Annotated in this window: 37 protein-coding genes, 1 tRNA gene, 2 rRNA genes and 2 pseudogenes (1 of these 42 running past the window's edge); 24 read left to right on the top strand and 18 right to left on the bottom strand. The window is 72.0% G+C overall.

Annotated elements, in window-relative coordinates; genetic code table 11:
* The 4 genes from AB0947_RS02515 to AB0947_RS02500 all read left to right on the top strand — a co-directional run.
* Positions 1 to 97, top strand: a 23S ribosomal RNA gene (locus tag AB0947_RS02515); the annotation flags it as partial.
* An 86-nt stretch (positions 98 to 183) separates the two neighbouring features.
* Positions 184 to 300 (top strand): 5S ribosomal RNA (gene rrf, locus AB0947_RS02510).
* A gap of 114 nt (positions 301 to 414) precedes the next feature.
* Entirely contained in the window at positions 415 to 1,077 is a 663-nt protein-coding gene (locus AB0947_RS02505) for a DegT/DnrJ/EryC1/StrS family aminotransferase (RefSeq protein ID WP_366748440.1), read from the top strand.
* Positions 1,078 to 1,161: 84 nt separating this feature from the next.
* Positions 1,162 to 1,234 (top strand) — tRNA-Thr (locus AB0947_RS02500).
* A gap of 47 nt (positions 1,235 to 1,281) precedes the next feature.
* On the opposite strand, the gene AB0947_RS02495 is transcribed toward AB0947_RS02500, so the two are convergent.
* Positions 1,282 to 4,041 (bottom strand): SpoIIE family protein phosphatase, encoded by a 2,760-nt coding sequence (locus AB0947_RS02495; RefSeq protein WP_366748422.1) that lies wholly within the window; start codon positions 4,039 to 4,041, stop codon positions 1,282 to 1,284.
* A 410-nt stretch (positions 4,042 to 4,451) separates the two neighbouring features.
* Here AB0947_RS02495 and AB0947_RS02490 point away from each other — a divergent pair, with 410 nt between their 5' ends.
* The 10 genes from AB0947_RS02490 (at position 4,452) to AB0947_RS02445 (ending at position 19,400) form a co-directional block, all read left to right on the top strand.
* Entirely contained in the window at positions 4,452 to 9,911 is a 5,460-nt protein-coding gene (locus AB0947_RS02490) for a HAMP domain-containing protein (protein ID WP_366748421.1), read from the top strand.
* Between the two features lie 294 nt (positions 9,912 to 10,205).
* A complete protein-coding gene (locus AB0947_RS02485; protein ID WP_366748420.1) occupies positions 10,206 to 10,886 on the top strand; it encodes a response regulator in 681 nt (226 codons plus the stop codon).
* A gap of 156 nt (positions 10,887 to 11,042) precedes the next feature.
* Positions 11,043 to 13,793, top strand: a complete 2,751-nt coding sequence (locus AB0947_RS02480) for a DNA translocase FtsK (RefSeq protein WP_366748419.1) — start codon at positions 11,043 to 11,045, stop codon at positions 13,791 to 13,793.
* Between the two features lie 280 nt (positions 13,794 to 14,073).
* Positions 14,074 to 14,916: a RodZ domain-containing protein gene (locus tag AB0947_RS02475; protein WP_366748418.1), complete on the top strand. Its 843-nt coding sequence runs from the start codon at positions 14,074 to 14,076 to the stop codon at positions 14,914 to 14,916.
* Positions 14,917 to 15,010: 94 nt separating this feature from the next.
* Positions 15,011 to 16,483 (top strand): 30S ribosomal protein S12 methylthiotransferase RimO, encoded by a 1,473-nt coding sequence (gene rimO, locus AB0947_RS02470; RefSeq protein WP_366748417.1) that lies wholly within the window; start codon positions 15,011 to 15,013, stop codon positions 16,481 to 16,483.
* Entirely contained in the window at positions 16,480 to 17,250 is a 771-nt protein-coding gene (pgsA, locus tag AB0947_RS02465; protein WP_366748416.1) for a CDP-diacylglycerol--glycerol-3-phosphate 3-phosphatidyltransferase, read from the top strand. Before rimO ends, pgsA begins: the two co-directional genes overlap by 4 nt.
* Positions 17,247 to 17,792: a CinA family protein gene (locus AB0947_RS02460; RefSeq protein ID WP_366748415.1), complete on the top strand. Its 546-nt coding sequence runs from the start codon at positions 17,247 to 17,249 to the stop codon at positions 17,790 to 17,792. The genes pgsA and AB0947_RS02460 overlap by 4 nt, the downstream gene beginning before the upstream one ends.
* A 109-nt stretch (positions 17,793 to 17,901) precedes the next feature.
* The gene (locus AB0947_RS02455) at positions 17,902 to 18,276 is read left to right on the top strand and encodes a helix-turn-helix transcriptional regulator (RefSeq protein WP_014675397.1); all 375 of its coding nucleotides are present in this window, start codon (positions 17,902 to 17,904) and stop codon (positions 18,274 to 18,276) included.
* Between the two features lie 211 nt (positions 18,277 to 18,487).
* Positions 18,488 to 18,958, top strand: coding sequence for a DNA starvation/stationary phase protection protein (locus AB0947_RS02450; RefSeq protein ID WP_366748414.1), 471 nt, complete (start codon positions 18,488 to 18,490; stop codon positions 18,956 to 18,958).
* A gap of 163 nt (positions 18,959 to 19,121) precedes the next feature.
* Positions 19,122 to 19,400 (top strand): hypothetical protein, encoded by a 279-nt coding sequence (locus tag AB0947_RS02445; RefSeq protein WP_366748413.1) that lies wholly within the window; start codon positions 19,122 to 19,124, stop codon positions 19,398 to 19,400.
* On the opposite strand, the pseudogene AB0947_RS02440 reads toward AB0947_RS02445, so the two are convergent.
* The 3 genes and pseudogenes from AB0947_RS02440 to AB0947_RS02430 all read right to left on the bottom strand — a co-directional run.
* Positions 19,348 to 19,688: pseudogene (locus tag AB0947_RS02440) on the bottom strand (SDR family oxidoreductase); the annotation flags it as partial. The gene AB0947_RS02445 and the pseudogene AB0947_RS02440 overlap by 53 nt on opposite strands.
* A gap of 30 nt (positions 19,689 to 19,718) precedes the next feature.
* Positions 19,719 to 20,564, bottom strand: coding sequence for a DNA-formamidopyrimidine glycosylase family protein (locus tag AB0947_RS02435; RefSeq protein WP_366748412.1), 846 nt, complete (start codon positions 20,562 to 20,564; stop codon positions 19,719 to 19,721).
* A gap of 114 nt (positions 20,565 to 20,678) precedes the next feature.
* Positions 20,679 to 25,745: an ATP-dependent helicase gene (locus tag AB0947_RS02430; protein WP_366748411.1), complete on the bottom strand. Its 5,067-nt coding sequence runs from the start codon at positions 25,743 to 25,745 to the stop codon at positions 20,679 to 20,681.
* 185 nt (positions 25,746 to 25,930) lie between these two features.
* Here AB0947_RS02430 and AB0947_RS02425 point away from each other — a divergent pair.
* A pseudogene (locus AB0947_RS02425) lies at positions 25,931 to 26,110 on the top strand (AzlD domain-containing protein); the annotation flags it as partial.
* A 108-nt stretch (positions 26,111 to 26,218) separates the two neighbouring features.
* On the opposite strand, the gene AB0947_RS02420 reads toward AB0947_RS02425, so the two are convergent.
* Entirely contained in the window at positions 26,219 to 27,163 is a 945-nt protein-coding gene (locus tag AB0947_RS02420; RefSeq protein ID WP_366748410.1) for a hypothetical protein, read from the bottom strand.
* Positions 27,164 to 27,243: 80 nt separating this feature from the next.
* Between AB0947_RS02420 and AB0947_RS02415 the strand changes: the two genes are divergently transcribed.
* The gene (locus AB0947_RS02415; RefSeq protein ID WP_366748409.1) at positions 27,244 to 27,438 is read left to right on the top strand and encodes a DUF3046 domain-containing protein; all 195 of its coding nucleotides are present in this window, start codon (positions 27,244 to 27,246) and stop codon (positions 27,436 to 27,438) included.
* A gap of 291 nt (positions 27,439 to 27,729) precedes the next feature.
* A complete protein-coding gene (locus AB0947_RS02410) occupies positions 27,730 to 28,869 on the top strand; it encodes an AI-2E family transporter (protein ID WP_366748439.1) in 1,140 nt (379 codons plus the stop codon).
* A 73-nt stretch (positions 28,870 to 28,942) separates the two neighbouring features.
* Here AB0947_RS02410 and AB0947_RS02405 read toward each other — a convergent pair whose 3' ends face one another.
* The gene (locus AB0947_RS02405) at positions 28,943 to 29,689 is read right to left on the bottom strand and encodes a hypothetical protein (protein ID WP_366748408.1); all 747 of its coding nucleotides are present in this window, start codon (positions 29,687 to 29,689) and stop codon (positions 28,943 to 28,945) included.
* Positions 29,690 to 30,185: 496 nt separating this feature from the next.
* Between AB0947_RS02405 and recA the strand changes: the two genes are divergently transcribed.
* From recA to AB0947_RS02390, 3 genes are all read left to right on the top strand, one after another.
* Positions 30,186 to 31,313 (top strand): recombinase RecA, encoded by a 1,128-nt coding sequence (recA, locus tag AB0947_RS02400; RefSeq protein WP_366748407.1) that lies wholly within the window; start codon positions 30,186 to 30,188, stop codon positions 31,311 to 31,313.
* A gap of 3 nt (positions 31,314 to 31,316) precedes the next feature.
* On the top strand, positions 31,317 to 32,189 hold the full coding sequence (gene recX, locus AB0947_RS02395) for a recombination regulator RecX (RefSeq protein WP_366748406.1): 873 nt from the start codon (positions 31,317 to 31,319) through the stop codon (positions 32,187 to 32,189).
* Between the two features lie 304 nt (positions 32,190 to 32,493).
* Positions 32,494 to 35,022: an ABC transporter permease gene (locus tag AB0947_RS02390; protein ID WP_366748405.1), complete on the top strand. Its 2,529-nt coding sequence runs from the start codon at positions 32,494 to 32,496 to the stop codon at positions 35,020 to 35,022.
* 244 nt (positions 35,023 to 35,266) lie between these two features.
* Here AB0947_RS02390 and AB0947_RS02385 read toward each other — a convergent pair whose 3' ends face one another.
* The 8 genes from AB0947_RS02385 to AB0947_RS02350 form a co-directional block, all read right to left on the bottom strand.
* On the bottom strand, positions 35,267 to 35,707 hold the full coding sequence (locus tag AB0947_RS02385) for a rhodanese-like domain-containing protein (RefSeq protein ID WP_366748404.1): 441 nt from the start codon (positions 35,705 to 35,707) through the stop codon (positions 35,267 to 35,269).
* The gene (locus AB0947_RS02380) at positions 35,704 to 36,255 is read right to left on the bottom strand and encodes a cysteine dioxygenase (RefSeq protein WP_366748403.1); all 552 of its coding nucleotides are present in this window, start codon (positions 36,253 to 36,255) and stop codon (positions 35,704 to 35,706) included. Before AB0947_RS02380 ends, AB0947_RS02385 begins: the two co-directional genes overlap by 4 nt.
* Before the next feature lie 73 nt (positions 36,256 to 36,328).
* Positions 36,329 to 36,376 carry a hypothetical protein gene (locus tag AB0947_RS02375; RefSeq protein WP_342781581.1) on the bottom strand — a complete coding sequence of 16 codons (48 nt, stop codon included), beginning with the start codon at positions 36,374 to 36,376 and terminating at the stop codon, positions 36,329 to 36,331.
* Positions 36,377 to 36,582: 206 nt separating this feature from the next.
* On the bottom strand, positions 36,583 to 38,250 hold the full coding sequence (locus AB0947_RS02370) for an FAD-dependent monooxygenase (RefSeq protein WP_366748402.1): 1,668 nt from the start codon (positions 38,248 to 38,250) through the stop codon (positions 36,583 to 36,585).
* Between the two features lie 177 nt (positions 38,251 to 38,427).
* Entirely contained in the window at positions 38,428 to 39,360 is a 933-nt protein-coding gene (locus AB0947_RS02365; RefSeq protein WP_366748401.1) for an amino acid ABC transporter permease, read from the bottom strand.
* Positions 39,357 to 40,022: an amino acid ABC transporter permease gene (locus tag AB0947_RS02360; protein ID WP_366748400.1), complete on the bottom strand. Its 666-nt coding sequence runs from the start codon at positions 40,020 to 40,022 to the stop codon at positions 39,357 to 39,359. Before AB0947_RS02360 ends, AB0947_RS02365 begins: the two co-directional genes overlap by 4 nt.
* Before the next feature lie 74 nt (positions 40,023 to 40,096).
* Positions 40,097 to 40,936, bottom strand: a complete 840-nt coding sequence (locus tag AB0947_RS02355) for a glutamate ABC transporter substrate-binding protein (RefSeq protein WP_366748399.1) — start codon at positions 40,934 to 40,936, stop codon at positions 40,097 to 40,099.
* A gap of 128 nt (positions 40,937 to 41,064) precedes the next feature.
* Positions 41,065 to 41,841: an amino acid ABC transporter ATP-binding protein gene (locus tag AB0947_RS02350; protein ID WP_366748398.1), complete on the bottom strand. Its 777-nt coding sequence runs from the start codon at positions 41,839 to 41,841 to the stop codon at positions 41,065 to 41,067.
* A 296-nt stretch (positions 41,842 to 42,137) separates the two neighbouring features.
* Here AB0947_RS02350 and AB0947_RS02345 point away from each other — a divergent pair, with 296 nt between their 5' ends.
* Positions 42,138 to 42,824 carry a response regulator transcription factor gene (locus AB0947_RS02345; RefSeq protein ID WP_366748438.1) on the top strand — a complete coding sequence of 229 codons (687 nt, stop codon included), beginning with the start codon at positions 42,138 to 42,140 and terminating at the stop codon, positions 42,822 to 42,824.
* A gap of 9 nt (positions 42,825 to 42,833) precedes the next feature.
* On the top strand, positions 42,834 to 44,264 hold the full coding sequence (locus AB0947_RS02340; RefSeq protein ID WP_366748397.1) for a HAMP domain-containing sensor histidine kinase: 1,431 nt from the start codon (positions 42,834 to 42,836) through the stop codon (positions 44,262 to 44,264).
* 74 nt (positions 44,265 to 44,338) lie between these two features.
* Here AB0947_RS02340 and AB0947_RS02335 read toward each other — a convergent pair whose 3' ends face one another.
* Entirely contained in the window at positions 44,339 to 45,337 is a 999-nt protein-coding gene (locus AB0947_RS02335; RefSeq protein WP_366748396.1) for a TAXI family TRAP transporter solute-binding subunit, read from the bottom strand.
* A gap of 128 nt (positions 45,338 to 45,465) precedes the next feature.
* Between AB0947_RS02335 and AB0947_RS02330 the strand changes: the two genes are divergently transcribed.
* The gene (locus AB0947_RS02330; protein WP_366748395.1) at positions 45,466 to 45,897 is read left to right on the top strand and encodes a MazG nucleotide pyrophosphohydrolase domain-containing protein; all 432 of its coding nucleotides are present in this window, start codon (positions 45,466 to 45,468) and stop codon (positions 45,895 to 45,897) included.
* Between the two features lie 13 nt (positions 45,898 to 45,910).
* Here the strand turns inward: AB0947_RS02330 and AB0947_RS02325 are convergent, their stop codons facing one another.
* The 3 genes from AB0947_RS02325 to AB0947_RS02315 form a co-directional block, all read right to left on the bottom strand.
* Positions 45,911 to 46,354 (bottom strand): MarR family transcriptional regulator, encoded by a 444-nt coding sequence (locus AB0947_RS02325; RefSeq protein ID WP_366748394.1) that lies wholly within the window; start codon positions 46,352 to 46,354, stop codon positions 45,911 to 45,913.
* 59 nt (positions 46,355 to 46,413) lie between these two features.
* Positions 46,414 to 46,773 carry a DUF6204 family protein gene (locus AB0947_RS02320; protein ID WP_366748393.1) on the bottom strand — a complete coding sequence of 120 codons (360 nt, stop codon included), beginning with the start codon at positions 46,771 to 46,773 and terminating at the stop codon, positions 46,414 to 46,416.
* Positions 46,774 to 47,028: 255 nt separating this feature from the next.
* A complete protein-coding gene (locus AB0947_RS02315; RefSeq protein WP_366748392.1) occupies positions 47,029 to 48,405 on the bottom strand; it encodes a lectin in 1,377 nt (458 codons plus the stop codon).
* Positions 48,406 to 48,648: 243 nt separating this feature from the next.
* Here AB0947_RS02315 and AB0947_RS02310 point away from each other — a divergent pair, with 243 nt between their 5' ends.
* Positions 48,649 to 49,296: the 5' portion of an SDR family oxidoreductase gene (locus AB0947_RS02310; RefSeq protein WP_366748391.1), read on the top strand. 189 nt of this gene lie beyond the right edge of the window; 648 of the gene's 837 nt are visible here — the first part of the coding sequence; the start codon lies at positions 48,649 to 48,651; the stop codon falls past the right edge of the window.

Genomic DNA, 49,296 nt, shown 5'->3' with positions numbered 1-49,296 from the left:
GTAAGGCTCCCAGTAGACGACTGGGTTGATAGGCCAGATATGGAAGCCTGGTAACAGGTGGAGTTGACTGGTACTAATAGGCCGAGGGCTTGTCCTCAGACGCTCGCGTTCACTGTGTTGGTTCTGAAACCACGACCATGTCGCCCCTCTTCGGGGGCGTTCCGGTTGTTTGTTTCATAGTGTTTCGGTGGTCATAGCGTGAGGGAAACGCCCGGTTACATTCCGAACCCGGAAGCTAAGCCTCACAGCGCCGATGGTACTGCAGGGGGGACCCTGTGGGAGAGTAGGACGCCGCCGAACAATTTTTGAAAAGGTCGGATCCTGAACTTCGGTTCGGGGTCCGGCCTTTTTTTGTTGTGCTTAACGTGTCGTTCACGTTGCGAGCCCAGCATCCCAGGCATGGGAACTGCAGCAATGCTCAGGGCCGCCGGCGTAGGAGTCGGTGACGAGGTCGTCGTACCGGCCTTCGGGAACGTCGAGGTCGCCGAGGCCGTGACCCTGGCGGGCGCGCTCCCGGTGTTCGCCGACATAGATCCCGTGACCTACTGCCTCGACCCGGACGCGGTCGAAGCGGCCGTAACCGCCCGTACGGTCGCGGTGGTTGTCGTGCACCGCTTCGGGCGCCGGGCCGACATCGGCCGGTTGCACGCGCTCGGGCAGCGGCACGGGCTGCTGGTGCTGGAGCAGGGCGAGTCCGAGGCGCCGTACGACGAGATAGCGCAGCGCAGGGAGCGGGCGGCCTACCTCGACGCCAAGTTGAAGGGCGTACGGACGCCGGACGGTGGGGACGGGCACACCTATCAGCAGTACGTCGTGCGGGTGCCGGGGAACGGCCGGCCTGACCGGGACGCTTTCGCACGGGCCGTGCGGGCCAAGGGAGTCGAGTGCCGGGTGCCGGTGAAGACACCCGTGCACCGGCTGCCGGAGTTCCGCCGGTGCGTGTCGTTGCCGCAGACCGAGCTGGCCGCCGACGTGACGCTCGCGCTGCCCGTGGACGCCGCGCTCACCAAGCGGGAGATGCACCGCGTGGTGTCCGCCTGCAACGCCCTGGGCGGTCTGCTTCAGCCCGCCTTCTGACCGGGCAGCGTACGAATTTGGGAACTCGGGCCTGCTCGGGGTACAGTTTCTTCGTCGCCGCGAGGGAAACCTCGAAAACGACAGGCCCCTATAGCTCAGTCGGCAGAGCGTCTCCATGGTAAGGAGAAGGTCAACGGTTCGATTCCGTTTGGGGGCTCCGAGAAAAAGGCCCCACCCTTCCGGGTGGGGCCTTTTCGTGTTTCCTCAAGCCTCCTTGTGGATTCCCGGGACCCGCATCGCCAGAATCGCCATGTCGTCGGACGGGGCGTCGGAGGCGAAACGCTCGACCGCGCGCATGATGCGTGCCGCGACCGCGCCCGCCGTCAGACCTGTGCAGGCGGTGAGGACGTCGGCGAGGCCGTCGTCACCCAGCATGCGCGTGCCCTCCCGGCGCTCGGTGACGCCGTCCGTGACGCAGAGCAGCACGTCGCCCGGGTCGAGGGTGACCGTCTCCTCGTACAGCTCCAGGTCCTCGATGACGCCCAGCAGCGGCTGGGGTTCGGCCGCGGCCGTCACCGTGCCGTCCTGGCGCAGGCGCAGCGGGAGCGGGTGACCGGCGCAGACCACCTTCAGCTCCGCGCTGCCGTCCTCCTGCGGGCGCAGCTCGCCGTAGAGGAGGGTAAGGAAGCGGCTGCGGTCGCCCTCGTCGAGGATCGCGGAGTTCAGGCGCTCCAGCACGGCCGGGCCGGACAGGCCCTCGCGGGCCAGCAGGCGCAGGGCGTGCCGGGCCAGTCCGGTGACCGCCGCCGCGTTGGGGCCCGTACCGCAGACGTCGCCGATGGCGAAGCCGTACGCGCCGTCGCCGATGGGGAAGAGGTCGTAGAAGTCACCGCCGACCTCGTTGCCCTCGCCGGCCGCGCGGTAGATGACCTCGACCTCGACGCCGTCGATGTGCGGCAGGCCCGGCGGGAGCAGGCTGCGCTGGAGGGACTGGCTGATGGCCGTGCGCTCGGAGTACAGGCGGGCGTTGTCCAGGGCGAGGGCGGCCCGTCGGCTCAAGTCCTCGGCGAGTTCCAGGATCTCCTGGCGGAAGTGCTCGTCGGTGGGCTTGCCGAGGGTCAGCATGCCGATGACGCGGTTGCGGGCGACGAGCGGCAGGACGACCGTCTCGCCGCCGACCGCGGAGGCCGTCGCCAGCGTCGGGCCGATGCCGGAGGCGAACTGGTGCGTGCGGCCGCCGGCCAGGCCCAGGCTGCGCATGGAGGTGCGCAGGGCGGCCCGGTGGGCGATCTCGGCGGGTGTCGTCCACACGCGGGCGCCGGGGGTCGGCACCGGATCCGGCGCGGGGACCTTCGACAGCAGTGACTTGATGCCGTCGATGAGTTCCTCGTCCTCGTGCAGGACGTACGACAGGTACGGCTCGGATGCCTGGTCGGCGATCGTGTAGACCGCGCACCAGGTGGCCAGCGTCGGGACCGTCATCTGGGCCATCAGGGCGAGGGTCTGGTCCCGGTCCAGGGTGCCGGCCAGCAGGTCGGAGGCCTCGACGAGGAAGCTCAGGGAGCCGCGGCGCAGCCGTTCCAGTTCGCCGAGGCGGGCCGACTCCACGGCCAGGGCGATGCGGTCGGCGGCGAACTGGAGGCGCAGTGCCTCCTCGTTGGTGTACCGGCCGGGTGCCTCCGCCGCGACGCCGAGGGAGCCGGTGAGGCGGCCCTCCACCTTGAGCGGGACGGTGACGACGGAGCGCATGCCGGTTCCGGCGAGCAGGGGTACGGCCCCGGGGACGGCGACGAGGTCGTCGTGGACGGCGGGCATGCGGGCGGAGCCGTAGCGTCCGGGGCCCGCCTCGACGGGCACGCGCGCGAAGCGCTGGCGGGCGGAGGGCAGGCCGGTGGAGGCGCGGACCTCCAGTTCCGTCTCGTCGTCGGTGGCGAGCAGGAGGAACGCGGAGTCGCCGTCGAGCATGTCGCGGGCGCGTTCCACCGTGCGCTGGAGGAGGCCGTCGAGGTCGTCCGGGGCGGGGGAGCCGATGAACACCTCGAAGGGGTCGGTGCTCTGCCCGTCGGCGGACGGGGCGGGGTCGGCGGCCGGGACGCGGGAGGGGGTCTGCAGGACGGCGCGCTCGTGGTCGCGGACGAGGAGACAGACGGTGGAGGGTTCGCCTCCGGTGTCGCGGACCCGGAGGTGGGAGGCGTAGACCTGGGCCACGCGGCCGTCGGCGCCGCGGATGCCGTAGGTGCCCTCCCAGCGGGAGAGCTGGAGAGCCTCGGCGATGCCGGTGCCGGTGCCGGGGGTGTGCGGCCAGGCGGCCAGCTCGGTGAGGGGTTTGCCGATGACGTCGGACGCCGGGTAGCCGAACAGTTCCTCGGCGTCCTCGTTCCAGGCGCTGATGCCGCCCTTGCGGTCGACCTGGAGGACGGCGACGCGGACGCGGCCGTCGGCCAGCGGCAGGAGGTCGGCGGGCAGGGCAGGGCCGGCGGTGCGGGTGCCGACGGGGCGTTCGGGCAGGTCGAGCTGGAACCAGACGTTCTTGCGGGTGGGGGTGTAGTCCACGCCCCAGCGGGTGGCCAGGGCCGCGCAGAGCTGGAGGCCGCGGCCGCCCTCGCGGTCGGGGCTGCTCATGGCCACGGCGGAGCTCTGGAGGGGCACCTCGCGCTCCGGGTAGCGGTCGGAGACCTCGATGCGCACGCCGTCCTCGGCGCGCAGGCACAGCACCTCCGCGTGGGTGCCCGCGTGGACGACGGCGTTGGTCACCAGTTCGCTGGTGAGGACGACCGCGTCGTCGACGACGTCGGCGAACCCCCAGCCCTGGAGGGTGTCGCGGACGAAGGACCGGGCGGTCGCTACCGATCGTCCGACGGGCTCGAAACTGGCAGCCGCGCGCGCGGTGATCACAGAACTCCTCGGCCGGTTGTCGACATGCAGGGCTGCGTGGCCGGCCGGCTCGCTCCGCTGCTGCGGCATCAGCTCGCCCGTCGGCTGTGGCTCCGGGGGCTGTGCCCCGGGGATCAGTCCGGTGGTCATGGTGTCCGGCCGCCCCTCCGATGCCCGCTCGTACTCGTGCCACCGCCCAGACCGGTCGGACCGGTGCGGCTGGACAGCCGCATGCAAGGTTACTTACCTTCGCGGTCCGCGCGGATGCCGGTCGCCGGTGTTTACGCCCCCAGGGTGTGCGGACGATGTGCGAAGCTGCCGAACTGTTATGGCCTGGTTGGGCCGGGGTGAAACACTGGGCAGGCTTCTGACGGAGGTCGGGTCGCGCTGCGTGTGTTCGGTGTACGGCGGGCAGCAGCCCTAGGTGAGGCCGGATCTCGTCTGGCAGGAGAACGCAGCAGTGATCGGTACGCGTGAGTGACCGGCAGGCCGATGACCGGCAGGCGGGGCCGAAGCGGCCGAGTACAGCAGGAACGGTCTACCCCTCCGGGAGGGACACAGTGGAGTCTGGCGCGGCGACGCGAGGCACGAGGACGCGCGCGAAAGGCGAATCGTCCCTGGGCAGGAGCGGCGGCACCACCACGGTGGACACCGCTGCCCTGAACCGGCTGCTGGCGGCTCTCGTGTCGATGCGCGACGGGAACTTCCGCAAGCGGCTCACGGTCTCCGGGGACGGCGTGATGTCGGAGATCGCGGCCGTCTTCAACGAGGTGGCCGACCGGAACCTGCATCTGACCGGTGAGCTGTCGCGGGTGCGGCGCATGGTGGGGCGTGAGGGAAAACTCACGGAGCGGCTGGAGACGGGGGCCTGCGAGGGCTCCTGGGCGACGGCCATCGACAACTCCAACGCGCTGGTGGACGACCTCGTGCGGCCGGTCTCGGAGGTCGGCCGGGTGCTCACGGCGGTCGCCGAGGGCGATCTGTCGCCGCGGATGGAGCTGCGGACGCAGGCGCCGGACGGCGGTACGGGGCATCCGCTGCGGGGTGAGTTCCTGAAGGTCGGCCGTACCGTCAACAACCTGGTCGACCAGTTGTCGACGTTCACGGACGAGGTCACGCGCGTGGCCAGCGAGGTCGGCACCGAGGGCAAGCTCGGCGGCCAGGCCCGGGTGCGCGGTATGTCGGGTTCGTGGAAGGACCTGACCGAGTCCGTCAACACCATGGCGGACCGGCTGACCGCCCAGGTGCGGGACATCGCCCTGGTGACCACGGCGGTGGCCAAGGGCGACCTGTCCCGGAAGGTCACCGTCCATGTCGCCGGCGAGATGCTGGAGCTGAAGAACACCGTCAACACGATGGTGGACCAGCTCTCGGCGTTCTCCTCCGAGGTGACGCGGGTGGCCCGGGAAGTGGGCACGGAGGGCATCCTGGGCGGCCGGGCGCAGGTGCCCGAAGTGGCGGGGGTGTGGAAGGAGCTGACGGACTCCGTCAACACCATGGCGGGCAACCTGACCGCGCAGGTGCGCGGGATCTCCCAGGTGACCACCGCGGTGGCCAACGGCGATCTGTCGCAGAAGGTGACGGTTCCGGCGCGCGGCGAGGTGGCGCAGCTCGCCGAGACGATCAACCAGATGACCGAGACGCTGCGGATCTTCGCGGACGAGGTCACACGGGTGGCGAACGAGGTCGGCGCGGAGGGGCGGCTCGGCGGGCAGGCGAACGTGCCGGGCGCGGCGGGTACGTGGAAGGACCTGACGGACTCCGTCAACACGGTGTTCAGGAACCTGACCACCCAGGTGCGGGACATCGCGGCGGTGACGACCGCGGTGGCCAGCGGTGACCTGTCGCAGAAGGTCACCGTCGACGTGGCCGGCGAGATGCTGGAGCTGAAGAACACCGTCAACGGCATGGTGGACCAGCTGTCGGCGTTCGGTGCCGAGGTGACGCGGGTCGCGCGGGAGATCGGTGTCGAGGGCGAGCTGGGCGGCCAGGCGCAGGTGCCGGGGGCGGCGGGTACGTGGAAGGACCTGACGGACTCCGTCAACACCGCGTTCCGCAACCTCACCGGGCAGGTGCGCAACATCGCCCAGGTGACCACGGCGGTGGCCAACGGCGACCTGTCGCAGAAGGTCACCGTGGACGTCTCCGGTGAGATGCTCCAGCTGAAGAACACCGTGAACACGATGGTGGACCAGCTGTCGAGCTTCGCCGACCAGGTCACGCGGATGGCCCGGGACGTGGGTACGGAGGGCCGGCTGGGCGGTCAGGCCCGGGTGGACGGCGTCTCCGGCACCTGGAAGGAGCTGACGGACTCCGTCAACTTCATGGCCGGGAACCTGACGTCCCAGGTGCGGCAGATCGCCCAGGTGACGACGGCCGTGGCGCGCGGTGACCTGTCGCAGAAGATCGACGTCGACGCGCGCGGCGAGATCCTCGAGCTGAAGAACACGATCAACACGATGGTCGACCAGCTGTCCGCCTTCGCCGACCAGGTGACCCGCGTGGCGCGGGACGTGGGTACGGAGGGCCGCCTGGGCGGGCAGGCGCAGGTGCCCGGTGTGGCCGGTGTGTGGCGGGACCTGACCGACTCCGTGAACGGCATGGCCGGCAACCTTACGGCCCAGGTGCGCAACATCGCGCAGGTCGCCACCGCCGTGGCGCGCGGTGACCTGTCCCAGAAGATCACCGTGGACGCGCGCGGGGAGATCCTGGAGCTGAAGAACACCCTGAACACGATGGTCGACCAGCTGTCGTCGTTCGCCCAGGAGGTCACGCGCGTGGCCCGTGAGGTGGGTACGGAGGGCATGCTCGGCGGTCAGGCCGAGGTGCAGGGGGTCTCCGGCACCTGGAAGGACCTCACGCAGTCCGTGAACTTCATGGCGAACAACCTGACGATCCAGGTGCGCAACATCGCCGAGGTGACGACGGCGGTCGCGAAGGGCGACCTGTCGAAGAAGATCACGGTGGACGCGAAGGGCGAGATCCTCGAGCTCGTCACGACGGTCAACACGATGGTCGACCAGCTGTCCAGCTTCGCCGAGCAGGTGACCCGGGTGGCCCGCGAGGTGGGCACCGAGGGCATCCTGGGCGGCCAGGCGCACGTACCGGGCGTCACGGGCATCTGGAAGGACCTGAGCAACAACGTCAACCTGATGGCCAACAACCTGACCATGCAGGTGCGCAACATCTCCCAGGTCGCCGCGGCCGTCGCCAACGGTGACCTGACGCGGCAGGTGACGATCGAGGCGCGCGGCGAGGTCGCGCAGCTCGCCGACACCATCAACACCATGGTGAAGACGCTGAGTTCGTTCGCCGACCAGGTCACCAAGGTGGCCCGTGAGGTGGGCACGGACGGCATCCTGGGCGGCCAGGCGCACGTGCCGGGCGTGGCGGGCACCTGGAAGGACCTCACCGAGTCGGTGAACCAGATGGCGTCCAACCTGACCGGTCAGGTGCGCAACATCGCCATGGTCACCACGGCCATCGCCAAGGGTGACCTGACGAAGAAGATCGACATCGACGCCCGCGGTGAGATCCTCGAGCTGAAGACGACGATCAACACGATGGTCGACCAGCTGTCCAGCTTCGCCGAAGAGGTCACGCGTGTGGCCCGCGAGGTGGGCACGGAGGGCCAGCTCGGCGGTCAGGCGCGCGTGCGGGACGTCGACGGCACGTGGCGGGACCTCACCGAGTCGGTGAACGAGATGGCCGGCAACCTGACCCGGCAGGTGCGGGCCATCGCGCGCGTGGCGACCGCGGTGACCCGGGGCGACCTGAACCTGAAGATCGACGTGGACGCGTCCGGCGAGATCCAGGAGCTCCAGGACTACATCAACAAGATGATCGCCAACCTGCGCGACACCACGATCGCCAACAAGGAGCAGGACTGGCTCAAGGGCAACCTGGCCCGGATCTCGGCCCTCATGCAGGGCCGCCGGGACCTGGAGGACGTGGCCTCGCTGATCATGAGCGAGCTGACGCCGGTGGTGTCCGCCCAGCACGGCGCGTTCTTCGTGGCGATGCCGCTCATGGAGGGCAAGGGCGTCGGCAACGGCGAGGACGACTACGAGCTGCGGATGCTCGGTTCGTACGGCTACTCGATGGGCTCCATGCCGACGTCGTTCCGGCCCGGTGAGGCGCTGGTCGGCACGGCCGCGCAGGAGAAGCGCACGATCCTGGTGTCGGACGCGCCGAGCGGCTACCTGAAGATCTCCTCGGGGCTCGGCGAGGCGCCGCCCGCGCAGGTCATCGTGTTGCCGGTGCTGTTCGAGGGCAAGGTGCTCGGTGTGATCGAGCTGGCGTCCTTCACCCCGTTCACGCAGATCCAGAAGGACTTCCTCAACCAGATCGCCGAGATGATCGCGACCAGCGTCAACACCATCTCGGTCAACACCAAGACCGAACAGCTGCTCAAGCAGTCGCAGGAGCTGACCGAGCAGCTGCGGGAGCGGTCGGCCGAGCTGGAGAACCGGCAGAAGGCGCTCCAGGCGTCCAACGCCGAGCTGGAGGAGAAGGCCGAGCTGCTGGCCCGGCAGAACCGGGACATCGAGGTGAAGAACACCGAGATCGAGGAGGCCCGGCAGGTCCTGGAGGAGCGTGCCGAGCAGCTCGCGGTGTCGATGCGCTACAAGAGCGAGTTCCTCGCCAACATGTCCCACGAGCTGCGCACCCCGCTCAACTCGCTGCTGATCCTGGCGAAGCTGCTCGCCGACAACGCCGAGGGCAACCTCTCGCCCAAGCAGGTGGAGTTCGCCGAGACGATCCACGGCGCCGGCTCCGATCTGCTCCAGCTGATCAACGACATCCTCGACCTGTCGAAGGTCGAGGCGGGCAAGATGGACGTCTCGCCGACGCGGATCGCGCTCGTCCAGCTGGTGGACTACGTGGAGGCCACCTTCCGGCCGCTGACGGCGGAGAAGGGCCTGGACCTGTCCGTGCGGGTCTCCCCGGAGCTTCCGGCCACCCTGCACACCGACGAGCAGCGGTTGCTGCAGGTGCTGCGCAACCTGCTGTCCAACGCGGTGAAGTTCACCGACTCCGGGTCGGTGGAGCTGGTGATCCGGCCCGCCGGCGCGAGCGTGCCGCAGTCCATCCGGGAGCAGCTGCTGGAGGCCGGTTCGCTGCGCGATCCGGGCGGTGAGCTGATCGCGTTCTCGGTGACCGACACCGGTATCGGCATCGCGGCCAGCAAGATGCGGGTGATCTTCGAGGCGTTCAAGCAGGCGGACGGCACCACCAGCCGTAAGTACGGCGGCACCGGTCTCGGCCTGTCGATCTCGCGGGAGATCGCGCAGCTGCTCGGCGGTGAGATCCACGCGCAGAGCGAACCGGGCCGTGGCTCGACGTTCACGCTCTACCTGCCGCTGCACCCGAGCGAGCTGCCGCCGCAGGGCTACCAGCAGTCCGTGCCCGCGCTGGAGGCCGGCGACCTGGTGGCCTCCGAGGCGCATCTGTCCTCGGAGCTGTCCGCGGTGGAGATCGAGACGCCGGCCGAGGTGAAGTCGTACCAGGAGACGCAGAACGGCGCCGCCGCGCTCTTCAGGCGCCGGCGGCGGAGCCTGCCGGAGGGCGGGCAGCGCCCCGAGCAGTGGACGCCGGTGCCGGAGCAGGAGCGCGCGCCGCAGCAGGGCCGCGCGGTGCGGTTCGGCGGCGAGAAGGTGCTGATCGTCGACGACGACATCCGCAACGTGTTCGCGCTGACCAGCGTCCTGGAGCAGCACGGCCTGTCGGTGCTGTACGCGGAGAACGGCCGCGAGGGCATCGAGGTGCTGGAGCAGCACGACGACGTGGCGGTCGTCCTGATGGACATCATGATGCCGGAGATGGACGGGTACGCGACGACCACGGCGATCCGCAGGATGCCGCAGTTCGCGGGGCTGCCGATCATCGCGCTGACCGCGAAGGCGATGAAGGGCGACCGGGAGAAGGCGATCGAGTCGGGAGCCTCCGACTATGTCACCAAGCCGGTCGATCCCGATCACCTGCTGACGGTGATGCGTCAGTGGATGACCGCGGAGTGACCGCGGGGTGACCATGGTGAACGGATCGGACGGGTGTGCGGTGAACGTCGGGGGAATCTCCGGCGGGCGCGGGGAGTTGCTGCATGATGAAGAGCGGAAACGCGGCGGAATCCAGGATTCCGGGAACCATCCGGGGCCTCGCCGCGTTTCCGCTGTGTGCACAGTGACATCGCGGTGACAGGGTGTGTCGACAGGCGGGGTGCGGCTACGATGACCGGCACAAGGACGGGCGGCGAAAGGGAGTCGTCCCCTGGGGCGGCGCCCGGTGTACCGCCGGGGCGAGGAGGGCGGGCCATGGTGCAGAAGGCCAAGATCCTCCTGGTCGATGACCGGCCGGAGAATCTGCTGGCGCTGGAGGCCATCCTCTCTGCGCTCGATCAGACGCTGGTGCGGGCATCGAGCGGGGAGGAAGCGCTCAAAGCACTGCTCACGGACGACTTCGCGGTCATTCTGCTGGACGTCCAGATGCCGGGCATGGACGGGTTCGAGACCGCCGCGCACATCAAGCGGCGCGAGCGCACCCGGGACATCCCGATCATCTTCCTCACGGCGATCAACCACGGCCCGCACCACACCTTCCGGGGCTACGCGGCGGGCGCGGTGGACTACATCAGCAAGCCGTTCGATCCGTGGGTGCTGCGTGCGAAGGTCTCGGTCTTCGTCGAGCTGTACATGAAGAACTGCCAGCTCCGGGAGCAGGCGGCGCTGCTGCGGCTCCAGTTGGAGGGCGGCGGCAAGGGCGGAGCCGCCGGCAAGGAGCCGGCCGGGCTCCTCGCCGAGCTGTCCGCGCGGCTCGCGGCCGTCGAGGAGCAGGCGGAGGCGCTGTCCAAGCAGCTGGACGACGACTCCGCGGACGCCGCCGCGGTGGCCACGGCGGCCCATCTGGAGCGCAAACTCACCGGGTTGCGCCGTGCGCTCGACGCCCTGGAGCCGGGCGCGGGCGGCGCCGGTACCTCGGTGCCCTCGCAGAACTGACGGCCAGGCGGAACTGACGCACGGGCGGAACTGACGTACACCGGGCCCGGGTCCCGGATGAGTGTGCGTCAGTTCCGAGCCCCGGCAGGCACGACACGAACGGGTGAAGCTGTGGGCACACGTGTCCGCTGCCGTCTCCCCCGGTAACCTCACAGCATGGCCTCACGTCCCTCCGCAGCCAAGAAGCAGCCCGCCAAGAAGGCGGCGGCTCCCGTGAAGGCTCCGGCGAGGAAGGCCGCCCCGAGGAAACCCCCGGCCAAGAGGGCCCCCGCCAAGAAGGTCCCGGCGAGGAAGGCCGCGCCCACGCGGCCGGCACCCGGCCCGACCGGGGGCCTGTACCGGATCGTGCGCGCCCTCTGGCTCGGCCTGGCGCACGCCGTCGGCGCCGTCTTCCGCGGCATAGGGCAGGGCGCGAAGAACCTCGACCCGGCCCACCGCAAGGACGGCATCGCGCTGCTGCTGCTCGGCATCGCCCTGATCGTCGCCGCCGGCACCTGGGCGGACCTGCGCGGGCCCGTCGGCGACCTGGTCGAGATCCTGGTCACCGGTGCCTTCGGCCGGCTCGACCTGCTGGTGCCGATACTGCTCGCGGTGATCGCCGTACGGTTCATCCGGCACCCGGAACAGCCGGAGGCCAACGGGCGGATCGTGATCGGCCTGTCCGCCCTCGTCGTCGGCGTGCTCGGCCAGGTCCACATCGCCTGCGGCTCGCCCGCGCGCAGCGACGGCATGCAGGGCATAAGGGATGCCGGCGGCCTCATCGGCTGGGCGGCGGCCACCCCGCTGACGTACACCATGACCGAGGTGCTCGCCGTACCGCTGCTGGTGCTGCTGACCGTCTTCGGGCTGCTCGTGGTGACCGCCACCCCGGTCAACGCGATCCCGCAGCGGCTGCGGACGCTCGGCGTGCACCTGGGCGTGCTGCGCGACCCGGAGGAGGACCGGTACGGGGAGGAGTACTACGACGACGAGTGGCGCGAGGCGACGCCCGCGCGCCTCCGCCGGCGTTCCGCCGCCCCGCACGCGTACGACCCCGACAGCGCCGAGGAAGAGGCCCTCACGCAGCGCCGCGGGCGCCCCAGGCGTTCCGCGGTGCCACAGCCGGACCCGCAGCGCCAGCTGGACGCCGTGGACGTCGCGGCGGCGGCCGCCGCCGCGCTCGACGGCGCCGTCCAGCACGGCATGCCGCCGTCCCCGCTCGTCGCGGACCTCACCCAGGGAGTGAGCGCGGGCGAGCGCGAGGACACCACCCCGGTGCCCGCGCCGGCCCCTGCCGCCGAGCCGGCTCCCGCTCCCGCACCCAGGCCGGTCCCGGCGGCCCGCCCCGAGCAGCAGAAGCCGGCGACCGGCTCCGTCCCGGACCTCACCAAGAAGGCCCCCGAGGAACCCCGCGAGCTGCCCGCGCGCGCGGAACAGCTCCAGTTGTCCGGCGACATCACCTACGCGCTGCCCTCCCTGGACCTGCTCCAGCGCGGCGGCCCCGGCAAGGCCCGCAGCGCGGCCAACGACGCCGTCGTCGCCTCGCTCACCCAGGTCTTCACCGAGTTCAAGGTCGACGCGCGCGTCACCGGCTTCACCCGCGGCCCGACGGTCACCCGCTACGAGGTCGAACTCGGCCCCGCCGTGAAGGTGGAGCGGATCACCGCGCTGACCAAGAACATCGCGTACGCGGTGGCCAGCCCGGACGTGCGGATCATCAGCCCGATCCCCGGCAAGTCCGCGGTCGGCATCGAGATCCCGAACACCGACCGGGAGATGGTCAACCTCGGTGACGTGCTGCGCCTCGCGGAGTCGGCGGAGGACGACGACCCGATGCTGGTCGCCTTCGGCAAGGACGTCGAGGGCGGGTACGTGATGCACTCGCTGGCGAAGATGCCGCACATGCTGGTCGCCGGAGCCACCGGCTCCGGCAAGTCGTCCTGCATCAACTGCCTGATCACCTCGGTCATGATGCGGGCGACGCCCGAGGACGTCCGGATGATCCTGGTCGACCCCAAGCGCGTGGAGCTGACCGCCTACGAGGGCATCCCGCACCTGATCACGCCGATCATCACCAACCCCAAGCGGGCCGCCGAGGCGCTGCAGTGGGTCGTCCGAGAGATGGACCTCAGGTACGACGACCTGGCCGCCTACGGATACCGGCACATCGACGACTTCAACCGCGCGGTGCGCGAGGGCAAGGCCAAGCCGCCCGAGGGCAGCGAGCGCGAGCTTCAGCCGTACCCGTACCTGCTGGTGATCGTGGACGAGCTGGCCGACCTCATGATGGTCGCGCCGCGGGACGTGGAGGACGCGATCGTGCGCATCACGCAGCTCGCGCGCGCGGCCGGCATCCACCTGGTGCTCGCCACCCAGCGCCCCTCGGTCGACGTGGTCACCGGTCTGATCAAGGCCAACGTGCCCTCCCGGCTCGCCTTCGCCACCTCCTCGCTGGCCGACTCCCGGGTCATCCTCGACCAGCCCGGCGCCGAGAAGCTGATCGGCAAGGGCGACGGCCTGTTCCTGCCGATGGGCGCGAACAAGCCCACGCGCATGCAGGGCGCCTTCGTGACCGAGGAGGAGGTCGCGGCCGTCGTCCGGCACTGCAAGGAGCAGATGACGCCGGTCTTCCGGGACGACGTCACCGTGGGCAGCAAGCAGAAGAAGGAGATCGACGAGGACATCGGCGACGACCTCGACCTGCTGTGCCAGGCGGCCGAGCTGGTCGTCTCCACCCAGTTCGGCTCGACGTCCATGCTCCAGCGCAAGCTGCGCGTCGGCTTCGCCAAGGCCGGACGGCTCATGGACCTGATGGAGTCCCGCAACATCGTGGGACCGAGCGAGGGCTCCAAGGCACGTGACGTCCTGGTCAAACCCGACGAGCTGGACGGCGTGCTCGCCGTGCTCCGCGGGGAGTCGGAGGGGTGAGTCGAAGGGCCGTTCGGCGGACGCGGCTTACGCCGGGTGGCGGGATCGCCGTGACCCACCCGTTAGCGACCGGCGGGCAACCGTTTCCCTTTGTCGTACGTCCAGTTGAGCGAAAGGACAGGTAGCCGCCCCATCATGGGGTACCAGCCTGTCAAACCATCGGATTGTCCGGCCATCCCGATGGCGCACGAATGTCCTACCGTCCGGTTGTCCCACCCTTTCGTACCCCCCCTAGACTGAGCTTCCAGCACAGGTGGCTACACGCTCGAAAGGCGCCCCCGTGTCCATCGGCAACTCCCCTGAAGACGAGCGTCCGTTCCGAGACGAGTCCCAGGAAGCCCGGCCTTCCGTGGGCCGCGCGCTTCAGCAGGCGCGGATCGCGGCCGGGCTCACCGTGGACTACGTCAGCAGTGCCACTCGTGTCCGTATCGCCATCGTGCGCGCCATCGAGGCCGACGACTTCGCCCCCTGTGGCGGCGATGTGTACGCCCGTGGCCACATCCGCACGCTGGCCAAGGCCGTCCACCTCGACCCCGAGCCGCTGATCGCCCAGTACGACGCCGAGCACGGCGGCCGGCCCGCGCCCACCCCCGCCGCACCCCTGTTCGAGGCGGAGCGGATCCGGCCCGAGCGGCGCGGCCCGAACTGGACCGCCGCGATGGTCGCCGCGATCGTCGTCGTGATCGGATTCGTCGGGTTCACCGCGTTCAAGGGCGGCGGAGCCTCCAGTGACGCGAAGTCGCAGGTCGCCGAGGGCGGGACGCCCGCGCCCGGCAAGTCCGCCGCGCCGACGCCGCAGAAGACGACGCCGGCCGCACCGACCGGCGAGCCCTCCGACAGCGCCATCGCCGCCGCCCCGCAGGACAAGGTCACCGTCCAGGTCAGCGCGCCCAACGGACGCAGCTGGATCTCGGCCAAGGACCACAACGGCCGGATGCTCTACGACGGGCTGCTGAAGAAGGGCGAGTCCAAGACGTTCCAGGACAGCTCCAAGATCAACCTGATCCTCGGCGACGCCGGTGCGATCGAGCTGTACGTCAACGGCAAGAAGATCGAGGACACTTTCCGGCCGGGCGCGGTGGAGCGCCTCACCTACACGAAGGGCGACCCGGTCGCGGGCTGACGGGGGCCCGCGGGACGGACGTGTGACGGAGTCGGCCGCAATCGGCCAACCCCGTCGACGTGGGCCGTCAGTGAGACAAAGTAGTCTTGAGCCCATGCCTGAACGCCGTACCGTCGCACTCGTCACTCTCGGCTGCGCTCGTAACGAGGTGGATTCCGAGGAGCTCGCAGGCCGTTTGGAGGCGGACGGCTGGCAGCTCGTCGAGGACGCCGCGGACGCCGACGTCGCCGTGGTCAACACCTGTGGCTTCGTGGAGGCCGCCAAGAAGGACTCCGTCGACGCGCTGCTGGAGGCCAATGACCTCAAGGGCCAGGGCAGAACCCAGGCCGTCGTGGCGGTGGGCTGCATGGCCGAGCGGTACGGCAAGGAACTGGCCGAGGCGCTGCCCGAGGCCGACGGCGTCCTCGGCTTCGACGACTACACGGACATCTCGGACCGCCTCCAGACCATCCTCTCCGGCGGCATCCACGCCGCCCACACCCCCCGCGACCGGCGCAAGCTGCTGCCGATCAGCCCCGCCGAGCGCCAGGAGTCGGCAGCGTCCGTCGCGCTGCCCGGACACGGCCCGGCCGACCTCCCGGAGGGCGTCGCGCCCGCCTCGGGCCCCCGTGCGCCGCTGCGCCGCCGTCTCGACGGCTCCCCGGTCGCCTCGGTCAAGCTCGCCTCGGGCTGCGACCGGCGCTGCTCGTTCTGCGCCATCCCCTCCTTCCGCGGCTCCTTCATCTCCCGCCGCCCCAGCGACGTCCTGAACGAGACCCGCTGGCTGGCCGAGCAGGGCGTGAAGGAGATCATGCTGGTCTCCGAGAACAACACCTCCTACGGCAAGGACCTCGGCGACATCCGCCTGCTGGAGTCCCTGCTGCCGGAGCTGGCCGAGGTCGACGGCATCGAGCGGGTGCGGGTGAGCTACCTCCAGCCGGCCGAGATGCGCCCGGGACTCGTCGACGTCCTGACCTCCACCCCCAAGGTCGCCCCGTACTTCGACCTGTCCTTCCAGCACTCCGCGCCCGGCGTGCTGCGCGCCATGCGCCGCTTCGGCGACACCGACCGCTTCCTCGAACTGCTCGACACCATCCGGAGCAAGGCGCCCCAGGCCGGCGTGCGCTCCAACTTCATCGTCGGCTTCCCCGGCGAGTCCGAGTCCGACCTCGCCGAACTGGAGCGCTTCCTGAACGGCGCCCGGCTGGACGCCATCGGTGTCTTCGGCTACTCGGACGAGGAGGGCACGGAAGCGGCGACGTACGAGAACAAGCTGGACGAGGACGTCGTCGCTGAGCGCCTGGCCCACATCTCCCGCCTCGCCGAGGAACTCGTCTCGCAGCGCGCCGAGGAACGCGTCGGCGAGACCGTCCAGGTCCTGGTGGAGTCCGTGGACGAGAAGGAGGGCGTCCACGGCCGCGGCGCGCACCAGGCGCCGGAGACCGACGGCCAGGTGCTCCTCACGAGCGGCGCGGGCCTGAGCGTCGGACGTATGGTCGAGGCGAAGGTGGTGGGCACCGAAGGTGTCGACCTGGTGGCCGAGCCGCTGACCGGCTCGCTCGCGTGTAGTGAGGAGGCGGGCAGATGACCGGAGTCCCGGCATCCGCCGCGGGCGGCTCCTCCGGCGCGCAGGGCGCCCGGGGCTCCGCAGCCGCTGCCGACGGCGGAACCCCGGCCGAGGTCTCCGGTTCTGCTTCGGGTCCGGCCACGGCTCCCGAGGGCGGCAAGTCCCCGCGTGGCGGGAAGATCGCGGCCGCGGCCGTCAACCAGGCGAGCGTCTGGAACGTCGCCAATCTGCTGACGATGCTCCGCCTGGTCCTGGTGCCGGGCTTCGTGGCACTGATGCTGGCCGACGGCGGTTACGACCCGGCCTGGCGCTCGCTGGCCTGGGCGGCCTTCGCCATCGCCATGATCACCGACCTGTTCGACGGGCACCTGGCGCGCACCTACAACCTCGTCACCGACTTCGGGAAGATCGCCGACCCCATCGCCGACAAGGCGATCATGGGTGCGGCGCTCGTCTGTCTGTCCGCCCTCGGCGATCTGCCATGGTGGGTGACGGCCGTGATCCTCGGCCGGGAACTCGGCATCACCCTGCTGCGTTTCCTGGTCATTCGCTACGGTGTGATCCCCGCCAGCAGGGGCGGCAAGCTGAAGACGCTCACCCAGGGCGTGGCCGTCGGGATGTACGTCCTGGCCCTCACCGGGTGGCTCGCCAGCCTGCGCTTCTGGGTGATGGCCGCGGCGGTCGTCCTCACCGTCGTCACGGGCCTCGACTACGTAAGACAAGCCATTGTGCTGCGCCGGCGGGGAATCGCCGAGCGCGCGGCAGCGTTGGAGGAGAAGGAAGCGTGAGTTCCACGGCCACCGAACTGGTGCGACTACTGACCGTGAGGGGCGAGACCCTCGCCGTCGCGGAGTCGCTGACCGGTGGCCTGGTAGCGGCGGAGATCACCGGAGTACCCGGCGCGTCCCGGGTGTTCCGGGGCTCGATCACCGCATACGCCACCGAACTGAAGCATGAGCTGCTGGGTGTCGACGCCACCCTGCTGGCCCAGTGCGGAGCGGTGGATCCGCAGGTCGCGGGCCAGATGGCGGCCGGAGTCCGCAAGGCACTGGGCGCGGACTGGGGCATCGCGACCACCGGAGTCGCCGGCCCCGATCCGCAGGACGGCAAGCCCGTCGGGACGGTCTTCGTGGCCGTCGACGGCCCCCTCGGCGTCCGGTCCGGTTCTGCCGGTGGCGGAAAAGTCGAGGGCCTGAGGTTGAACGGCAGCCGTGCGGAAATTCGTATGGAGAGTGTACGGAGCGTACTCGCAGTGCTCCTGGAGCAGCTGGCGGGCGAACAGACTGGGAATGAGCGGGCACAGGATACGGAACGGAACGGGGGGTTTTGATGTTTGCAGCCCTGAGTGAACACGACATCGCTCCCCGCACGGCCGCGGCGCAAGGCGGTACGGTGGGGCGAGAAGGATGCGGCTACGCGGTCCGAGGAGGGAGCCACCGATGATTCTGCTCCGTCGCCTGCTGGGTGACGTGCTGCGTCGGCAGCGCCAACGCCAGGGCCGTACTCTGCGCGAAGTCTCCTCGTCCGCCCGAGTCTCACTCGGCTATCTCTCCGAGGTGGAGCGGGGGCAGAAGGAGGCTTCCTCCGAGCTGCTCGCCGCCATCTGCGACGCGCTGGACGTACGGATGTCGGAACTGATGCGAGAGGTGAGCGACGAACTGGCGCTCGCCGAACTGGCCCAGTCCGCCCGGGCCACCGAGCCCGTGCCCACACCGGTCCGGCCGATGCTGGGTTCCGTCTCGGTGACCGGCGTGCCACCGGAACGGGTGACCATCAAGGCGCCCGCGGAAGCGGTGGACGTCGTCGCCGCGTGAGGTTCGTGCGCGCGGTCTGACGATCCGGGACGAGTGACGATCCGCCACCGTCCGATACGGCTTGAGCCCCGGCCGGGCTTCTCCAGGGAGACCTGGGAGGCCGGCCGGGGCTTTTCGCGTTCTTTGCCGGAGATGCGCCCGTTTGCCGGTGTTGTGGGGTGCGGTCATCGTGGGAGGGACGTGATGGCAGCCTGAACACCGGAGGAAGCGGATGTACGTCGTGAAGAGCCCGTTGGCCGAAGGGGACCTGAAGACCGTGTCCGGGGCGCTCCAGGGCGCCCTCGTCGATCTGGTGGACCTCTCGCTGGTCGCCAAGCAGATCCACTGGAACATCGTCGGTCCCCGCTTCCGCTCCGTCCACCTTCAGCTGGACGAGGTGGTCGACTCCGCCCGCACGCATATGGACTCGGTGGCCGAGCGGGCCTCGGCGCTGGGCGTGCCGCCCGACGGACGCGCCGGCACGGTGGCCTCCGGCAGCGGCATAAAGACCACCCCGGCCGGATGGATCAAGGACACGGACGCGGTCGGGGCGATGGTGGACGCCCTGGGCTCGGTGATCACCCGGATGCGTGAGCGGGTGGAGGCGACCGGGGAGCCCGACCCGGTCTCCCAGGACATGTTCATCGGGATCACCGCGGACCTGGAGAAGCATCACTGGATGTTCCAGGCGGAGAACGCGTAAGCGGTGTGGCCGGGGCCGGATCCCCGCGCGGGAGAGCCGGCGGGAACGCCGGGCGGGCCGGATGCCTCCCGGCGCTGCACCGGTGAGCCCTCGGTGCGCCCTCGGTGCGCCTCCCGCGCGGTCGCGGCGGCGGTCTAGCGTCCGGCTGGAGGTGATGGCGGGCATGGCGGGACGGACAGTGCGCCGCGGACTGGCGCTCGCCCTGGCAGCGATGTGGTGGTGGGCCGTGCTGCGGCTCGCCCTGGGAGAGGGCTCGGGCGTGCTGGAAGGGGCCGTCGCCGCCGGCGGCTGGGGACTGAGCCTGCTGCCCGTGCACTGTGTGCCCAAGGGGCGCGCGAACGGCGCCGTGCACCCGGGGCGCTGGGTGGCCGCCTGGCGGGCGGGAGACGTCACCAAGGCATCACGACGCCCCCGTTCTGGCGAAGTGTCCGGGCCGTCATGAACACCGGCGCGTCCGACGCCGGGAACAGCACCGCGCGCGCCACGTCGTCCGGTTCGCCGACCCGCCCCGGCGGGGTCATCCGGGTCATCGCGGCCTCCGTGTGCGCCTGGGCCTCGGGGCCGTGCCGGTCGGTCATGGGGTGCGGATTTACTCCGGTGCGACCGCGCTGACCCGGAGCGTGGGTGGGGCCGGTCGGCGGGGCGGGCCGGCCTCGGTGGTCAGCGTCTTGGCCGACTGCACCACGGCCGCCTTCGCCGCGCCGTAGCAGAGCAGCCCGGCGCCACCGGTGCCGGCGTCGCGGTCGGCGGGGCGGGTCGGTCAGCCGGTGCGGCGCGGGTACTTGTCGCGCCAGCGCTGGGGGGCGCCGGGTGCGGGGGCGGGGCCCGTCTGGCAGGTGGGGCACCAGTAGGTGGGGCGCTCCTGGGAACCGTCGCCCTGGTCGGCCACCCGCACGGGGGTGTGGCAGCGCAGGCAGGGGCGGGGTGCGCGGCCGTAGACGAACAGGTCGTACCGGTGCAGGCCGGTGGTCTGCCGGACCGGGCGGTCGCGGTTGGCCTCCAGCAGCCGCTTGGCCAGTCCGGGCAGCCGCCGGGCGAGGTCCGCGGGGAGCGCCCCGGCCGGCAGCCAGGGGGTGACGCCGAGGAGGAAGCACAGCTCGCTCTTGTAGACGTTGCCGATCCCGGCCAGATTGCGCTGGTCCAGCAGGGCCTCGCCGAGCTCGCGGGCCGGGTCCGACAGGACGTTGGCCAGGGCGCGCTCGGGGTCCCAGTCCGAGCCGAGCAGGTCCGGGCCGAGATGGCCGACGATCCGCTCCTCCTCGGTCGTGCGCAGCAGCTCCAGGACCGGGAGCCGGTAGCCGACGGCCGTGCGGTCCGCGGTGCCGAGTACCGCCCGGATCTGGTACGCCGGTCCGCCCCGCCAGCGTTCGCCCGTGCCGAACACCTTCCACGACCCCTCCATGCGCAGGTGGGTGTGCAAGGTGAGGCCGCCCTCGAACCGGGTGAGGATGTGCTTGCCGCGCGGAACGGTGTTCAGCACCCTGCGGCCGGACAGGTCGACCGTCGCGTACTTCGGCACCCGGAAGTCGCTGCGGGTCAGCGCCTTGCCCGCGAGGGCCTCGTGCAGCCGCCGCGCGGCCTGCCAGACCGTGTCACCTTCGGGCATGGGTCAAGGGTGCCACGGTGGGGTGAGAGGGGGCCGGGGGCAGCGGGCGCGGGTCGACGGGACCGGGGCCGGCGCCGTGTCGGCGTCGGCCGCCGCTGCCTGGCGTACCGGGCCTCACGCTCTCAGGCGCAGACCGCGCGGTGTCGCCACGAATCCCGCCCCCTCCAGGAGAGTGCCCAGGGGCGAGGTCAGGGCCTGGGTGCCGTTGATCCGCTCGACCGTGACCGTACCCAGCGAGCCCGCGCGGGCTGCCGCGGCCAGCGCCTCGGCGGCCGTGCGCAGGCGGGGATCGTCCGTCGCGGCCGTGTCCGGGGCGGTCGGCCAGGCCAGCAGCGTCTTGCCACCGCGTTCCATGTACAGCGTCAGCTCGCCCTCCACCAGGACGACGAGCGAGCCCGCCTTGCGGCCCGGCTTGTGCCCGGCTCCGGCCGGCGGTTCCGGCCAGGGCAGCGCGGAGCCGTAGGCGTTCGCGGGATCGGCCGCGGCGAGGACCACGGCGCGGGGGTCGGTCGTGGCGCTGCCCGGCCGGCCGTTGCCCTGGCCGCGGTACGGGGCCGCGCCGTACGCGGTCGAGCCGGAGGCGGGGCCGTACGAGGTGGGGCCGCCGCCGCGGGGGCCGCCGTAGCCGGGGGAGGCGAACGGGTCGGCGAGGTCGCGGGCCGCCGGGGTGCCGTCGCCTCCGGAGGGGCCCTCCGGAGGCCAGGTGAAGTCGCCGTCCAGGCCGGGGTGGCCGAAGCCGCCCTCGGCTCCGTCGAAGGCACCGGGGGGCGTGTGGCCGTGCGGGGTGCCGGTGGCGCCGCCGGGACCGCCGGGACCGTCGAACGGGTTCGGGAAGTCCGGCCCTGCGAAGCCGTTCACGGCATCCGGGGCGCCGAAGCCGTTCGCCGTACCGGGGGCACCGAAGCCCTGCGGCCGAGCAGGGGCCGGCAGGCCCTCCGTCCGCTCGCGGGCGTTCGCCACCGCGCGGAGGCGGTCCACCGCGCCGTCCATGGCGAACTGGGCCGCGCCCAGCCCCTCGACCACGTAGCCGCGCCGGGCCTGACCGCTGTCCTCGAACGCCGACAGCACCCGGTACACCGCTGAGAAGCCGCCCTCGACGCCCTCCGCGGCGACCGCGCCACGGGTGACCACACCGTGCCGGTCCAGGAGCGTGCGGGCCAGCGCGTGCGCGCGCACGGTGGCGTCCGGCTCGGCCGCGGGCAGCAGTGACCAGCGGCCCGCGACGGTCGGCGGCCCGGTGCGGGAGGCGGTGCGCGCGGCGGCCGTCAGCGAGCCGTAGCGCCCGCGCGGGACGGCACGCTTGGCACGGTGGGCGGTCGAGCCGGCCGTACGGCCCGAACCCAGCAGGGAGCGCATCGGCGCCAGGGTGTCGTTGGTGAGCCGGCCCGACCAGGCCAGGTCCCAGAGGGCGTCGGCCAGGTGCGGGTCGGTGACGTCGGGGTGCGTGGTGGCGCGGACCTGGTCGGCGATCTGCCGGAAGAACAGGCCGTAACCACCGGAGAGGGCGTCGAGGACCGACTGGTGCAGCGCGGTCAGCTCCAGCGGGTGCGGTGCCGGGAGCAGCACCGGGGCCGCGTCCGCCAGATAGAGGGAGACCCAGCCGTCCTTGCCGGGCAGGGCACCCGCTCCGGCCCACACCACCTCGCCCGCGGCGGTCAGCTCGTCCAGCATCGAGGGCGTGTAGTTCGCCACACGGGAGGGCAGCACCAGCTTCTCCAGCGCGGAGGCCGGCACGGAGGCGCCCTGCAACTGCTCGACGGCCCGCACCAGCCCGTCGATGCCCCGCAGACCATGACCCCTGCCGATGTGCTGCCACTGCGGCAGGAACTGGGCGAGCGCGGCGGGCGGCACGGGCTCCAGCTCGTGCCGCAGGGCCGCCAGGGACCGGCGGCGCAACCGGCGCAGCACGGCCGCGTCACACCACTCCTGGCCGATGCCCGCCGGATGGAACTCGCCCTGCACGATCCGGCCGGCCGCGGCCAGCCGCTGCAGCGCCCCCTCGGTGACCGCCACACCCAGGCCGAACCGGGCCGCCACGGTGGCCGAGGTGAACGGGCCGTGGGTACGGGCGTACCGCGCGAGGAGGTCACCCAGCGGGTCCTTGACCGGCTCGGTGAACGCTTCGGGGACACCGACCGGCAGCGCCGTGCCGAGCGCGTCGCGCAGCCGGCCCGCGTCCTCCACGGCCGCCCAGTGCTCGGCGCCCGCGATCCGCACCCTGATCGCCCGGCGGGCACCGGCCAGCTCCCGCGCCCATTGCGGGTCCGCACCGCGCGCGACCAGTTCCGCGTCGGTCAGCGGGCCGAGCAGCCGGAGCACGTCGGCGACGCCCTCGACGTCCTTGACCCGGCGGTCCTCGGTGAGCCACTGCAGCTCGCGCTCCAGCTCGGTCAGCACCTCGGCGTCGAGCAGCTCGCGCAGCTCCGCCTGGCCCAGCAGCTCGGCCAGCAGCCGCGAGTCCAGGGACAGCGCGGCGGCGCGGCGCTCGGCCAGCGGGGAGTCGCCCTCGTACAGGAACTGGGCGACGTACCCGAAGAGCAGGGAGCGGGCGAACGGGGACGGCTCCGGGGTGGTCACCTCGACCAGGCGCACCTTGCGGGACTCGATGTCGCCCATCAGCTCGACCAGCCCGGGCACGTCGAAGACGTCCTGGAGGCATTCGCGGATCGCCTCCAGGACGATCGGGAACGAGCCGAACTCGCTCGCCACCTGGAGCAGCTGCGCCGCCCGCTGGCGCTGCTGCCACAGCGGGGTGCGCTTGCCGGGATTGCGGCGCGGCAGCAGCAGCGCGCGGGCGGCGCACTCCCGGAACCGGGAGGCGAACAGGGCCGAGCCGCCGACCTGGTCGGTGACGACCTGGTCGACCTCGCCCTTGTCGAAGGCGACGTCGGCCGCGCCGACCGGGGCCTGGTCGCCGCCGTACTCGGTGCCGGCCTTCACGGGCTCCCGGTCGAGCAGGTCCAGGCCCATCAGGTCGGCGTCGGGCAGGCGCAGCACGATGCCGTCGTCGGCGTGCATGACCTGGGCGTCCATGCCGTACCGCTCGGACAGGCGGGCGCCGAGGGCGAGGGCCCAGGGCGCGTGGACCTGGGCGCCGAACGGGGAGTGGACGACGACCCGCCAGTCGCCCAGCTCGTCGCGGAACCGCTCCACGACGATCGTGCGGTCGTCCGGGACGTGTCCGCAGGCCTCGCGCTGCTCGTCCAGGTACGACAGCACGTTGTCCGCCGCCCACGCGTCCAGGCCCGCCGTCAGCAGCCGCAGCCGGGCGTCGTCCTTGGGCAGCGAGCCGACCTCGCGCAGGAACGCGCCCACCGCGCGGCCCAGCTCCAGCGGCCGGCCCAGTTGGTCGCCCTTCCAGAAGGGCAGCCGGCCCGGCACGCCCGGCGCCGGCGAGACGAGGACGCGATCGCGCGTGATGTCCTCGATCCGCCAGGAACTCGTGCCCAGTGTGAAGACGTCCCCCACCCGGGACTCGTAGACCATCTCCTCGTCCAGCTCGCCGACCCGGCCGCCGCCCTTCTTGGGGTCGGAACCGGCGAGGAAGACGCCGAACAGGCCGCGGTCCGGGATCGTGCCGCCGGAGGTGACGGCGAGGCGCTGGGCGCCCGGACGGCCGGTGATGTCGCCCGTGACGCGGTCCCACACCACGCGCGGGCGCAGTTCCGCGAACGCGTCCGACGGATAGCGGCCCGCCAGCATGTCCAGCGTCGCCGTGAACGCCGACTCGGGCAGCGAGGCGAACGGGGCCGCCCGGCGGACCACGGTGAGCAGGTCGTCGAACTGCCAGGTGTCCAGCGCCGTCATGGCGACCAGCTGCTGCGCGAGCACGTCCAGCGGGTTCGCGGGCACCTTCAGCGACTCGATCGCGCCCGTGCGCATCCGCTCGGTGACCACGGCGGCCTGGACCAGGTCGCCCCGGTACTTCGGGAAGACCACGCCCGTGGAGACGGCACCGACCTGGTGTCCCGCGCGGCCCACCCGCTGGAGCCCGGAGGCGACCGACGGCGGGGACTCGACCTGCACCACCAGGTCCACGGCGCCCATGTCGATGCCGAGTTCCAGGCTGGAGGTGGCCACCACCGCGGGCAGCCGCCCGGCCTTGAGGTCCTCCTCGACGAGGGCACGCTGCTCCTTGGAGACCGAACCGTGGTGCGCGCGGGCGATCACCGGCGGCGCGCCCTGGGCCGCGCCGGAACCGCCCATCAGCTGGGCGGGGGAGTGGTGCTCGTCCAGGGTCTCGCCGGTGGCGCGCTCGTACGCGATCTCGTTGAGCCGGTTGCACAGCCGCTCCGCCAGGCGGCGCGAGTTGGCGAAGACGATCGTGGACCGGTGGGCCTGCACCAGGTCGGCGATCCGCTCCTCCACGTGCGGCCAGATCGACGGCCGCTCCCCGCCCTCGGAGGCGTCGGCGGCCGGGGCGCCCGACAGCTCGCCCATGTCCTCGACGGGGACGACCACGGAGAGGTCGAACTCCTTGCCGGACTCGGGCTGGACGATCTCCACCTTGCGGCGGGGGGACAGATACCGGGCCACCTCGTCCACCGGGCGCACGGTCGCCGACAGGCCGATCCGGCGGGCGGGCCGGGGCAGCAGCTCGTCCAGCCGCTCCAGGGAGAGCGCGAGGTGCGCGCCGCGCTTGGTGCCCGCGACCGCGTGCACCTCGTCCAGGATCACCGTCTCCACGCCTGTGAGCGCGTCGCGCGCGGCCGACGTCAGCATGAGGAACAGCGACTCGGGGGTCGTGATCAGGATGTCCGGCGGGCGCGTGGACAGGGCGCGGCGCTCGGCGGCCGGGGTGTCGCCGGAGCGGATGCCGACCCTGACCTCCGGCTCGGGCAGGCCCAGCCGCACCGATTCCTGCCGGATACCGGTCAGCGGACTGCGCAGGTTGCGTTCGACGTCGACCGCGAGGGCCTTCAGGGGGGACACGTACAGCACCCGGCAGCGCTTCTTCGGATCGGCCGGGGGCGGGGTGGAGGCGAGTTGGTCTAGGGCGGCGAGGAATGCGGCGAGTGTCTTGCCGGAGCCGGTCGGGGCGACCACCAGCACGTCCGAGCCCTCCCGGATGGCCTGCCACGCGCCCGCCTGGGCCGCGGTGGGCGCGGAGAAGGCCCCCGTGAACCAGCCGCGGGTCGCGGGGGAGAAGCCGTCGAGGGCTCGGTGTGCGGAGCTGACCATGCGTCCATCCTGCACCCACCCACTGACAAACGCCCTGACCTGGGCAAACGGGGCGAGTAGGGGGGCGTGTGACGTCGAGCGCGGGAGGTGCGGGCCGGGTGCCAGGGCCGCGCAGGGGGCTGCGGGCGCCCAGGGGGACGCCACGGCTCCGACACCACGTGGGTCCTGGGCGGCGGCGGCTCGCCGCCCTGCTCGCCGCGCTCATGGCCCGGCAGGCATCGGCCGACGGGTACGCGCCGGTGCCGGACGCCCTGCCCGCCGGGCTCGGCGCGGCGGACCGGGCACCCGTGGTGCGGGCGCCGTTCCGACTGGTCGTGACGGCGGCCGGGGCGGTGACGGCGGGCGGACGGGCCGTCGGCGGGTGAGACGGTCCGCGGGCAGAGCAGCGGAGGCGGCCGGCGGGTGGTCAGCCGCTGGTGGCCGAGCGGGCCGCCCGCCGTGTGACGGAAGGCCCCGACCGTCGGCAGGGCCGGTCAGCCCACGAAGCGGCCGTAGGCCCGCAGGGTGCGCAGGGCTTCGATCGTCACCAGGGAGCGCGCCTCCAGGGCGGGCGCGGGGGCCCACCGGCGCCACCGTACCGGCCAGCCGCCGTCCTCCTCCTGCCCGGCGGCCAGGTGGTCCAGCGAGCGCGTCATCTCCGCGTCCGTGAACCAGGCGCGCGCGAGCGAGTCCGGGCGCGGGGCGAAGTCGTGCGGGAAGTGGTGCTCACCCGGGGCGTAGCCGGACGCGACCGGGAACGCGTCGAGCCGGTCCGGGTCCAGGGCCGCGAGCCGCTGCTCCCGCACCAGGCGGCCCAGCCGGCCGGCGGCGGCCTCCGCGCGCGTGCGGTCGGGCGCGGAGTCCAGGAAGGTCACGGCGGCCTGTACCTCGTAGGGGTGGGTCTTCTCCAGGGACTCCACCGCCTGCCAGCAGTAGTCGGTGGCCCGGAACAGCCAGGCGTGCCACACCTCGTTGCGGTGCAGGAGCCCGACCACCGGCCCGGTCGCGAGCAGGTCGCTGGGCGGATCGTCGACGACCGGGACGAACGGCGCCGTCGGGTACCCGCGCTGGCTGGGGTGGATCGCCGGCAGGGCGCCGTCCGCGGTGGACACGGAGGTCAGGTAGCGGCACACGCGCTCCACCCGCTGGCCGCCGCACCGCCCGATGGCGTCCAGCACGCGCAGGGCGTGCGCCGTGTGCAGGGGCTGGCTGACCGGTCCGCGCAGATCGGGCTCCAGCGCGTGCCCGTAGCCCCCGTCCTCGTTCCGGTAGGCCTCCAGTGCCGCTTCCACCGCCTCCGGGCTGCCGCGCAGGAAGTGGTACGCGAAGAGGTGCTGCTCCAGCACGCGCGCGGTGAGCCACACGAACTGTTCGGCGCGGAAGAGCGGGGAGCGCGCCGGGGGCGTGGAGGGGGGTGGGGAAGCTCCTGTATCGGCCATGCGTCAGACCGTAGGACGGAAAGCGGTCTCGGCAGGCGGTCCCCGGCAGGGCCCACCCCCAGGGGCGGGATACTGGAGTCATGCGGTTGACGGTCTTCTGGCAGCGGATGGCGGAACACTTCGGTCCGGGGTACGCCGACACCTTCGCGCGCGATCACGTGATGACGGAACTGGGCGGACGCACCGTGAACCAGGCGCTGGACGCCGGCTGGGATGCCAAGGACGTGTGGCGCGTGGTCTGCGCGGTGATGGACGTGCCGGGCGAGAAGCACTGAGGCACCGGGTCGGGCGCGCCGGCCGGGCCCGGCGGGAAGCGCTGACGCGTCGGCCGAAATGCCGGGTTCGCCGCTGAAGAAGTCGACAGTACGGCACTGATCTGTCACGAAGATCGCTGCGGGGCGCCGGTTGTCGGTGGCGTGGGCGAGACTGGGCGCGTGGCACCCAACGAGGATCCCCTGGCACCCACTCCCGAGGACGGCGAGCAGTCGCGCGGGCAGGTGGCGACGGCCGATACGCTCCCGCCCGGCCGGACCCCCGCCTCCGGCACCCCCGCTCCGGGCGGCCGGATGCCGCGCTGGCTGCCGCGCGCCATGGTGCTCGCGCTCGCGCTGGTCGCCGCGTTCCAGCTGGGCAGCTGGGCCTTCCACCAGCTGACCGGGCTCCTGATCAACATATTGATCGCGTTCTTCCTGGCCCTCGCGATAGAGCCCGCGGTGAGCCGGATGGCGGCCCGTGGCATGCGCAGGGGGCTCGCGACCTTCCTGGTCTTCCTCGGCCTGACCGTCTTCACCGCCGGGTTCGTCACCCTGCTCGGGTCCATGCTGGCCGGCCAGATCATCAAGATGATCGAGGGCTTCCCCGGCTACCTCGACTCGCTCATCCACTGGACCAACCAGACCTTCCGCACCGACCTCAGACGGGTGGACATCCAGGAGGGCCTCCTGCACTCCGACTGGCTGCGCAAGTACGTGCAGAACAGCGCGGCCGGAGTCCTGGACGTCTCCGCCCAGGTGCTCGGCGGGCTCTTCCAGCTGCTGACGATCGCGCTGTTCTCCTTCTACTTCGCCGCCGACGGCCCCCGGCTGCGCCGCGCCCTGTGCTCCGTCCTGCCGCCCGCGCGCCAGGCCGAGGTGCTGCGCGCCTGGGAGATCGCCGTCGACAAGACGGGCGGCTATCTGTACTCGCGCGGCCTCATGGCGCTCGTCTCCGGCATCGCCCACTACGTCCTGCTGGAGGCCCTCGGCGTGCCGTACGCGCCCGTGCTCGGCGTCTGGGTGGGCCTGGTCTCGCAGTTCATCCCCACCATCGGAACGTACCTCGCGGGCGCGCTGCCGATGCTGATCGCGTTCACCGTCGACCCCTGGTACGCGCTCTGGGTGCTGATCTTCGTCGTGATCTACCAGCAGTTCGAGAACTACATGCTCCAGCCGAAACTGACCGCCAAGACGGTCGACATCCACCCGGCCGTCGCCTTCGGCTCGGTCGTCGCGGGCACCGCGCTGCTGGGCGCGGTCGGCGCGCTGATCGCCATCCCGGCGGTGGCCACGCTCCAGGCGTTCCTGGGGGCGTACGTGAAGCGGTACGCCGTCACGGACGACCCCCGGGTGCACGGCCGCCGCGGCAGCGGCCCGGGCGGCCCCGGGATGCTCACGCGCGCGCGCCGGCTCTGGGCCGGCCGCCGCCCCGACGGGGCACAGCAGCCGTAGCCCGCCGGGCCGACCGCCGCCCGGGCAGGGCGCAGCAGCCGTGGTCCGCTCGCGCACGACGGCGCCGCCCGCCTCAGTACGTCAGGACCGCCCACACGGCGGCCACGGCGACGGCCGCCGTGTAGCTGCCCACCGCCACGGCCACGATCCGCCGGCGCGTCCGCTCGTCCCAGGGCGTGCGGGTCAGCAGCCGGGCGAGCAGGGGCAGGACGAGGACCGCGTGCAGGCTCACGCCGTGCAGCGGCTTGAGCGGGGCCGTCGAGCGATAGGCCGCCTCCTGGTGGCCGGTCCGGGTCAGGACGACCCCGCGCGCGATCATCGCCGCGCCGGAGGCCAGCGCGACCAGCAGGAGCGCGAAACCGGAACGCACGGCTAGGGACATGCCGGCGGGGCCCGTCGGCCGGCGCCGGAAGGACGCGACGGCGAAGACGGTGAGCAGGGCCACCAGGACACCGCCGCCCACCGCGAGCGTCATGGACACCGCCGTGTCGAAGGGGGTCTCCCTGTTCAGGTGCGAGGGCACCCGGCGCCACGCCTGGAGGGTGATTCCGCCCACCTCCACCACGCAGTCGGCGGCGAAGACCAGCAGCAGGACAGAACGCAGCCGGTCACCGGTCCGCAGGTACGACGTGACCCACGTGACCGCGATCAGCGTCACCCCGAACGAGAGCCCGAACGTGACGGGCTTGCGCCAGGAGACGGGACCGTCCCAGGGGCCGCCGTCGACCGCGAACACCACCAGGTGGGCGAGGCCGGACAGGACGAGGAGCAGCCCCGTCGCGTGGCAGAGGCGGTCGACGGCGGCGCGCGGGTTCTTCATGGGCCCAAGGCTTCCGGGCACGGCCCGCGCGATCGTCGTCCTGCCGGAGACACCCGTGGTACGCCGCCGGGAGCAGGCCCGCGCGTGTCGCGGTGGTCGAAGAATCGGCCCACCAGGTCGCGTGGCCCCCGTGGGCGAGCCAGGTCACACCGTCGTACGCGGCCGGCGGGGCAGCCGAGGGGCGACCAGCCGGTGGCCCAGGTCGGCCACGGTGGCCGCGATCCGGTGCGGTCCGTCTCCGAGAGCGCGCCGTCGCGCACGGCGTCGTCCAGGCCGTCGTGGCCGCCGGGTGCCGGGTGGCACGCTTGACACGAAAATCGAACATCCATTCTTATGGAGGCTCAGGCGAGGCTCTCGGGTGGGGATTTCACCCCGATTCGCGGGTAGATGTCCCTCGGTTATCCACAGGCTGGGCCTGCGTCGGGGCGCATTGTCAGTGGCAGGCGTTAGCGTCTTTGACGTGAAGCGATCGACTCAAGCAAACCGGGTGGAACCCATGGCAGGAACCGACCGCGAGAAGGCGCTCGACGCCGCGCTCGCGCAGATTGAACGGCAATTCGGCAAGGGCGCGGTCATGCGCATGGGCGAGCGGTCGAGGGAGCCCATCGAGGTCATCCCGACCGGGTCGACCGCCCTCGACGTCGCCCTCGGCGTCGGCGGCCTGCCGCGCGGCCGTGTCGTGGAGATCTACGGACCGGAGTCCTCCGGTAAGACGACCCTGACCCTGCACGCCGTGGCGAACGCACAGAAGGCCGGCGGCCAGGTCGCCTTCGTGGACGCCGAGCACGCCCTGGACCCCGAGTACGCGCGCAAGCTCGGCGTCGACATCGACAACCTCATCCTGTCCCAGCCGGACAACGGCGAGCAGGCCCTGGAGATCGTGGACATGCTGGTCCGCTCCGGTGCCCTGGACCTCATCGTCATCGACTCCGTCGCCGCGCTCGTCCCGCGTGCGGAGATCGAGGGCGAGATGGGCGACAGCCACGTGGGTCTGCAGGCCCGCCTGATGAGCCAGGCCCTGCGGAAGATCACCAGCGCGCTCAACCAGTCCAAGACCACCGCGATCTTCATCAACCAGCTCCGCGAGAAGATCGGCGTGATGTTCGGCTCGCCGGAGACCACGACCGGTGGCCGGGCGCTGAAGTTCTACGCCTCGGTGCGTATCGACATCCGCCGCATCGAGACCCTGAAGGACGGCACGGAGGCGGTCGGCAACCGCACGCGCTGCAAGGTCGTCAAGAACAAGGTGGCGCCGCCCTTCAAGCAGGCCGAGTTCGACATCCTCTACGGCCAGGGCATCAGCCGCGAGGGCGGTCTGATCGACATGGGCGTGGAGCACGGCTTCGTGCGCAAGGCCGGTGCCTGGTACACGTACGAGGGCGACCAGCTCGGCCAGGGCAAGGAGAACGCGCGCAACTTCCTCAAGGACAACCCCGACCTGGCCAACGAGATCGAGAAGAAGATCAAGGAGAAGCTGGGCGTGGGAGTCCGGCCGGAGGAGCCCGTCGCCGAGCCGGGCGCCGACGCCGCGGTCACCGCGGCGGCCGACGACCCCGCCAAGTCGGTCCCCGCCCCGGCAGCCGCCAAGGCCACCAAGCCCAAGGCCGCCGCAGCCAAGAGCTGACCCGTGACACGACGAACCGACTGGGCCGAGTACGAGTACGCCACCGGCGCCCCACGGGGGAGGGGCACCGGTGGCCACCCGGATTCCACCCCGGAGGGGGACGCCGGGCATCGGGACGACGGGTTCGGTGGCGCGTACGGCGGACCTGACGCGTACCACGGGGCCGGCGGTGACGGGGGTGCCGCGGGCCTGGGGGACGAGGGCGGCGAGCCGTACGGGGGCGGTTCGCCCGGCGGTCGTGGGTCCGGGCGGTCCGGGGGAGCGCGCAGCGGCCGTCGGGGGCGTGGCCGGCGGCGCGGGTTCGGCGACGCGTCCGGGCCCGGTGAGGACGAAGGCGCCCCTTCCTCGGCGAGGGACGAGCAGGGGGAGTCTTCAGGGGACCCGGTGGAGCGGGCCCGGGCGATCTGCCTGCGCCTGCTCACCGGGACCCCGCGCACCCGCAAGCAGCTCGCGGACGCCCTGCGCAAGCGGGAGATCCCCGAGGACGCGGCCGAGGAGGTGCTGTCGCGGTTCGAGGAGGTCGGGCTCATCGACGACGGCGCCTTCGCGGACGCCTGGGTGGAGTCCCGGCACCATGGCCGGGGGCTCGCGCGCCGGGCACTCGCCCGGGAACTGCGCACCAAGGGGGTCGACTCGGCAGTGATCGAGGACGCCGTCGCCCAGCTCGACTCCGAGCAGGAGGAGGAGACCGCGCGCGAACTCGTCGCCCGCAAACTGCGGGCCACCCGTGGCCTCGAACGGGACAAGCGGATCCGCCGGCTCGCGGGCATGCTGGCCCGCAAGGGCTACCCGGAGGGCATGGCCCTCAGGGTCGTCCGCCAGGCACTGGAGGAAGAGGGCGAGGACACGGAGTTCCTCGGGGACGGGGACTTCTGACGGGGACGAGGGCTCCGGCCGCTCGTCGGCGGCTTCCGGCTGCTTCGCCGAGACGGGGCGGCGCGAGGGCTCCCTCGGGGCGAGGGGTGCGACGGCTGCCCGGGACACAGGCGGCCGACGGTCCAGTCGGAGGCGGGTGACGGGCGCCCGGGGTGGGGTCAACCCCCGCAGCGGGCGGTAGGGATGGCCCCCGTCCCGAGACGCCGGGCCACCGCAGTGCTCTCCCACCCCCGCACCGGCGAGTCTGTACGCACGCCCAGCGCACGACACAACCGGATGCGTACAACAGAAGAGAGCCCGTCCCATGATGCTGCGTTACGCCCTGCAGTCGGTCCGCGCCCGCAAGGCGGGCTTCCTCGGCGCCTTCCTGGCCCTGCTGTGCGCGGCCGCTCTGATCACCGCGTGCGGCACCCTCCTGGACACCGGCCTGCGCGGCACCATCCGGACCGAGCGCTACGCCGCCCTTCCCGTCGTGGTCTCCGCCGACCAGTACGTGCACCGGACCACCGTCAAGCACAAGAAGGGCAAGACCAAGGTCAAGCACAAGGCGAAGCCCCTCGCCGAGCGTGCCTGGCTGCCCGAACGCCTGCGCGGCACCCTCGCCCACACCCCAGGGGTGGCCCGGGTCGTCCCCGAACTCACCTTCCCCGCCCAGCCGTCGACCCCGGCCGGCACCGGTGGCCGTACCGCCTACGGCCATGCCTGGGACTCCGCCGCGCTGACCCCGTACCGGCTGACAGCGGGCGGCGCCCCGCAGGCCGCCGGCGACGTCGTCATCGACGGCGACCTCGCCGCGCGGAACCGGCTGCGGCCCGGCGACCGGCTCACCGTGCAGTCCACCCAGGCCCCGCGCACCTACCGGATCACGGGTATCGCCACCCCGGCCACCGCCGTACGCCACCAGACGTCCCTGTTCTTCACCGCCGGTGAGGCCCGCAGGCTGGCCGCGCACCCCGGAAAGGTCACCGCGTTCGGTGTGCTGCCGGCCAAGGGGGCGGACCCCGAGTGGGTGCGCCGGAGCGTGGCGCGGGCGCTGCACGGCACCACGGCACAGGTCAGCACCGGGGACGCCCGCGGGCCCGTGGAGTTCCTCGACGCGGCCGCGGCCCGTACCCGGCTGGTCAGCATGGGCGGGGCCATGGGCGGCACCTCGCTGCTGGTGGCGGTGCTCGTGGTCGTCGGCACCTTCGCGCTCACCGTCCAGCAGCGCCACCGCGAACTCGCCCTGCTGCGGGCCATCGCCGCCACGTCCGGGCAGATCCGCAAGCTGCTCGGCAGGGAGGCGCTGATCGTCGGCGCTGCGGCGGGCACGGCCGGCGCCCTGCTCGGACTGCCGCTCGGCGGCTGGCTGTACGGGAGGTTCGTCGCCCTGGGCGCCGTACCCGACACGCTCGACCACACCGTCAGCGTCTTCCCGCCGCTCGCCGCTCTCGCCGTCACCCTCCTCGGAGCCTGGGCGGCGGCCCGGATCGCCTCCCGCAGGATCGCCCGGATCCGCCCGGCCGAGGCCCTGGCCGAAGCCAGGACCGAGCGCACCCGGCCGGCCTGGGGCCGCATCGCCGCCGGACTGCTGCTCCTCGCCGGCGGAGTCGTCCTCGTCGTCGTCCTCGCCTCCCTGCGCACCGAGCCCGCCTCGACCCCCGTGACCTTCCTCGCCGTCATCGTCCTGTCCGCCTCCGTCGCCCTGCTCGGTCCCCTCCTGGTCAAGGCCGCCGCGCTGCTGCTGGCCGGCCCGCTCCGGGTCACCGGTCACGGCGGCAGGCTCGCCACCGCCAACCTGCGCGGCAACGCCGCCCGCATGGCCTCCGTCGTCACCCCCCTCACCCTGCTCGTCGGCATGACCTGCACCGTCCTGTTCGTCCAGGACACCCTCGGCGACGCCGCCCGCGCCCAGGTCCGCGAGGGCGTCCGGGCCGACTGGGTCGTCGCCGCCCAGGGCCCCGGTGTTCCCGGCGAGGCCGCCGAGCGACTGCGCGCGCGGCACGACACCGTCACCGAGGTGGTCCGTACGACAGTCCGCGTCGGCCTCGACAAGTACCCCGCACAGGGCGTCACCCCGGCGGGTCTGACCCGCACCTGGGACCCCAAGGTGACCGCCGGCTCCCTGGACCGGCTCGGCCCCGGCACCGTCGCCGTCAGCGAACTGGCCGCCGAACAGCAGCATCTGACGCCGGGAAGCACCCTGAAACTCACGCTCGGCGACGGCACGCCCGCCACGCTGACCGTCGCCGCCGTCTACGCCAGGGGTCTCGGCTTCGGCGACCTGACCCTCGCCCACGACCTCGTGGCCCACCACGTGGACAATCCGCTCGCCTCCTCCGTCCTCGTCCGCACGACCCGTACACAGACACAACTCGCGACTACGCTCCGTGAGTTCCAGGGCGTGAGGATTCTTTCGCCGGCCGCCGCCGACGCCCTCCAGGCCGATCGGCAGCAGGCGAACGCCGAGGTCAACTACCTGGCCATGGGACTCGTCCTGGCCTTCACCGCCATCGCCGTCGTGAACACGCTCGCCATGTCGGTCGCCGAGCGTGTCCGGGAGTTCGCACTGCTCCGTCTCGCCGGCGCGACCCGCCGCCAGGTGCTGCGCATGCTGCGTACCGAGGCGCTGGCCGTCCTGCTCCTCGCCACATCGGTCGGCAGCGGCATCGCCCTCGCCGTGCTCACCGCGTTCAGCGTCGGCATGACGGGCCGGGCCGCACCGACGGTCACCCCGCTGCTCTACTTGGGCGTCGTCGCGGTCGCAGGCATCCTCGCACTCGTCGCCAGTGCCGTACCGGGACGGGCGGCGCTCCGGGTGCGGGCGGTGACCGTGGCCACGGCGAAGGAGTAGGACCGGCCCCTCGTGCCTAAGGGTTTCCGGTCGGTGCCGGTCAGGACTTCCGGTCCGGTCAGGCGCCAGTCGCGGGCAGGGCGCCCAGCCCGGACCAGGGCGTCAAGGCCGGAGCAGGGCGTCAAGGCCCCGCCAGGACGCCCAGTCCCGGTCAGGGGACCCGGTTCCGCTCAGGGCGCCCAGCCTCAGGCAGGGCGCCCCATCCCAGTCGTGCGTCCCGTCCCGGCACGGCATCCGGTGCCGGTCAGGCCGTGGCCGGGTTCACCGGCAGGCCCTGCGCGCGCCACGCCTGGAAGCCGCCCACCAGGTCCGTCGCCCGGTGCAGGCCCAGCTGGTGGAGGGAGGCGGCGGCGAGGCTGGAGGCGTAGCCCTCGTTGCAGATCACCACGACCCGCAGGTCGTGGCCGGTGGCCTCGGGGAGGCGGTGGCTGCCCTGGGGGTCGAGGCGCCACTCCAGTTCGTTGCGCTCGACCACGACGGCGCCCGGGATGAGCCCGTCCCGGTCGCGCAGGGCGGCGTACCGGATGTCGACCAGGAGCGCGTCGCCGGACCGCGCCGCCTCATACGCCTCCCGTGCCTCGACGCGCCGGTAGCCGGCACGCACGCGCTCCAGCCACTCGTCGATGCCGAGCGGCCGCTCGGAGGCCGTCCCAGCGGTTCCCGGCTGTTCGATCGTGCCGCTCACTGCCAGTCCTCCGGGCGCTCGACCTGCTCCAGGCGCAGCACCTGGCCCGTGCGACTGTAACGACGGATCCGGGGCAGCGGCGGGTAGTAGGCGTGGACGGAGACCGCGTGTCGCTCGCGAGACTCGTTGAGCACCTCGTGCACATGGTGGCGGCCGAAGGCGCGTCCCTGCCCGGCGGGCAGCCGGCGTACGCGGTCCACCCCCGCGGTGAGCTCCAGGGTCTTCCAGCCGTCGGTGGGCAGCCGGGCGGCGAGGGAGTTCTCGGTGAGTTCGCCCGAAGCGGTGAGGAAGGCGCCGACCGAGTCGGCGTGGTCGTGCCAGCCGGTGCCGGTACCGGGAGGCCAGCCGATGAGCCAGGCCTCACTGCCGCCGGGGCCCTGGAGCCGCACCCAGGTGCGGCCCTCGGGGTCGAGCGGCAGCGAGGCGATCAGCTCGGCGTCGGCCGCCGTACGCCGGACGAAGTCCAGGAGTTCCGCCTGGGTGGGCGCCGGTCCGGCGGCAGGGGACACGGACGCGGGCAGGGAAGGGGAGGGGGAGGGGACAGACACGTGCACCGTCCTGAGGAGCGTTCGCGGAACGGGCGCGCGACGGCGCCCGGAGAAGGGGGGTGAGGGTGCGAATTCAGCAGGACGGGCGACACACGCAGCCCGCATAGCGGATGAGGTCCACATGGACCCTCCGCCACAGGCGCACACAGGTGTCGGTCACGATCCGGAGTACAGCATTGCCGCCGCTCCGCGGTCAACCGGGTGTCATCTTGTGGACGGGGGGTGCGAGGGGTGCGGCGGGCGCGTACGGGAGCGGGCCGCGGAGCACGGTCGGAGCGCGGGAGCCGTACACCGGCGACCGCCGCCGGTGTACAGGCGGGTCTGCCGTCAGCGTGCGCTCGACCCGGCCTCCGCCGCCTTCTTCTCCTCGTGCCCGTCCCTCTCCCTCTCCCTCTCCTTTTCTTCCTGCTGCTGTGTCTCCCGCGCCCGCGCCGCGCCCCCCACCGTGGCCTCGGCCGCCGCGTACAGGTCGGCCGGACGGACCCCGCTCAGGGCGGTGACCAGGTGGCCGTCGGGGCGGACGAGCAGCACGCTGTGCGCCGGCGCCCCCGGGTAGCTCTCGGCCACCAGGAGTTCGGCGGGGTGCGGAAGCGCGGTCACGGCCGCCGCGAGCCGTGGCATCACCCCGGCGGACATCCAGTGCTTGCGGTCCCAGACACCCGTGCCGGGCGCGATGAGCACGACGAGCAGCGCGCCGCGGCCGAGCCGGTCGCGCAGCCGGACGAAGGACCCGTCCTCCGCCGTGACCCGGACGTCGCTGACCGGTGCGCCGGGCGGGGTGCCGACCGGGATCTCCCCTTCCAGGCGCCGGGGTGCGAGCGGTGAGCCGGCGTAGGTGCCGGACCCGCCCAGCGGACCGCGGCCCAGGTGGCCGTCGGTGAGCAGCGCGTCGTGGTTGCGGGCCGAGCCCGGGACGATGTGGCGCAGCGCGCCCCCGCCGCGCAGCACCGGCAGGGCCTGGTCGGCGGCGCGCAGCCGGGCGGAGACCTGGGCGCGCCGCTCGGTCTGGTAGCTGTCCAGCAGGGCCTCGTGCGGGCCGTGGTGCCAGGCCGTGGCCAGCTTCCAGGCGAGGTTGTCGGCGTCCCTGAGGCCCTCGTCGAGCCCCTGGGTGCCGAGTGCGCCGAGCAGGTGGGCCGCGTCCCCGGCGACGAAGACCCGGCCGGCGCGCCACCGGCGGGCGAGGCGGTGGTGCACCGTGTGGACGCCGGTGTCGAGCAGTTCGTACGCCGGTGTGGTGCTGCCGGTCCAGCCCGTGAGGGTCTCGTGGATCCGGGCCAGCAGGATCTCGGGGGTGACCAGGTCCTTGCCCGGCGGCAGCAGCCAGTCCAGGCGCCACACGCCGTCCGGGAGGGGGCGGGCGGTCACCTCCCCGGCCGAGGGCCCGGACGACCGCCACGGCGGCATCCGATGGAGCAACGCGTGACCCGCCCACGGAAGTTCCGTGCGCAGCGCGGCGACCGCGTGCCGCTCCACCGCCGTACGGCCCGGGAAGCGGATGTCCTGGAGTTTGCGCACGGTCGAGCGGGCACCGTCGCAGCCGACCAGGTAACTGCCGCGCCACCAGGTGCCCTGGGCGCCACGGGTGCGCGCGGTGATGCCGGAACGCTCCTGCTCGATCGCGTCCAGGCGGCTGTCCACCGCCGTCTTCACCAGGGGCTCGGCCGCGATGGCATCGCGCAGCAGGCCCGTGAGCACGTGCTGGGCGATGTGCAGGGGCGCGGGTTCCGTCTCGGCGAAGGTGATCTCGCTCATCACCTGCTTGCGCCTGACGGACCGCCAGCCGGCCCAGCGCACACCGTGCTCCGCGAGCGCCGCCCCGGTCAGGCGCTCCAGCAGGGCGGTCGTGTCGTCGCGCAGGACGACGGTGCGCGCCGGACGGGGCTCCTCCTTGCCGGCGCCCTCGTCCAGCACGACGGACGGCACCTGCTGACGCGCCAGCGCCAGGGCGAGCGTGAGCCCGACGGGCCCCGCTCCGACGATGATCACCGGGTCCACGGTGTGGCGCCCCCTGCTCGCGGCGATGCCTTGACGGAGACAAGTGAACAGGAAGGTGAAGCGGGGTGCACGATCACACAACGTATGCAACCCATTGGCAGAGTTTGCGTCAAGCGAACGGAGGCAGTGGCGATCATGCCACTGCCTCCGGACGGAGTCATGCCACCTGACTGGTCGTCACTTCCTGGCGCCGTCGACGTCGCCGACGCCCGCGGCGGTGCCGGCCGGGTCGGCGCCGGCCGCCGTGCCCGCGATGTCCGCCACGTCCTGGGCGCCGAGCACCGCCCCGGTCGACTTCTTGCCGCGCCGCAGCCGGCCCTCCAGCCAGCTCGCGAACGAGGTCAGCGAGAAGTTGACGATCACGAAGATGACGCCCACGACGGCCAGGGAGGCGATGGTGTTGCCGTAGTAGCCGGCCATCGTGTTGGCCGAGGCCAGCAGCTCCGGGAAGGTGAGCACCGCACCGCCGAGCGCGGTGTCCTTCACGATGACCACCAGCTGGCTGACGATCGCCGGGAGCATCGTGGTGACCGCCTGCGGCAGCAGGACGAGCCGCATCACCTGGTTCTTGCGCAGACCGATGGCCATGGCCGCCTCGGACTGGCCCTTCGGCAGGGCGAGGATGCCCGCGCGGACGATCTCGGCGAGCACCGACGCGTTGTACAGCACCAGACCGGTGACGACCGCGTAGAACGGACGGTCGTCCGAGCTGACGTCGGTGTACTGGGCGAAGAGCGCGAGCCCGAAGATCATCAGGACCAGCACCGGGATGGCGCGGAAGAACTCGACCACGACCGCGGCCGGGACCCGCACCCACACGTGGTCCGAGAGCCGCGCTATGCCGAGGACGGCACCCAGCGGAAGCGCGATGACCATGGCCAGCGCCGCTGCCTTAAGGGTGTTCCGCAGACCGGGCCAGATGTACGTCGAGTACGCCTCGGTGCCGCTGAAGAAGGGCTTCCACAGGGCCCAGGCCAGCTGGTCCTTGTCGTCGAGCGCCTTGTACACCCACCAGACGAGGGCCGCGAGGACCACCAGGAAGACGGCCGTGTACAGGACGTTGCGCCGCTTGGCGCGGGGTCCCTGGGCGTCGTACAGAACGGAGGTCATCGCTTCACCGCCATCTTCTTGCCCACCCAGCCGAGGATCAGCCCGGTCGGCAGGGTCAGGCACACGAACCCGAAGGCGATGACTGCCGAGATCACCAGCAGTTCCGCCTCGTTCTCGATCATTTCCTTCATCAGGAAGGCGGCTTCCGCCACACCGATCGCGGCGGCCACCGTCGTGTTCTTCGTCAGCGCGATCAGCACGTTGGTCAGCGGGCCGATGGCCGCGCGGAACGCCTGCGGCAGCACGATCAGGCCGAGCACCTGGGTGAAGCTCAGACCGATGGCACGCGCGGCCTCGGCCTGGCCGACCGGCACGGTGTTGATGCCGGAGCGGATCGCCTCGCAGACGAAGGCCGAGGTGTAGAGGATCAGACCGAGCACGGCCAGCCGGAAGCCCCGGACCTGGAAGTCGTCCGCACCGAGCGTGACACCCAGCGTGTTGCTGAGGCCGAGCGAGGAGAACAGGATGATCACCGTGAGCGGGATGTTCCGCACGATGTTCACGTAGGCGGTGCCGAAGCCGCGCATCAGCGGCACCGGGCCCACCCGCATACCGGCCAGCAGGGTGCCCCAGACCAGGGAGCCGACGGCCGACAGCAACGTGAGCTGCACGGTCGTCCAGAAGGCGCCCAGTACGTCGTAACGTCCAAGAAAGTCGAACACGATCTCCCGCGCTTCCGCGTGTAGGGATGCCCCGGTGCGCCGCCGTCAGGGGCGGCGCACCGGCGGGCATTGCCTCAGCTCTTGATGTCGCCGATCTTCGGGGCGGGCTCGTTCTTGTAGTTCGCCGGGCCGAAGTTCTTCTTCACGGCAGCATCCCAGGAACCGTCGGAGACCATGTCCTCGAGCGCCTTGTTGATCTTGGCCTTGAGGTCGCTGCCCTTCTTGACGCCGATGCCGTAGTTCTCGTTGGTCATCTTGAAGCCGCCCAGCTTGAACTTGCCCTTGAACTGGGACTGGGAGGCGTAACCGGCGAGGATCGAGTCGTCCGTGGTCAGGGCGTCGATGGCCCCGCTCTGCAGACCGGACAGGCACGCCGAGTAGGTCGGGTACGTCTGGAGGTTCGCCTTCGGGGCCAGCGTCTTCTTGACGTTCTGCGCCGAGGTGGAGCCGGCCACCGAACACAGCTTCTTGTTGTTCAGGTCCGCCGGCGACTTGATGGTGTTCTCGTCCGCGCGCAGCAGCACGTCCTGGTGGGCCAGCAGGTACGGGCCGGCGAAGTCGACCTTCTGCTGACGCTCCGGCGTGATCGAGTAGGAGGCGGCGATGAACTGGACGTCACCGCGCTGCAGCATGGTCTCGCGGTCCGCGCTCTTCGACTCCTTCCACTCGATCTGGTCCGCGCCGTAACCGAGCTTCTTGGCGACATAGGTGGCCACGTCGACGTCGAAGCCCGAGTAGCCCTGCGGGGTCTTCTGGCCGATGCCCGGCTGGTCGAACTTGATGCCGACGGTGATCTTCTTGCCGCCGCCGGAGGAGCCGTTGTCGTCCTTCTTGTCGTCGCCGCCGCAGGCGGTGGCGGTCACGGAGAGGGCGAGGAGGACGGCCGAGGCGGCGGTGACCTTGCGGAGCTTCATGGTGAACATCCTTCTGGGTGGTGAGGAACGAGTCCCTGCGGCAGGGGTGACGCGGACCGGGGCGGCCGTAGGGCGGGAGCGGCCGGCCGGAGCGCCGGCCGGGCGGTGCGGGCGGCCCGGCGGTGCCGTCAGTGGTGCAGGATCTTGGACAGGAAGTCCTTGGCCCGGTCGCTGCGCGGGTTGCTGAAGAACTGGTCGGGCGTGGCCTGTTCGACGATCCGGCCGTCCGCCATGAAGACCACCCGGTTCGCGGCCGATCGCGCGAAGCCCATCTCGTGGGTGACCACGATCATCGTCATGCCCTCGCGCGCGAGCTGCTGCATGACCTCCAGGACCTCGTTGATCATCTCGGGGTCGAGGGCGGACGTCGGCTCGTCGAACAGCATGACCTTCGGGTCCATGGCCAGCGCCCGCGCGATCGCCACCCGCTGCTGCTGGCCGCCGGAGAGCTGGGCGGGGTACTTGTCGGCCTGCGTGCCCACGCCGACCCGGTCGAGCAGGGCCCGGGCCTTCTCCTCGGCCTGCTTCTTGTCGGCCTTGCGGACCTTGAGCTGACCCAGCATCACGTTCTCGAGCACGGTCTTGTGCGCGAAGAGGTTGAACGACTGGAACACCATGCCCACGTCCGCCCGCAGCCGCGCCAGCTCGCGGCCCTCGTGCGGCAGGGGCCTGCCGTCGATCGTGATCGTGCCCGAGTCGATCGTCTCCAGGCGGTTGATGGTGCGGCACAGGGTCGACTTCCCGGACCCGGAGGGCCCGATGACCACGACGACCTCACCGCGGGCGATCGTCAGGTCGATGTCCTGGAGCACGTGCAACGCGCCGAAGTGCTTGTTGACGCTCCTCAGGACGACCAGTTCGTCGGACGTGACCACATCTTCCTTGGCCACCGATACATTGGTCATCGCTCTCAGGCTCCGTCCTCCTCGGGTATCCGAGGACAGTAGTGAGGCGCTGTGACCTGCGTCATCACATCTGAGGGAGATCTGAGCATCACGATCCGATAGCAATCGGACACATGTCGTAGCACTTGTCGCCGGTGCGCGTATCGGCCGGATAACGGAAGCGACGGGCAACCGGAAGCCTCTTGACGCCGTCCTTGTCCATCAGCGTCACTGCCATGGTGCACGCGCGGCTGCGCGTGATCTACGCGCGCGACGCGAACCGAGACCGTACGACCGCTGAACCGGAGGGGGCCGGGATGAGACTGCTCCTCGTCGAGGACGACAACCACGTCGCCGCGGCGCTGTCCGCCGTTCTCGCGAAGCACGGATTCCAGGTCACCCACGCGCGCAGCGGCGAGGAAGCACTCCGGGCGCTCGTCCCCGAGGCCGACGGATTCGGTGTCGTCCTGCTCGACCTCGGCCTGCCCGACCAGGACGGCTACGAGGTCTGCGGCAAGATCCGCAAGCGCACCGGCACCCCGGTGATCATGGTGACCGCGCGCTCCGACGTCCGCTCCCGCATCCACGGGCTCAACCTGGGCGCCGACGACTACGTCGTGAAGCCGTACGACACCGGGGAACTGCTCGCCCGGATCCACGCCGTCAGCCGGCGCACCGCCCACGAGGACCCGGCGACCGGTGGCGAGGGCGCGCTGCTCCTCGGCCCGGTCCGGATCGAACTGCCCACCCGTCAGGTCAGCGTGGACGGTTCGGTCGTCCAGCTGACCCGCAAGGAGTTCGACCTGCTCGCCCTGCTCGCCCAGCGGCCCGGCGTGGTCTTCCGGCGCGAACAGATCATCAGCGAGGTCTGGCGCACCAGCTGGGAGGGGACCGGCCGCACCCTGGAGGTGCACGTCGCCTCCCTGCGCTCCAAGCTGCGGATGCCCGCGCTGATCGAGACCGTACGCGGCGTCGGCTACCGGCTCGTCGCCCCGGCCGCCTAGCGGGGACGGGTGCGCACACGCCTCCTGCCGCTGCTCATCGTCCTGCTGGCGGCCGTCCTGCTCGCGCTCGGCATCCCGCTCGCCGGCAGCGTGGCCGCCGCGCAGCAGCAGCGGGTCGTCGTCGACCGGATAGACGACACCGCACGCTTCGCGGCGCTCGCCCAGTTCGTCACCGACGGGCCCAGCGGACCCCACCGCACCGCCAGGGACGAGCGCGGGGAGACCCTGCGCAGCGAACTGGAGAGCTACTACGGGGTCTACGGCATCCGCGCCGGTGTCTTCTACCGCAACGGCTCCGCCATGGCCAACGCCCCCGGCGACTGGTTCGTACCGCGGACGGGTGAGGTCCGCAGGGCGTTCGACGAGGCGCTGCTCAGCCGGCGCAGCCACGACCCGCGGCAGGTGTGGCCCTGGCAGCGCGGTTGGCTCGTCGTCGCCTCACCGGTGATCCGGGACGGGGACGTCGTCGCGGTCGTGGTCACCGACTCGCCGACCGGACAGCTGCGTTCGCGGATCCTGCGCGGCTGGCTGTTCATCGGGGCCGGCGAGATCGCGGCCATGCTGCTCGCCGTCGGCGCCGCGCTGCGGCTGACCGGGTGGGTGCTCCGGCCGGTCCGGGTCCTGGACGCCACGACCCACGACATCGCCACCGGGCGCCTGAAGTCCCGGGTCGCGGTCGCCGGCGGGCCGCCGGAACTCAGACGGCTGGCCCGCTCGTTCAACGAGATGGCGGACAACGTCCAGGCCGTGCTGGAGCAGCAGCGCGCCTTCGTCGCGGACGCCTCGCACCAGCTGCGCAACCCGCTCGCGGCGCTGCTGCTGCGCATCGAGCTGCTCGCCCTCGAACTGCCCGAGGGCAACGAGGAGATCGCCTCGGTCCGCACCGAGGGCAAGCGCCTCGCGCAGGTCCTGGACGACCTGCTCGACCTGGCGCTGGCCGAGCACGCCGAGGCCGACCTCGTGCTGACCGACATCGGCGCCCTGGCCGAGGAGCGGGTGGCCGCCTGGGCACCGGCCGCCCGGACCAAGGGCGTCCGGCTGACCGGCGACTGCCCGCCCACCACCGGCTGGGCCGACCCGATCGCCCTGTCCAGCGCCCTGGACGCGGTGATCGACAACGCGGTGAAGTTCACCCCCGAGGAGGGCACGGTCGAGGTCACCGTCGCCGCCGACGGCGACACCAGCACCGTCGTCGTCACGGACACCGGCCCCGGACTCACCGACGAGGAACTCGCGCGCGTGGGCGACCGTTTCTGGCGCAGCGGCCGGCACCAGAACGTGAAGGGCTCGGGCCTCGGGCTGTCCATCACCCGCGCGCTGCTCGGAGCGGGCGGCGGCTCGATCGACTACGCCCACCACGAGCCGCGGGGGCTGCGGGTGACGGTCCGTGTGCCCCGGCACGCGGAGACCGGGCCGGACGCGGCGGACACCGTCTCCTAGGCTCCGCCGAGCCGGTGCCGGCTCCGGGATTGACGTGGCCGGCTCCCTTCGGCCGTCGCTTCGCCAGGAGGCCCTTACGGTTTGACCGACCGGTAGTACCGCCGGGCGCCCTCCTGCAAGGGCAGTGGGTCGGTGTAGATGGCGGTGCGCAGATCGACGAGCTGGGCGGAGTGGACATGGGCGCCGATGCCGTCCCGGCTCTTGATCACCGTACGGGTCACCCACTCGGTCAGCCGGGGGTCCACGTCCGTGCGGGTCATCAGCAGGTTGGACACGGCGATCGTCGGAACCTGCACCCCCTGCTGCAGGTTGGGGTACGCCGACTCGGGGATGTTGGTGGTCCGGTAGTACCGCGCGCCCTCGCCCTGGCCGTGCAGCCGCGTGACGAGGCCGTCGTCGATCGGCAGGAACCGGAACCCGCCCTGCCGTGCCAGCGCGGCCAGCCCCTTCGTGGGCAGGCCCCCGGACCAGAAGAAGGCGTCGATCTTCCCGTCCCGCAGCCGCGCGGGCCCGGTGTCGATGCCGTCCGCGACCGGCGTGATGTCCTTGCGCGGGTCGATGCCGGCGGCCCGCAGCACCCGCTCGGCTATCAGCCGCACACCGGAATCGGGCAGTCCGGTCGCCACCCGCTTGTGCCGCAGGTCGGCGATGCTCCGGACGTCCGAGTCGCGGGGCACGATGAGGTGCACGTAGTCGTCGTAGAGCCGGGCCACCCCGCGCAGCCGGCCGGCGCCGCTGCCGTGCCCCAGCTCGTACGCCGCCACCGCGTCGGCCGCCGCGATGGTGAAGTCGGCCTTGCCGGTCGCCACCCGCTGGACGTTCTCCTGGGACCCGGCGCTGGTGAGCAGCTTCACCTTCAGGCCCGGCATGTCCCTGCCCAGCTCGGTGCGCAGCCGCTCGCCGTACTCCTGGTAGACGCCGCGGGACGTACCGGTGCTGAACACGATCGTCCCGCTCGGCGGCTTCTCGCCCAAGGGCAGCAGCCACCACAGCAGCAGCGCGAGGGCGACGGCACCGACGGCCGCTCCCTGCAACGCTCGGCGCCTGCCGAGCCGGGGGAACACCTTGGACATGCGGCGATCCTGCCAGGCGACGCGCGCCACTGACCAGGGCCGGGGGCCACTCCGGCGCCCACGGGCGGATGCGGCCGGGTCCGCGCGGGCCGAAGGGCGTTGTCAGTGGCCGCCGTTACAGTCGCCGTATGACCACTTCGCCCGCCGACCGCACGAGCACGTCACCGGCCGGCCTCGTCCGTGAGTTCCACCGCGCCTTCGGTCTCGACGCCCGCAGCACGCCGACGGAGGTGGACCCCGAGCTGGCCGCCCACCGCGGTGAACTGCTCGCCGAGGAGGCCGCGGAGGCCGCCGAGGTCGCGGTGGAGGGACCACTGGACCGGCTCGCGCACGAGCTGGCCGACGTGGTGTACGTGGCCTACGGCACCGCCCTGGTGCACGGCATCGACCTCGACGAGGTGATCGCCGAGATCCACCGCGCCAACATGAGCAAGAGGGGCCCGGACGGGACGGTCGCCCGCCGGGCCGACGGCAAGGTGCTCAAGGGGGAGCACTACCGGGCGCCGGACGTGTCGGCCGTACTGCGCCGCCAGGGCTGGATACCGGGCGGCGCGGCCTGACCGCGCTGCGGACTCAACGCCCCGTCAGGCCCGTGCCGCCGAGACGGGTCAGCAGGTCCGCGAGACGGGCGATGTCCGCCGCGGGCCACGCCGGGCCGGCGAAGACCTCGGCGGCGGTCTCCTCCGCCGTGGTCCGCATCTCCGCCAGCCGGCGCCGGCCCGTCGCGGTCAGCGCCGCGTACGCCACGCGCGCGTCCCGGGCGTCCGTCTCCCGGGTGACCAGGCCGATCCGCTCCAGCGGAGCGAGCCCCCGCGTCACGCCCGAGGCGGTCAGCCCCAGGGCCTCGGCGAGGTCCACCCGGCGCATCCGGCCGCCGGGCGCCTGCTCCAGCCGCAGCAGCAGGGTGAAGTCGGCCAGGCTGACGCCGTGCAGGCCGCCGAGCCGGGCGTCGAAGCGTCGCACGAGCGCCGACTGGGCCCGTACCAGGCGCAGCGCCGCGTCCAGACCCTCACCCATGACCCGCTCCTTCCCGCGTCCCTTGCGCTGTCCTTGAGTACTCAAGTTCAAGGCGGACGTCACAGGCCGCTCGTACGGACGGCGCGGCGCTGCCGCGCGCCCAGGGGCGCCTGCGAGAGGTCCTCCGCGGACGACCGCAGCTGCTTGTAGCCGTACCCGCGCGCCGCCAGCCAGGACTTCGCCGCCTCCTCGGCCCGCTCGGTCGCCTCCAGAACGTCCTCCTCCTTCTCTCCCGTCGCGGAGAAGCGGAAGACGAAGGCGGGCCGGGCGGCGATGTCGTAGGTGAGGGTGCCCTCGGGGGTGAAGGCGGCGCGCAGGACGTCGTGTTCGGCGGCGTCGGCGAGCAGGGCGGCGCGCTGGTCGTCGGTGAGGGCGTCGAAGGCGCCGCGGACGGTGATGCGGAAAGTCCGTGTAGTCATCCCGCGACCCTAGGCACAGCGCGGGTGACTCCTCCACCGGGTTTCCCGGTCCGGGCGCCCCCCGGGGTGCTGTTGTCCCGTCGGTGCGGGCGATGACGGGACGGGGCGGAATCCCCTTGAGGGGAAGGCGGCGGACAGGCGGGAACGGGAGGCGCCGAACGCGTCGAGCGCCTCCCGCGAGGTCACCGGTGAGGTGACCGCTTGAGCCCCGGGCCGGCCCTGGCCGGGCCCGCGGCCGGTTCCGGGGCCGGGCGGTCAGCCGGTGTAGCCGGCGAAGACCCGCGTGTAGTCCCAGGCGTTCTGGCTGACGCCGGAGCAGCTGTCGGCGGGCCCGCCGGTGCAGGGGCGGTCCCGGTTGGCGGACCAGAAGGTCAGCCGGGCCAGGTGGTGCTGCTGGGCGTAGCCGAGGATGGTGCGGAAATCGGCCACCGTGACGGTCTCGTTCTGGTCGGTGATGCCGTTCATGGACGAGATGCCCATGTCCCGGTAGGCCTGGTCGTCGCTGTAGTGGTAGGCGTTCTTCAGAGCGTTCTTCAGACCCTCGGCCGCCTGCACGGTCAGGTTGCCCATGTTCTGGCCCGCGCCGCCGAAGTCGAACGGCATGATGGCCCAGGCGTCGGCGGTCAGCCCGGAGGCGGCGGCCCGGTTGATGAGGCTGGTGTCGGGACCGCTCTGCCCGGTTCCGATGGTGATGTACACCTTCAGGCCGGGGTTGTTGGCCTTCACGGTCTTCAGCGCGTCGACCGTGCGCTGCTGGACGGTGCCGTTGCTGTAGGCGTCGGCCTCCAGGTCGATGTCGATCGCCTTCAGGCCGTAGGCGTTGATGACCTTCTGGTAGGCGGCGGCGAGCTCGCCGGCGCTGGAGCAGGAACTCTCCAGCTTGTTGCCGCTGTAGCCGCCGAAGGACGGGATGACGTCACCGCCGTCCGCCCGCACGGTGTTGACCGTCTGCTGGTCCACTCCGCCGGTCAGCGGACGGCTGCCGTCCCACTGGGGGTTGCAGTAGCCGTTGCTCAGCACGAAGGCGAGCGTGAACCACTTGACGCCCGTGGCCTGGGTGATGGTGGTCGGGCTGGGCGGGCTGCCCCAGCCGTTGTACAGGTACGGGGCCACCGCCATCGGCGCCGAGGGGGTGCTGCCGCCGTCGGCCGCGGGCGCGTTCCACTTCTGGTTGGCGGCGCCGGTACAGCTCCAGATCTGTGTCCGGGTGCCGTTGGCGGAGTTGTTGTCGGTGACGTCCAGGCACTTGTCGGCCTGCGGGTTGACGATGTCGTGGGCGGCGGTGACGGTCCACTTCTGGTTGGCGCCGCCGGTACAGGTCCACAACTGCGCCTTGGCGCCGTCGGCGGTGGAGTTGCCGGTGACGTCGAGGCACTTGCCGAGGGCGCGGAGGGTGCCGTCGCTGCCGACCGTCCACTGCTGGGCGTTGGTGCCGTTGCAGTCGTAGAGCTGTACGGCGGTGCCGTCGGCGGAGCTCGCCCCGGCGACGTCGAGGCACTTGCCGGCCAGGCCGGTGATCGTGCCGGTGGCGGCCTGCGCGGGGGAGGCGGCGAGCAGCCCGGTGGACAGGGTGAGAGCGGCGACCGCCAGCGCGGCGGAAGCGGACGGGGGGAAGGACCTGGTTCTGGGCATGGTGGGGGCGCCCTTTCCTGGGGTGTGGGGTGGTCGCCCGGCGAAAACTAGAGGTACAGACCACTTCCGTCAAGGTATGAAGTAAGAAGTGAGGGAAGGCAGTTGCCGTGCCGCCGGGGACGCCCGGCGGCAGACCGGGCGCTGGCCGGAAGTCGCCCCGGCCGCGACGGCGGGTCCTAAGCTCGGTCGCGCTCGACGATCTCGGTGTTGCTCGGCGATCACGGTGAAGGGGCCTGAACTGCGGTGGAGGACAAGCGCGTTGTCATCGTGACCGGCGCGGGCTCGGGCATCGGCCGGGCGACGGCCCGGCTGCTGGCCGAGGCGGGTCACCAGGTCGTCGTCTCCGGGCGCCGGACCGAACCCCTGGAGCAGCTCGCGCGGGAGACGGGGGCGCTGGCGCACCCGTCCGACGTCGGGGACCCCGACGCCGTCGAGGGGCTGGTCCAGGCGGCCCTCGCCGCGTACGGACGGCTCGACGGGCTGGTGCTGAACGCGGGCATCGGGCGCGGCGGAGCCGTGGGCGACATGTCGCTGCGGGACTGGGACGAGGTGATGCGCACCAACGTGACCGGTCCGCTCCTCCTGCTGCGCGCCTCGATCCCGCACCTGCTGGCGTCCCGGGGAGCGGTGGTCGCCGTCGCGTCGGTGTCCGCGCTGCGCAACGGCACGAGCAACGCGCCGTACGCCACCTCCAAGGCCGCCCTGCTCCAGCTGTGCCGTTCCGTCGCCGTCGACTACGGCCGCCAGGGGGTGCGGGCCAACATCGTGTGTCCCGGCTGGGTGCGCACCGAGATGGCCGACCGGCGCATGGCGCGCTTCGCCGCAGAGGCGGAACTGCCGGGTGACGGGGTCGAGGCGGCCTACGCGGAGGCCACGAGGCCGCTGCCGCAA

The organism is Streptomyces sp. NPDC047841, from assembly GCF_040704085.1.
In the GTDB taxonomy this organism is placed as follows: Bacteria; Actinomycetota; Actinomycetes; order Streptomycetales; family Streptomycetaceae; genus Streptomyces; species Streptomyces argyrophylli.
The sequence above is the reverse complement of the archived record's forward strand: the minus strand, read 5'-3'. Positions and strand labels throughout refer to the sequence as shown.

Bases quoted from the DNA above. Each gene is read 5' to 3' on its own strand.
- recA (WP_366748407.1), top strand. From the start codon at position 30,186: ATGGCAGGAACCGACCGCGAGAAGGCGCTCGACGCCGCGCTCGCGCAG.
- AB0947_RS02390 (WP_366748405.1), top strand. From the start codon at position 32,494: ATGATGCTGCGTTACGCCCTGCAGTCGGTCCGCGCCCGCAAGGCGGGC.
- AB0947_RS02480 (WP_366748419.1), top strand. From the start codon at position 11,043: ATGGCCTCACGTCCCTCCGCAGCCAAGAAGCAGCCCGCCAAGAAGGCG.
- AB0947_RS02355 (WP_366748399.1), bottom strand. From the start codon at position 40,936: ATGAAGCTCCGCAAGGTCACCGCCGCCTCGGCCGTCCTCCTCGCCCTC.
- AB0947_RS02325 (WP_366748394.1), bottom strand. From the start codon at position 46,354: ATGGGTGAGGGTCTGGACGCGGCGCTGCGCCTGGTACGGGCCCAGTCG.
- AB0947_RS02445 (WP_366748413.1), top strand. From the start codon at position 19,122: ATGGCGGGACGGACAGTGCGCCGCGGACTGGCGCTCGCCCTGGCAGCG.
- AB0947_RS02335 (WP_366748396.1), bottom strand. From the start codon at position 45,337: ATGTCCAAGGTGTTCCCCCGGCTCGGCAGGCGCCGAGCGTTGCAGGGA.
- AB0947_RS02350 (WP_366748398.1), bottom strand. From the start codon at position 41,841: ATGACCAATGTATCGGTGGCCAAGGAAGATGTGGTCACGTCCGACGAA.
- AB0947_RS02330 (WP_366748395.1), top strand. From the start codon at position 45,466: ATGACCACTTCGCCCGCCGACCGCACGAGCACGTCACCGGCCGGCCTC.
- AB0947_RS02365 (WP_366748401.1), bottom strand. From the start codon at position 39,360: ATGACCTCCGTTCTGTACGACGCCCAGGGACCCCGCGCCAAGCGGCGC.
- AB0947_RS02415 (WP_366748409.1), top strand. From the start codon at position 27,244: ATGCGGTTGACGGTCTTCTGGCAGCGGATGGCGGAACACTTCGGTCCG.
- AB0947_RS02505 (WP_366748440.1), top strand. From the start codon at position 415: ATGCTCAGGGCCGCCGGCGTAGGAGTCGGTGACGAGGTCGTCGTACCG.
- AB0947_RS02405 (WP_366748408.1), bottom strand. From the start codon at position 29,689: ATGAAGAACCCGCGCGCCGCCGTCGACCGCCTCTGCCACGCGACGGGG.
- rimO (WP_366748417.1), top strand. From the start codon at position 15,011: ATGCCTGAACGCCGTACCGTCGCACTCGTCACTCTCGGCTGCGCTCGT.
- AB0947_RS02320 (WP_366748393.1), bottom strand. From the start codon at position 46,773: ATGACTACACGGACTTTCCGCATCACCGTCCGCGGCGCCTTCGACGCC.
- AB0947_RS02495 (WP_366748422.1), bottom strand. From the start codon at position 4,041: ATGACCACCGGACTGATCCCCGGGGCACAGCCCCCGGAGCCACAGCCG.
- AB0947_RS02485 (WP_366748420.1), top strand. From the start codon at position 10,206: ATGGTGCAGAAGGCCAAGATCCTCCTGGTCGATGACCGGCCGGAGAAT.
- AB0947_RS02410 (WP_366748439.1), top strand. From the start codon at position 27,730: ATGCCGCGCTGGCTGCCGCGCGCCATGGTGCTCGCGCTCGCGCTGGTC.
- AB0947_RS02315 (WP_366748392.1), bottom strand. From the start codon at position 48,405: ATGCCCAGAACCAGGTCCTTCCCCCCGTCCGCTTCCGCCGCGCTGGCG.
- AB0947_RS02430 (WP_366748411.1), bottom strand. From the start codon at position 25,745: ATGGTCAGCTCCGCACACCGAGCCCTCGACGGCTTCTCCCCCGCGACC.
- AB0947_RS02450 (WP_366748414.1), top strand. From the start codon at position 18,488: ATGTACGTCGTGAAGAGCCCGTTGGCCGAAGGGGACCTGAAGACCGTG.
- AB0947_RS02345 (WP_366748438.1), top strand. From the start codon at position 42,138: ATGAGACTGCTCCTCGTCGAGGACGACAACCACGTCGCCGCGGCGCTG.
- AB0947_RS02420 (WP_366748410.1), bottom strand. From the start codon at position 27,163: ATGGCCGATACAGGAGCTTCCCCACCCCCCTCCACGCCCCCGGCGCGC.
- AB0947_RS02435 (WP_366748412.1), bottom strand. From the start codon at position 20,564: ATGCCCGAAGGTGACACGGTCTGGCAGGCCGCGCGGCGGCTGCACGAG.
- pgsA (WP_366748416.1), top strand. From the start codon at position 16,480: ATGACCGGAGTCCCGGCATCCGCCGCGGGCGGCTCCTCCGGCGCGCAG.
- AB0947_RS02455 (WP_014675397.1), top strand. From the start codon at position 17,902: ATGATTCTGCTCCGTCGCCTGCTGGGTGACGTGCTGCGTCGGCAGCGC.